The 47723-nt window shown below is 60.0% G+C and carries 39 protein-coding genes (1 of these 39 only partly in view); 15 read left to right on the top strand and 24 right to left on the bottom strand.

Annotated elements, in window-relative coordinates:
• Positions 1–769: 769 nt before the first annotated feature.
• Positions 770–1279, bottom strand: coding sequence for a hypothetical protein (locus CDA63_RS09970; protein WP_088464306.1), 510 nt, complete (start codon positions 1277–1279; stop codon positions 770–772).
• Positions 1280–1413: 134 nt separating this feature from the next.
• The gene (pfkA, locus tag CDA63_RS09965) at positions 1414–2385 is read right to left on the bottom strand and encodes a 6-phosphofructokinase (RefSeq protein WP_088464312.1); all 972 of its coding nucleotides are present in this window, start codon (positions 2383–2385) and stop codon (positions 1414–1416) included.
• Positions 2386–2654: 269 nt separating this feature from the next.
• On the opposite strand from pfkA, the gene CDA63_RS09960 reads away from it, so the two are divergent.
• A complete protein-coding gene (locus CDA63_RS09960; RefSeq protein WP_088464305.1) occupies positions 2655–3083 on the top strand; it encodes a tellurite resistance TerB family protein in 429 nt (142 codons plus the stop codon).
• 89 nt (positions 3084–3172) lie between these two features.
• Here the strand turns inward: CDA63_RS09960 and CDA63_RS09955 are convergent, their stop codons facing one another.
• From CDA63_RS09955 to CDA63_RS09935, 5 genes are all read right to left on the bottom strand, one after another.
• Positions 3173–4357 (bottom strand): aspartate aminotransferase family protein, encoded by a 1185-nt coding sequence (locus CDA63_RS09955; protein ID WP_088464304.1) that lies wholly within the window; start codon positions 4355–4357, stop codon positions 3173–3175.
• A 188-nt stretch (positions 4358–4545) separates the two neighbouring features.
• Positions 4546–5028 (bottom strand): hypothetical protein, encoded by a 483-nt coding sequence (locus CDA63_RS09950; protein WP_088464303.1) that lies wholly within the window; start codon positions 5026–5028, stop codon positions 4546–4548.
• Between the two features lie 76 nt (positions 5029–5104).
• On the bottom strand, positions 5105–5566 hold the full coding sequence (locus CDA63_RS09945; RefSeq protein WP_088464302.1) for a hypothetical protein: 462 nt from the start codon (positions 5564–5566) through the stop codon (positions 5105–5107).
• Positions 5567–5717: 151 nt separating this feature from the next.
• A complete protein-coding gene (locus tag CDA63_RS09940) occupies positions 5718–6257 on the bottom strand; it encodes an RNA polymerase sigma factor (RefSeq protein ID WP_088464301.1) in 540 nt (179 codons plus the stop codon).
• A gap of 109 nt (positions 6258–6366) precedes the next feature.
• The gene (locus CDA63_RS09935) at positions 6367–7107 is read right to left on the bottom strand and encodes a DUF481 domain-containing protein (protein WP_088464300.1); all 741 of its coding nucleotides are present in this window, start codon (positions 7105–7107) and stop codon (positions 6367–6369) included.
• Positions 7108–7346: 239 nt separating this feature from the next.
• Here CDA63_RS09935 and CDA63_RS09930 point away from each other — a divergent pair, with 239 nt between their 5' ends.
• From CDA63_RS09930 to CDA63_RS20425, 4 genes are all read left to right on the top strand, one after another.
• Entirely contained in the window at positions 7347–9284 is a 1938-nt protein-coding gene (locus CDA63_RS09930; protein WP_088464299.1) for a mechanosensitive ion channel family protein, read from the top strand.
• 225 nt (positions 9285–9509) lie between these two features.
• Positions 9510–10964, top strand: a complete 1455-nt coding sequence (locus tag CDA63_RS09925) for a chloride channel protein (RefSeq protein ID WP_088464298.1) — start codon at positions 9510–9512, stop codon at positions 10962–10964.
• Positions 10965–10989: 25 nt separating this feature from the next.
• Positions 10990–11547, top strand: coding sequence for a GNAT family N-acetyltransferase (locus CDA63_RS09920; RefSeq protein ID WP_088464297.1), 558 nt, complete (start codon positions 10990–10992; stop codon positions 11545–11547).
• A 62-nt stretch (positions 11548–11609) separates the two neighbouring features.
• The gene (locus CDA63_RS20425; RefSeq protein WP_126546806.1) at positions 11610–12173 is read left to right on the top strand and encodes a hypothetical protein; all 564 of its coding nucleotides are present in this window, start codon (positions 11610–11612) and stop codon (positions 12171–12173) included.
• Positions 12174–12390: 217 nt separating this feature from the next.
• Here the strand turns inward: CDA63_RS20425 and CDA63_RS09910 are convergent, their stop codons facing one another.
• The 10 genes from CDA63_RS09910 to CDA63_RS09865 all read right to left on the bottom strand — a co-directional run bounded on the left by CDA63_RS09910 (position 12391) and on the right by CDA63_RS09865 (position 20880).
• Positions 12391–12720, bottom strand: coding sequence for a type II toxin-antitoxin system RelE/ParE family toxin (locus CDA63_RS09910; protein WP_088464295.1), 330 nt, complete (start codon positions 12718–12720; stop codon positions 12391–12393).
• A 2-nt stretch (positions 12721–12722) separates the two neighbouring features.
• Positions 12723–12998 (bottom strand): hypothetical protein, encoded by a 276-nt coding sequence (locus CDA63_RS09905; protein ID WP_088464294.1) that lies wholly within the window; start codon positions 12996–12998, stop codon positions 12723–12725.
• A gap of 67 nt (positions 12999–13065) precedes the next feature.
• On the bottom strand, positions 13066–14025 hold the full coding sequence (locus tag CDA63_RS09900) for a transketolase family protein (RefSeq protein ID WP_088464293.1): 960 nt from the start codon (positions 14023–14025) through the stop codon (positions 13066–13068).
• Positions 14026–14235: 210 nt separating this feature from the next.
• Positions 14236–15630, bottom strand: a complete 1395-nt coding sequence (locus tag CDA63_RS09895) for a vWA domain-containing protein (RefSeq protein WP_242434631.1) — start codon at positions 15628–15630, stop codon at positions 14236–14238.
• 156 nt (positions 15631–15786) lie between these two features.
• Positions 15787–16677, bottom strand: coding sequence for a transketolase (locus tag CDA63_RS09890; RefSeq protein ID WP_088464291.1), 891 nt, complete (start codon positions 16675–16677; stop codon positions 15787–15789).
• Positions 16678–16842: 165 nt separating this feature from the next.
• Positions 16843–17292, bottom strand: a complete 450-nt coding sequence (gene bcp, locus CDA63_RS09885) for a thioredoxin-dependent thiol peroxidase (protein ID WP_088464290.1) — start codon at positions 17290–17292, stop codon at positions 16843–16845.
• 140 nt (positions 17293–17432) lie between these two features.
• Positions 17433–18011 (bottom strand): lipocalin family protein, encoded by a 579-nt coding sequence (locus tag CDA63_RS09880; protein WP_088464289.1) that lies wholly within the window; start codon positions 18009–18011, stop codon positions 17433–17435.
• 111 nt (positions 18012–18122) lie between these two features.
• Positions 18123–18575: a hypothetical protein gene (locus CDA63_RS09875; RefSeq protein WP_088464288.1), complete on the bottom strand. Its 453-nt coding sequence runs from the start codon at positions 18573–18575 to the stop codon at positions 18123–18125.
• A 122-nt stretch (positions 18576–18697) separates the two neighbouring features.
• Positions 18698–20191, bottom strand: coding sequence for a M23 family metallopeptidase (locus tag CDA63_RS09870; RefSeq protein ID WP_088464287.1), 1494 nt, complete (start codon positions 20189–20191; stop codon positions 18698–18700).
• Between the two features lie 74 nt (positions 20192–20265).
• A complete protein-coding gene (locus CDA63_RS09865) occupies positions 20266–20880 on the bottom strand; it encodes a fumarylacetoacetate hydrolase family protein (protein WP_088464286.1) in 615 nt (204 codons plus the stop codon).
• A gap of 310 nt (positions 20881–21190) precedes the next feature.
• Here CDA63_RS09865 and CDA63_RS09860 point away from each other — a divergent pair, with 310 nt between their 5' ends.
• The 3 genes from CDA63_RS09860 to CDA63_RS21590 are packed head-to-tail and all read left to right on the top strand — an operon-like array spanning position 21191 to position 22719.
• A complete protein-coding gene (locus tag CDA63_RS09860; RefSeq protein WP_088464311.1) occupies positions 21191–21988 on the top strand; it encodes a M48 family metallopeptidase in 798 nt (265 codons plus the stop codon).
• 24 nt (positions 21989–22012) lie between these two features.
• Positions 22013–22582, top strand: a complete 570-nt coding sequence (locus tag CDA63_RS09855) for a hypothetical protein (RefSeq protein WP_126546805.1) — start codon at positions 22013–22015, stop codon at positions 22580–22582.
• Between the two features lie 2 nt (positions 22583–22584).
• Positions 22585–22719 carry a hypothetical protein gene (locus tag CDA63_RS21590; RefSeq protein ID WP_262490655.1) on the top strand — a complete coding sequence of 45 codons (135 nt, stop codon included), beginning with the start codon at positions 22585–22587 and terminating at the stop codon, positions 22717–22719.
• Positions 22720–22796: 77 nt separating this feature from the next.
• On the opposite strand, the gene CDA63_RS09850 is transcribed toward CDA63_RS21590, so the two are convergent.
• Positions 22797–24182 carry a UDP-N-acetylmuramate--L-alanine ligase gene (locus CDA63_RS09850; protein ID WP_088464284.1) on the bottom strand — a complete coding sequence of 462 codons (1386 nt, stop codon included), beginning with the start codon at positions 24180–24182 and terminating at the stop codon, positions 22797–22799.
• 425 nt (positions 24183–24607) lie between these two features.
• On the opposite strand from CDA63_RS09850, the gene dnaB reads away from it, so the two are divergent.
• The 5 genes from dnaB to ppk1 all read left to right on the top strand — a co-directional run bounded on the left by dnaB (position 24608) and on the right by ppk1 (position 32877).
• On the top strand, positions 24608–26140 hold the full coding sequence (gene dnaB, locus CDA63_RS09845) for a replicative DNA helicase (RefSeq protein WP_242434634.1): 1533 nt from the start codon (positions 24608–24610) through the stop codon (positions 26138–26140).
• Positions 26141–26201: 61 nt separating this feature from the next.
• Positions 26202–26564 (top strand): winged helix-turn-helix domain-containing protein, encoded by a 363-nt coding sequence (locus tag CDA63_RS09840; RefSeq protein WP_242434630.1) that lies wholly within the window; start codon positions 26202–26204, stop codon positions 26562–26564.
• Between the two features lie 99 nt (positions 26565–26663).
• Entirely contained in the window at positions 26664–28016 is a 1353-nt protein-coding gene (locus CDA63_RS09835; protein WP_088464282.1) for a T9SS type A sorting domain-containing protein, read from the top strand.
• 161 nt (positions 28017–28177) lie between these two features.
• Positions 28178–30166, top strand: coding sequence for a DNA topoisomerase (ATP-hydrolyzing) subunit B (gyrB, locus tag CDA63_RS09830; RefSeq protein WP_088464281.1), 1989 nt, complete (start codon positions 28178–28180; stop codon positions 30164–30166).
• Between the two features lie 392 nt (positions 30167–30558).
• Complete coding sequence (gene ppk1 / locus CDA63_RS09825; RefSeq protein WP_088464280.1) at positions 30559–32877, top strand: polyphosphate kinase 1; 2319 nt, start codon at positions 30559–30561, stop codon at positions 32875–32877.
• Between the two features lie 145 nt (positions 32878–33022).
• Here the strand turns inward: ppk1 and CDA63_RS09820 are convergent, their stop codons facing one another.
• The 6 genes from CDA63_RS09820 to topA all read right to left on the bottom strand — a co-directional run bounded on the left by CDA63_RS09820 (position 33023) and on the right by topA (position 43033).
• Complete coding sequence (locus tag CDA63_RS09820) at positions 33023–34018, bottom strand: Ppx/GppA phosphatase family protein (protein ID WP_088464279.1); 996 nt, start codon at positions 34016–34018, stop codon at positions 33023–33025.
• 147 nt (positions 34019–34165) lie between these two features.
• Complete coding sequence (locus tag CDA63_RS09815) at positions 34166–37948, bottom strand: BamA/TamA family outer membrane protein (RefSeq protein WP_088464278.1); 3783 nt, start codon at positions 37946–37948, stop codon at positions 34166–34168.
• A 92-nt stretch (positions 37949–38040) separates the two neighbouring features.
• Positions 38041–38571, bottom strand: coding sequence for a metal-dependent hydrolase (locus CDA63_RS09810; protein WP_088464277.1), 531 nt, complete (start codon positions 38569–38571; stop codon positions 38041–38043).
• A gap of 71 nt (positions 38572–38642) precedes the next feature.
• Positions 38643–39341 carry an SIR2 family NAD-dependent protein deacylase gene (locus CDA63_RS09805; RefSeq protein WP_088464276.1) on the bottom strand — a complete coding sequence of 233 codons (699 nt, stop codon included), beginning with the start codon at positions 39339–39341 and terminating at the stop codon, positions 38643–38645.
• Between the two features lie 97 nt (positions 39342–39438).
• Complete coding sequence (locus CDA63_RS09800) at positions 39439–40338, bottom strand: DUF4846 domain-containing protein (RefSeq protein WP_088464275.1); 900 nt, start codon at positions 40336–40338, stop codon at positions 39439–39441.
• Positions 40339–40504: 166 nt separating this feature from the next.
• Positions 40505–43033, bottom strand: a complete 2529-nt coding sequence (gene topA / locus CDA63_RS09795) for a type I DNA topoisomerase (RefSeq protein WP_088464274.1) — start codon at positions 43031–43033, stop codon at positions 40505–40507.
• A 409-nt stretch (positions 43034–43442) separates the two neighbouring features.
• On the opposite strand from topA, the gene CDA63_RS09790 reads away from it, so the two are divergent.
• Both CDA63_RS09790 and CDA63_RS09785 read left to right on the top strand, forming a co-directional pair.
• Positions 43443–47498, top strand: a complete 4056-nt coding sequence (locus tag CDA63_RS09790; protein ID WP_242434629.1) for a HAMP domain-containing protein — start codon at positions 43443–43445, stop codon at positions 47496–47498.
• Between the two features lie 61 nt (positions 47499–47559).
• Positions 47560–47723 carry the 5' portion of a chemotaxis protein CheW gene (locus CDA63_RS09785; RefSeq protein WP_088464273.1) on the top strand. The gene runs 364 nt beyond the window's last position, so only the first 164 of its 528 coding nucleotides appear in the window; it begins with the start codon at positions 47560–47562; its stop codon lies off the right edge, out of view.

Genomic DNA, 47723 nt, shown 5'->3' with positions numbered 1-47723 from the left:
GCGTCAGACCAGCCAGGTGCTCGGCCAGGTAAGTGCCGGTGTAATTGACGTGGCTGCTGAGCAGAAATTGGCCGTAAAGCTGCACCGTGACTTTCATGCTTTTTTACTTCAATTTAACCCTTTTGCGTAAGTCCTAAATAAAAGAGACAAATTTGATGCTCAAGATTCTGCCACTGCTTACGTTGCTCAGTAACTTGTTTGGTTGTGGAAGCAACCGGGCAGAATAGTGTAAACCAACCGGCTAGTATGCTGCTCAAGTAGCGGCAAGCGTAGTAGGAATAGTAAAATTCTTGTTCTACCTGCCCACCAGTACGCCAACAGCCCACCGCATTTGTGGTAGGCCGTTAGAAAATAATTGCCAGAGCAAGGAGGAAGTTAGTTCACCAGTAAGCAAACTGCCTGCCCGGTGCCGCGCACCAGATAAACGCCGGTGGGTAGGTTCAGCTGGAGCCAGGATGGGCTGGCAGCGCATCAGCAATACAGCCTATGGCAACGGGCTGTCTGCCACCGCTCCTGTATCCGGACAGTGGCGGGCAGCCCGTTGCTATTTTACCGTCTGATTTCGTGCATAAAGCTTCATATGGGGCTAAGGCTATGAGGTTCGACCGATAGCAAATTGGTTGGAAGGGCAAGAATATTCGATCCTATTCTGGCTTATCCGTATGCTGGGACCCAGCAATATTTACCAGGCTCGGCTAAGCTGCAGTTGCGCGCCCGGCAGGGCCGTACCGCGGTTGTCCTGCTGGTAAGCTAGCCGCCCGCCCAGCCGTCAGGTCCGCTCCTGGTTGAGAGCAAAATCGAGATAGAGCGAAGCGATGTAGCCCACCTGCACCCCTTTGTAATTGTCGGGCACGGAGAAATAGCCCCGGTCGGAGCTTCGACCATACATAGTGTAACTCTCACTTTTGGCGTAGCCCACGAAGCCGCCGCCGCCCACGCCCAGTTCCACGGCCCTGTTGCCCCCGAAAGGCAGCCAATGAAACTCCTGCTCCAGATTGGCCGCTCGGTAGGATTGTGGTACCCGAAACACGCCGTCCAGCACAATAGGATCAGAGTTGCCGATGTAGGCCAGCCGCGACGCCGAGCGTACGTGCGCTCCGAGCAGCGGGGCGTACTCCATGTGCGCCTTGAGTACCGGATAGTCGCCGGAACCATTGAACGAGCCGCCCACCCCTACGCGCCAGAGCGGATTTACAGGAGAAGCAGTTTGCTGGGCCTGCGCCTGCGCGGCGAATCCCAGGGCGCTAGCTACAGCCAGAGTGGAGTAAGAGAATTCCATATAGAAAAGATAAAAATGATTGGAAAAGGAACTTTTTACCCTAAAACAAAATCCCTGCCAAAGCATCAAGCTTTGGCAGGGAAGATAAGCGTTTCTGCCTGGCCGTAAGCCAGTGAAGAACAGGTGTAAACAGATTACGCGTTCAAAATTTCCACCATTCGCATAAAGCTCTGGTTGATGAGCTTCTTCTTGTGAATGGTGTCGGCGAAGGGGGTGTACACGAGCTTGCGGTCGACGATGCCGGCCATGACGTTGCGCATCCCGTTCATGAGGCCTTCCACGGCGGCAATGCCAATCTGCGAGGCCAACATCCGGTCGGCGGCCGAAGGTGCTCCACCGCGCTGGATGTGGCCGATAACGGTCACGCGGGTATCGAGTTGCGGAATGGCGGCCTTCACCTGCCGGGCCACCACGTGGGCGTTTCCCTCCTCGTCGCCCTCGGCAATAACGACCAGAAACGACGTTTTGGACCGGTTGTGGCCGTTGCGCAGAATGTCGATGACGGCTTCGGTGGAAAGCTGGGTTTCGGGAATGAGTACGATTTCGGCCCCGCCCCCGATGGCGCAGGGAATGGCAATGTAGCCCGAGTCGCGACCCATCACTTCCACGAAAAAGCAACGGTCGTGCGAGTCGGCCGTATCGCGGATTTTGTCGATGGCCTCCAGGGCCGTATTCACGGCCGTGTCGTAACCAATCGTGTAATCGGTGCCGTAGAGGTCGTTGTCGATGGTGCCGGGCGCCCCCACAGTTGGGATGCCGAACTCCTGCTCGAAGAGGGTAGCCCCGGTAAACGTGCCGTTGCCGCCAATGGCCACCAGCCCATCAATACCATGGTTGACGAGCTGATCGAACGCCTGCTGGCGGCCCTCGCGGGTCATGAACGACTGGCTGCGGGCCGACTTAAGGATGGTGCCGCCCTTCTGGATGGTGTTAGAAACGGAAGCCGAGTCGAGCTTAACGAACTCGCCCTTGATCATGCCGCTGTAGCCGCGCATAATCCCGTACACCTCAATGCCGTGGTAAATAGCGGTGCGCACCACGGCCCGAATGCAGGCATTCATGCCGGGCGCGTCGCCCCCACTGGTGAAAACTGCAATGCGCTTTATCATAAGGATGCTCTGGCGTAAGCGAAAAAACCGGCCGGACCGGAACGGGCAAAGGTGGCGAATAAGCGTCGAAAATACCGCCTTCTATGCCAGAAAAGATGAAACAGGCGCCTTAGCCCGGCTGTTTTGCGGGCGTTTGCGTATCCGGGCTGTTGCGTCTTGGTTCCAAAACGAGTAACTTAACTTCCACGCTGGACCGCTCGGCCCTTTCCCACCCCCGAATTCGTCGACCTTCACCACCGATTCCCACCTGCCTAATACTTGCCTTTATGTTTGGTTTTTTTGAAAACGAGCAAACCAGAAAAGTCAAAAGCCATATCATGAACCTAGCCGCGCTGGCCAAGGCCGACGGCCACATCGACGAGCGGGAAATGAGTTTCATTGTGGCTGTGGGACGTAAAAACGGTATGCGCTCGGCCGAGGTGCGCTCCATCGTGGGCAATACCAGCATCGTGGACATGGTGCTGCCCGACAACGACTCGGAACGGTTCGACCAGATTTTTGACCTCGTAGATATGATGCTGGCCGACGGCATCGTGGACGATACCGAAATGAGCTTCTGCGTAGAAATGGCCCAGCGCCTGGGTTTCCAGCAAGACATCGTGAGCGGCCTGATCCGCCGGATTTCCCAGGGCGTGAAAGATGGACTGCCCCGCGACCAGATCAAAGACGATGCGCTGGCGCTGTTGAAGAACTGAGGAATTAGAACTAAGAAATCAGAAGTGAGAAATGGCCGTTGAATGACCCTTTTGGGAATCATTCAACGGCCATTTCTCACTTCTGATCTTTAACTCTCAATTGCCCTCAAAATGCCCGCGCAGGCTTCGTCAATTTCGGCTTCGCTGATGGTGAGCGGGGGGGCAATGCGCAGGGAGTTGTCGCAGAACAGGAACCAGTCGGTGAGCAGGTGCTCCTGCCAGAGGGCGCGGTCGATAATCGGCTTGAGCACCTCGAACGAGTCGAACTCCACGGCCATCAGCAGCCCGCAGTTGCGCACTTCCCGGATGGCCGGGTGCACCAGCTGCCGCCGAAACCGCTCGGCCTTGGCCTGCACCCCGGCCAGCAGGTTTTCTTCCTGAATAACCCGCAGCGTGGCCAACGAAGCCGCGCACGATACCGGGTGGCCCCCAAACGTAGTGCAATGGCCCAGAATTGGGTCGGTTTTGAAGCCCGCCATAATGGCCTGGGGCGCGATGAAGGCCCCAATGGGCATGCCGCCGCCCATTCCCTTGGCCGTGAGCAGGATATCGGGCTCGATGCCGAACTGCTCGAAGGCCCAGAACGTACCCGTCCGCCCGAATCCGCACTGAATCTCGTCCAGAATCAGCAGCGCGCCCACCTCGGTGCAGCGCTGGCGAAGGGCCGGCAGGTAGCCGGGCGCAGGCACGCGCACGCCCGCCTCGCCCTGCACCGTTTCGATGACCACGGCGGCCGTGCGCTCATCAATCAGGGCCAGATCATCGAAGTTGTTGTGGCGGAATTGGTGGACGTCGGGCAGCAGGGGCCGGAAGGCGTTCTTGAAGCCTTCGGAGCCAGTGATGCTCAGGGCCCCGTGGGTGGAGCCGTGGTAGGCGTTGTGGCTGCTGAGCAGCTTAGTGCGGCCGGTATGGCGCTTGGCCAGCTTGAGGGCGCCTTCCACGGCCTCGGTGCCCGAGTTGGTGAAGTATACGTTGTCGAGGCGGGCGGGCAGAGTGGCCGTGAGGGCCTGGGCCAATTGGGCGGGCGGGGCCTGCACCAGCTCGCCGTACACCATCAGGTGCAGGTACTTATCGAGCTGGTCGTGGATGGCGGCCAGCACCCGGGGGTGGCGGTGGCCCACGTTGCTCACGCCAATGCCGGCAATCAGGTCGAGGTAGCGCTGGCCGTCGGGGCCGTACATGTACACGCCCTCAGCCCGCTCAACTTCGAGCAGTAGCGGGAAATCGGAGGTTTGGGCCTGATGGCGCAGGAAAAGCTGGCGGGGGGTAAGCATACGGGGCAGTAGATGGGGCCGGTACCGGCCGCCGGGCGAGCCGGAAGCTGGGTGCCGGCCAATTCGGCAGGGCGCAAAGGTAAGGCGGCGGACAGGCTTGGCTGCCTGCTGCCACAAAAACGGCCGCCGAAGCAGCCGTTCTGTTAAACCAATACAAACCCAAAAGGGCCCGCCTCGTTCGCTTTTGGTTAGTCGTCGAGGCCATCGGGGCCGCCGCTGGGGCGGCTGGCTACGCGCCGGAGCACTTCGCGGGTAAACTGCCGCTCGGCTAGAAACAGGTTGCCGACCTGGCGCACGGAAATCACGCGCTGCAGCTTGTCGAAGTACTCCTTTTCGAGTGAAATTTCCTGCTGGCGCAGCGTAAACGACTGGTTGAGGTTGTCGCGCAGTTGCTGGTCGGTGAGGCCATCGGCCTGGTTGGGGCGTAACCGGCGCAGGCGCAGGTTCAGGTCGCGGCGCTTGCCCGTGAACTCGTTGTAGAGGGGCCAGAATTTCTGGGCCTGCTCGGGGGTGAGGGCGATTTTTTCGGTCAGGTAGGCGATGCGGGCACTTTCGAGCTGGCTTAGGCGCTCCTGCCGCTGCTGGCCGCCGCCACGCTGGGCCTGCGCGCCGGCCAGGGGCCAGGCAACCAGCATGCTCAGCAATAGAAAGGTGCGGAGAAGGTACTTCATGAGGGAGGAATCAAAAATCGAACGGAAGAAAGGCAAGGGTGGTGCAGGCTAGCGGTAGCGGGCACCTGTTAGGGGGTTATAGGTATTCGTTGGCGGTTGGCTGCTGGTCGAGCAGGTCCTGAAGCTCGTCTGGCGAAGTCTGTAGGTACGTGCCGGCGGGGGCGTTGCTGGCCGTGCCGGGCAGCTCGGCCAAATCGGTGAGGGTAACGCGCTGATCGGTGGCCAGCAAATACTCCACCAACTCTTCGCGCGGAATCTGGGCGAGCGTGGCGGCGCCGGGAGCCGGCAAAACAGACCCGTTGGGGGAGCTAACCAGGAACGAAGCCGCGAACCCCCCCAACACCAGCACCGAGGCCAGGGCCGTGCGCAACGGCACCGACAGAGCCGCCAGCCAACCCCAGGCGGGAACAGTAGTGGGAGCAGCCGTTACGCGCTGCATCACCCGCATCGGCAACTGCTCGAAGTAGCGGTCAGGGGGTGGGGCCAGGGTGGGGCGGGGCTGCCGCCGGTGCTCGTCCAGACTAAAAGGCGTATTCATGGCAGTTGGAGGCAAGTAAGACCGGAAAGTTTAATCACTGATTTTCGCTGATTAATCGTGATAACACTGATTCTTTTATGCTTTGGGGTGGAGGTAGTTTGTTGAGTAATAAATTGGCTTTTAGTCGCACAAACCAACGCATATAAGTGATTCAATCAGCGTTGATCATTGCTTCAATTTTCTTGGCGGCGTGGTGGTAAGACGCCTTCAGGGCCCCCACGCTGGTGCCGGTTACTTCGGCCATCTGCTCGTAGGGCATCTCGTCGTAGTAGCGTAGGTTGAATACCAGCCGCTGCTTGTCGGGCAGGCGCAGGATGGCTTTTTGGAGCTTGAGCTCGATTTCGTCGCCGGCCAGGCTTTCGTCGGCTTCCAGGTTGGCCGTGAGCTCGGCCGTGAGGTCGGTGAGGGGCAGCAGAAACTTGCGGCGCTTGCTCTTGAGCAGGCTCAGGCACTCGTTGGTGGCGATGCGGTAAATCCAGGTGTAGAGTGAGGCATCCTGACGGAAGTTTTCGAGGTGGTTCCAGACCTTGATGAACACATCCTGGGTCAGGTCGTCGGCATCGTCGTGGTTGATGACCATTTTGCGCACGTGCCAGTACACCTTGCGCTGGTACTTGCGCACGAGCTGGTTGAAGGCCACGTTGCGGGAGGCCGGGTCGCGGAACTTAGTGAGGATCTCCTGGTCTTCCAAAGGGCACAGGGCGGGTGAGGGAGCGGGGTTTGAGCGGGTTGGAGGCCGCAGCCGATGCCAAGTTTAATCCGAATGGGTGAAAACATTCTTGTTTGAAGAATCTCCCTGCTTACCGCTTGGTGGCGTAAGAAAAACCTATCGTGATGTTGGTGTTGTCGGGCGATTTACCCTCGCTGAACTGGCTTTCGTGGGAGTAGTTGTACGAGAGGGTCAGGGCCAGGTCGTTGGTGAGTTTGAGGGCGGCCGTGGAAACGTTGCTAAAGCGGTAGTTGCTGATGTCGCCGAGGGAGGGCTGGTAGAGGGTGGTGGAGTTGAACGTGAGCAGGCGGAACAAGTACACCACTTTGAGCCGGGCCGAGTTGCGGGCCGTGACTTTGGTGGTGCCGTCGAGGAAGTTGGTTTGCTCCCGGATGATGAGGTTGCTCACCGATAGTTCCCGGCCCAGCGTGTCGGAGTAAAACGCCCAGCCCGGCCCAGCCCCGAGCTGCACCCGGCGCGTGATGCCGCGCAGGTTGCTGCGCTCGAAGCCGCCCAGCGCGTAGGCCCGAAACCGGCCCTTGTAGTAATAGGGCGTGGCATTGAGCAGCAGCTCCCGCTCGCGCAGCAGCCCGTCTTGCTTGCCATAGGCGAAGTTGAGGTTTAGCGGCAGGCCCAGGTGCTTGCCCCGGGTGAACGTGATGGCCTGGGTGGTAGCAAGTAGCACCCGGTTCACGCCGCCCCGGCTGTAGGCGCCCGTCAGTTGGCCCGCATACACAATGAGGGTGGTATCGGCCTGCTGCTGATTCTGGGCGCGGGTAGTGAAGGGGAGGAGTAAGCCAAAAAAGCAGAGAAGAACGTAAAGTCTGGACATGGGCAATTCGGGGGCGGCGCGGCGGAAAGCTGGCGCGAATCGGGACAAGGAATGAAGCGAAAAGACGGGTGAGCCCGGCAAAGGTAAGACCCTTACACTCGCCCGTTCGTCGGCATCGGCTACTTGGTTGGCGAAAGAAAGCCGCTCCTACGGGCGCAATAGCCCGCTTTTGCCTATCATTACTGCATTAAGTGCTGCGCTGGCCGCCTGGTCGGGCCTGCTCGCCAATTCTTTCCCGTATGGCTTTGCGTTCCGCGTTACAAATTCTGGTACTATGGTTGGGGCTGCTGACGCCGGCCCTGGGGCAGGTGATTCCGCCGCCCATGAAACAGGTCCCCCAAGCCTCCAAAACGGGGGTCGTGCGGCCCGGCAGCCCGGCCAACCCCCAGGACTCGGTTCGTTCCCAGGCGTTAGTAACTGATACCGAAACATTGCGCCGCATCGACTCGCTGCGCCGGGCCAACTCCGGCCGCCTCGAACAGATTCAGACCGAGCTGCTCACGCTCAATAACAGTTCGGAAGATAAACGCCGCGAACGGGATCTAATGACCGAGCTCCGGGCCTTGCGCCAAATCGATTCCCTGCGCCAGGCCCGCTCCCGCCAGTACATCGACTCGCTTAAGCAGTACGCCAAAGGCTTTCCAGTGGCCCCGCACGGCGATACGCTGTTCTACGTGTACACCAAGCTGGGGCCGTTCACGCCCCAGGAGCGGGCCCAGCTCACCGAAAGTAAAATTGTGCGCCTGGAGAAAGGAGTATTCTTCAGCCCCGATTCGCTGCTGATTTACCCCTCGGAGCAAACCACCGACCTCATGTACGGCCAGCAGGTGCTGCAAAGCATCAGCCAGAACGACGCGCTCTGGCAGAACGTGTCGCGCGATTCGCTAGCCCGCGCCCACCGCACCCAGATTATTGCGGCCGTGGTGGCTTATAGAGATGCCAATAGCCTCAAAAGCATCGCCAAGGAAATCGGCCTTACGCTGCTGGTGCTGGTGGTGCTCTATTTCACGGTGAAGTATGTAATCAAGCTTTTTCGCTGGATTCGGGTCCGGCTGAGCGCCAAGCAGGGCACGTGGTTTCAGGGCATCAAGTTTGGCAACTACGAGTTTTTTAATGAGCACCGCCAGCTTAGTACCGTGCTGTTGCTGGCAACGGTGGTGCAGTGGGTGGTCGTGCTGCTCACCATTTACCTGGTGCTGCCCATCGTGTTCAGCATCTTCCCCGGCACCCAGGGCATTGCCGATACGCTGCTGGGCTACGTGTTCAACCCGCTCAAAAAAATCGGGCTGGCCTTCTGGAACTACCTGCCCAACCTGTTCACCATCATCGTGATTGTGACGGTGTTCCGGTACGTGCTCAAGGCCATCTATTCCATTAAGGAGGAGGTGAGAGAGGGCAACCTGACGATTGAGGGGTTCTACGCCGACTGGGCCAACCCTACCTACCAGATTGTGCGGGTGCTGGTGTTTGCTTTCGCCCTGGTCGTGATTTTCCCGTATTTGCCGGGCTCCGATTCGCCGGTATTCCAGGGCGTGTCGGTGTTTCTGGGCTTCCTGTTTACGTTCGGTTCAGCCGGCTCGCTCTCCAACATCGTGGCCGGGCTGGTGCTGACGTACATGCGGGCCTACAAAATCGGCGACCGGGTGAAAATCGGGGACGTCACGGGCGACATCGTGGAGAAAACCCTGCTCGTAACCCGCGTGCGAACCGTGAAAAATGAGGAAATCACGATTCCCAATTCGTCGGTGATGAGCTCCTACACCACCAACTACACCACCGCCGCGCCCACCCTGGGCCTGATTCTACATACCACCGTCACCATCGGTTACGACGTGCCTTGGCAGCAGGTGCACCAATTGCTGCTGGAGGCTGCCCTGGCCAGCGAACTGGTGCTGGCTGAGCCCAAGCCCTTCGTACTCCAGACCAGCCTCGACGACTATTACGTGTCGTACCAGCTCAACGCTTACACCCACGAGGCCAACCGCCAGGCCGCCATTTACTCGCGCATCCACCAGAACATCCAGGACAAGTTCAACGAGGCCGGGGTCGAGATTATGTCGCCCCACTTCCGGGCCGTGCGCGACGGCAGCCCCGTTAACCTGCCGCCCCAGTACCTGCCCAAGGATTACGAAGCGCCCAAATTTCGGGTCGAGAATTCGGCAGAGGAAAAGGCGTAAGCTGCCGGGCCGGGGCCAGCAACTGCCGTTACTTTGGCGCCGCCGGGTAATAACCATTACCCGATTTTCCCCAAAAAATCATCTGATGCTCACCGGAAAAGCCTGACCTTTGCGGCCAGTCCGGCGCGGTTGCCTGGGCCCGGGGCGAGCCGCGAAAGTTGGCCGGATGGACGTTTCGCCCACGATATGAGCTAGATGCGCCCGGCCGGCACCCAGTAAACAGGCATGATGGAATTGGTGAATAGGATCAGGAGGCAGCTCAAACACCGCTACGATGCCATTGATAACATTCACCTCAAGCGCGACCTGCTCAACGCGCTGCCCTTCTGGGTAGGTGCCCTGATAACGGGCCTGGTAGCGGTGCTTTACGCCAAGCTATTTGCCTGGGCCGAGGCCGGCACCCGCTACGTCTACCACCATTCGCCCGAATCGAAGTGGGCGTTTCTGCTGCTCACACCGTTGTGTTTTCTTATTGGCTGGTGGCTGGTGAACCGCTACGCGCCCTTCGCCCGGGGTAGCGGCATCCCGCAGGTAACGGCCGCCATCGACCTCTCCAACCCCCGCCACAACTACAAGGTTGCGCGGCTGCTGAGCGTGCGGGTCATCATCGTAAAAATTGCTTCGAGTTTGTTCGTGATTCTGGGCGGCGGCGTGATTGGCCGCGAGGGGCCGACCATCCAGATTTCGGCCGCCATCTTCAAGCAAATCAACCGGCTGCTGCCCGCCTGGTACCCCAAAATCTCCAAGCGGAACATGATTATTACCGGGGCCGCCGCCGGCCTCGCCTCGGCCTTCAACACGCCGCTGGGCGGTATCGTGTTTGCCATTGAGGAACTGACCAAAACCCACCTCAACTTCTTTAAATCGGCCCTACTGACCGGCGTTATCATTGCCGGCCTCACGGCCCTGAACCTGCTCGGGCCCTACCTCTACCTGGGCTACCCGCGCCTCGACAACATCCCGATCTGGATTATTTTCGTGGTGATGCTGGTGGCCCTGATTACCGGTTTTGCGGCCAGCGGCATGGGCGAGGCCATCCTGTTCATTCTGCGCCGCAAGCAGCAACTGACCTCGGCCGTCGAGAAGATGGTGTACCCGCTGGCCTGCGGACTGGCCATTGCCCTGCTGGCCGTGCTGGTAGATGAGCGCATGTTCGGCTCGGGCAAGGAAATTATGTTCGAAACCCTGTTCACCGACCACAAACACGTGGAATGGTACGTGCCGCTGCTGCGCATCATCGGCCCCATTCTTTCGTTCAGCACGGGCGTGGCGGGCGGTATTTTCGCGCCCGCGCTCAGCGCCGGGGCCAGCATCGGGGCCGTGGTGGCGGGCTGGATGTACCTCACCGACACGGCCACCAACCTGCTGGTGCTCTGCGGCATGGTGGGCTTCCTGACCGGCGTTACGCGCAGCCCTTTCACCTCGTCCATTCTAGTAATCGAGATGACCAACAGCCACAACATCATCTTCTATTTGATGATGACGGCCCTGCTGGCCAACCTGGTGTCCAACCTCGTCAACCGCCACTCCTTCTACGACCAGCTCAAGGGCCAGTACATCCAGGAAATACACCGAGATGAAGTGCAGCTCGCTGCGGCCCGGGCGCCGCAGCCGCCGCAGGAGGAACAGTTGGAAGAAGGGGAGGTGCCGGCCCGGCCCGCCGGCCCGAAGCAGCCGTAATTCTCACCCGTCAGCTACCGCCTCTATGCCCGCTTTGAGCCTCGAAACTGCCTGGCTGCGCATCCGTAACCTGCGGCCCACCGACCTGCCGGACTTTCACGCCTACCGCGCCGACCCAGCCGTGACCCGCTACCAGGGCTTCGACGTGTTCAGCCGCGAGCAGGCCGCCGAGTTCATCGCTCAGCAAACCCACTGCGAGTTTGGCCACCCCGGCCAGTGGGTGCAGTACGGCATCGAAAACCAGCGTACCGGCCGCCTCATCGGCGACTGCGCCATCTGCCTCCAGGAAGACGACAGCCGGATGGCGGAAATCGGCCTCACCATTTCGCCCGCTGAGCAGCGCCGGGGGTACGCTAAGGAAGTATTGCTGGCATTGCTCGACTTTCTGTTCGGGCTCCCCGATTTCCACCGCGTAGTTGAAACCGTGGACGCGGATAATGCCGCTTCCATTGCCCTGCTCGAAAGTGTCGGCTTCCGGTTGGAAGGCGAATTTATCGACAACATCTTCTTCAAGGGCCGCTGGGGCAGCGAGCGGCAGTACGCGCTGCTACACCGGGAGTGGGAAGCGCGGTCTGGCAGATAGCTGATTCATTCAGTGAACAAAAAAACGGTAATTTGCTTCCTCATCCTAAAGCTAAATTTATAATGAAAGTATTATTTCTATGCCTATTACTACTCACATATGCGGCTTCAACCGGGGCACAAACGGTTCTTCAGGGAGACTCAATTTACCGAGGCCTACAAGTAGGTAAGTCCAACTTAGATGACGTTCAGAAAAACATAGGCAGAAGATATAAATCTGAGAAAATTGTAGGTAAATCAACTGCAATGGCGATAGGAGGAGGGTGTATTACCAAGGAAGTCCTGCTGTCAGTATTAATGCAATATCACCAGCGAGGAATAACAGCGCATATTTCAAAAAATATCAGGCGAAAAAATAAGCTCGAAGAGTTAGATTTTAATGTAAACTCTAATATTCAATCTGCCAAGGGTATCCAGCCCGATATTCATACTTTCGCTGACGTCATTGCTCGCTACGGGCTAATTGATTTTGATGAGAAAAGTAACTCGGCTCCCAAACTTGTAAAATATTCAAATAGTGTCAGCCTGATATATCCCAAAATTCAATTTATTAGTTATGGTGCTTCTAAGGCAGAAGAAAACGTTCTGTTGAGAAAAGTGGAAATTATCAAACTGATAATTAGATAAAAATAAAATCCCAACTGCCCCGACCGCAACAGGGGCGAACGGGGCAATCAGGATTTTAGTAGAGCAAAAAAAATACTTGGCCTTGTGGGCCATTGATTTCTCCACGGCGGCCATAATAGCGGCTTCGTTGAGCTTGTGCCGCTTCATCAGCTGGTCGGGGGTGCCGGACTCGCCGAACGAGTCGTTGATGGCATTATGGTGCTTTCGCCCTTACCTGTTACTCGTCCAACAGCCCCAATAGCGCCAGCACCTGCTGGTCGCTCAAGCTGCTTTGTTCCGACTTGTCGTAGATGGCGAGCAGGTAGACGGTTTCGTTGACTACCCGCACGTAGGTGATAACGCGGGCTCCGCCGCGTTTGCCGGTGCCTTTGCTGGCAATAGCCAGCCGGATTTTGTAGCAGCCGTGGCCGATGCCGGTGCCCTTGTACGGGTTGTCGCGCAACTCCTGTACTATGGCGTTCAAATCGTCGGGTAGCGACCTGTATTTCTTGCCGAGCCGCTTAACATCGCGCTTGAAGCTGGTAATAGGTTTTACCTGGAAGCTCATTGCTACTGCGAGTTCCTGCCTTCAGCGGCTGATGGGCCTGGTTCCACCTCCTGTTCCGCCTTCAGTTCGGCGTAGAGTTCTTCCCAACTTTGGCCCACTTCCTCGCCCCGCTTGATCCGGGCTAACTCCTGGCCAGCTTCCCGCAAACTTTCTATCAGCCGCAAATCAGCCGCCGTCGGAGCCTTACTCGGCGACTTCACCTTCACGCGTTTGATACCGCGCACCAGTTCCAGCACGCGGGCCACGTCTTTGTCGGGCACTTCCAGTACGATTTCCATGGGCTTGCTTATTTGGGTTTCTTAAAGATACGCAACGCCCCGGCTGAACCGGAAGTGCCCGACAAAACTACTTGGCTTTACGGGCCATTACCTTCTCCACGGCGGCCACGATGGCCGTTTCGTTGAGGCCGTATTTTTCCATGAGCTGGTCGGGGGTGCCGGACTCACCGAAGGAGTCGTTGACGGCCACCATTTCCAGGGGCAGGGGCTCCTCGCGGGCCAGCAGCTGGGCGATGGAGTCGCCGAGGCCGCCGTTCATCTGGTGCTCCTCGGCCGTTACCACGCAACGCGTCTTACGGGCCGATTCCAGAATCATCCGGGCATCGAGGGGCTTAATGGTGTGGATGTTGATGATTTCGGCGTTGATGCCTTTCTCGGCCAGCAGCTTGCCGGCCAGGATGGCCTTCCACACCAAATGGCCGGTGGCGAAGATGCTCACGTCGGCACCTTCGTTGAGCAGGACGCCTTTGCCAATTTCAAACTGCTGGTCGGCGGGGGTGAAGTTGGGTACCACGGGGCGGCCGAAGCGTAGGTACACGGGGCCCTCGTAGTCGGCTATGGCCAGGGTGGCGGCTTTGGTTTGGTTGTAGTCGCAGGGGTTGATGACGGTCATGTGGGGCAGCATCTTCATCAGCCCGATGTCTTCGAGAATCTGGTGGGTGGCGCCGTCTTCGCCCAGGGTGAGGCCGGCGTGGGAGGCGCAGATTTTCACGTTTTTGCCCGAGTAGGCAATGCTCTGGCGAATCTGGTCGTAGACGCGGCCGGTGCTGAAGTTGGCGAACGTGCCGGTGAAGGGAATCTTGCCACCAATGGTGAGGCCGGCCGCCAAGCCCATCATGTTGGCTTCGGCAATGCCCACCTGAAAGAACCGCTCGGGGAAGTCCTTCACGAAGGCATCCATTTTAAGCGAGCCGATAAGGTCGGCGCAGAGGGCCACCACGTTGGGGTTGGTTTTGCCCAGCTCGTGCAGGCCGGCACCAAAGCCGCTGCGGGTATCCTTCGATTCGGTGTAGGGAAAGTCTTTCATTTTATGGGATGTTGGGGACTTAAGGTCTGGGGGACTGAGATTTTTCTTATCTATCTAAAGGAGTAGAGAACGGGTCATGCTGAGCGGAGCCGAAGCATCTCTACCGCAGTGGTAATCCTGATGTCTGGGTTAGCATTGCAACGAAGCGGTAAAGATGCTTCGGCTCCGCTCAGCATGACGTTCTTTTTACTGCTGTTTCGCATCTCCACCTCATCTTCCGAACAAGCTAACCGAGCTGGTCTGGCCGGGTCGGATAGTGAAGGTGCGCACATCGGTGAAGCGGCTGCCGGTAGCGGTGGCCGTGCGGAACACGAGGCGGTAGGCCCCCGGCTGCAGGGGCAGGTTGATTTTGCTGCTGCCGCCGTCGGGCAGGTTGTACACCCAGGTCTGGGAATCGTCTTGGTTGAGGCGGTAGATGCTGCCGTAGCCCTTGTAGTCCGACACGATGTTGAGGATGCCGGGCGCTTCGTAGGTCACGGCCGTTTCCTGGCCCTGCTTTATGCTGATGCGCCGCACCTGCCGGGGCAGGGTCAGCAGCTCCACTTCGTAGTCGCCGGCCAGTAGCTTTTGCCGCGCCCCGAAGGGCAGGGCCACCACCGTTTCGGGGTTGCCCCGGGCCCGCACCACGGCCTGCACCCGCCCGTAGGGGTTGGGCGAGAGGTTGGGGTTTTGGAGTAGCAGCATGCCCTGGGGCGTTTTGTACGTAAGCACGTTGGCCCGGCCCGGTTTAATGGCCAGATTGGCCGCTACCACCGGCGGTACGGTGTTAATCACCAGGTCGTAGCTCTGGAGGGCGTCGATGTCGAGGGCATCGGGCTGGCCCTTGGCGTCGCGGTAGTGGATGTAGTTGTACTCTGGCTGGTCGGTGACGTTGTTGAGGAAGGTCAGGTTAACGTCCGATTCCAGGGGGCGGCCCCGCTCGTCGGTCAGGTTCACGGCCACGGTGGTTTTGGCCAGCGTCTGGGCTACCACATCGTTGAGGATGGTGCGGAAGGTGCTGACGTCGGCTGCGTTGTAGTAGGTGCCCAGGCACTCCAGCTGCTTACCAAACTCCCGCTCGGCCCCAATCCCAATCACGAAGGGCTTGAGAAACACCCGCTTCCGCTGCAGGGCCAGCGAGGTAGCGCACGGGTCGCCCTTGCACGATTCGAGGCCGTCGGTTATCAGGATCAGTACGTTACGGGCCGATTTATCGGCCGGGAAATCCTGGGCCGATTGCAGCAGCGAGTAGGTGATGGGAGTGTTGCCGCGGGGCTGAATGGTTTTGAGCCTGGCCTTGATGGCTCCCGCATTTTTGGGCGCGAAAGGCACTTCCAGCCGCGAGTCCTCGCAGTTGTTCTCCTTGTTGTCGTGCTGGTGGCCGTAGGCGCGCAACGCCAGTTCCAGGTGCGGATAGGTATTGAGCGAATCCACCATTTTCGAGAGCAGTCGTTTAGCCACGTCCCAGCGCTGCTCGCCTTCCCAAGGCGCCCGCATCGAGCCCGAAGCATCGAGCAGAAACAGGATGCGCGTGGTGCGGGCGGTGGTGGGCGACGTCTGAGCACGGCTGTTCCCGGGCAGCAGCACTGCCAGCAACAACCCCAGAAACGTCAGCCACTGCCGCATGTTTGGATGGTGAAATAATGGGAAAAAGAACGTCATGCTGAGCGCAGTCGAAGCATCTCTACCGCTTCGTTGCGGTGCTATTGGTTAGCATTGCGGTAGAGATGCTTCGACTCCGCCTCCGGCTTCGCTCAGCATGACGTTCTCTTACCAGTGTGATTAATAATCCGAGGCTTTTTCTACTTCCAGCTGCAACAGGGCAGTGGCCAGTTGCTCGTCGTTCGGAGCTACGCCGTGCCATTTGTGGGAGCCCATCATGAAGTCGACACCGAAGCCCATCTGGGTATCCATGAGCACCATTACGGGCACGCCCTGGCCGAGCAGGCTCTGGGCTTCCTCGATGGTGGCGAGCAGGGTTTCGAACTGGTTGCCGTCGGTTTCGAGCACGCGCCAGCCGAAGGCTTCGAACTTGGCGCGCAGGTCGCCGAGGCCACCGATTTTTTCGGTGGGGCCGTCAATCTGCTGGCCGTTGCGGTCCACGAAGGCAATCAGGTTATCCACTTTGTGGTGGGGGGCGTAGAGGGCCGCTTCCCAGATCTGGCCTTCCTCCAGCTCGCCGTCGCCCATGAGCACGAACACCGTGCGGTCGTCGCCATTAAGCTTTTTGGCCTGGGCCGCGCCGGTAGCCACGCTCAGGCCCTGGCCCAGCGAGCCGGAGGCAACCCGGATGCCGGGCAGGTGCTCGTGGGTGGCGGGGTGGCCCTGCAGGCGCGAATTCAGCTTGCGGAACGTAGCCAGCTCGCTCACCGGGAAGTAGCCCGAGCGGGCCAGCACCGAGTAGAACACCGGCGAAATATGGCCGTTCGAGAGGAAGAATAAATCCTGGCCAATACCGTCCATATCGAAGGGCTCGGGCGTGTGCTTCATCACCTTAAAATAGAGCGACACGAGCAGCTCGGTGCAGCCCAGCGAGCCGCCGGGGTGGCCCGAGTTTACGGCGTGCACCATGCGCACAATGTCGCGGCGCACCTGGGCGGCAATCTGCTGCAATTCGGCTACCGATTTGGTGGCTTCGGGGGCGTGGGTTTCGGAGGCAGTCGGCTGGGCCATGCGGTAGGTTAGAAGTTTAGTAAGATGACAAAGGTAGGAACCCTTGAGGGAGCTGGGAGCTACTGGCTGTTAGCTCATAGCTTTCGCCAGGCAAGAGCTTAGCGGGTACAAGCAGCAGCCAATAGCTAAAAAAAAACCCGCCGGAAGGCGGGGCTTCTGAAGCACTTACAGCAGCTGAGCCGCGTGATTCTTGGTATCGACTTTGGTGATGACCTTCTCGATCTTCCCCGTTTCGTCAATCAGGAAGGTGTAGCGCATGGTGCCCATATACTTGCGGCCGTACATGGATTTCTCCTGCCATACGCCATAGTTCTGCACCAGTTGCTTCTCCTCATCTACGAGCAGGGGGAAGGGTAGTTCGTGTTGGGCAATGAACTTCTGGTGCGATTTGGCCGAATCGATGCTCACGCCCAAAACCTGGATGCCGGCCCCCAGCAACTGCTGGTAGTGGTCGCGCAGGTCGCAGGCCTGGGCCGTGCAGCCGCTGGTGCTGTCCTTGGGGTAAAAGTAGAGGGCCACTTTACGGCCCTGGTAATCGGAAAGGCGGTGAAGGGTGCCGTTCTGGTCGGGCGCTTCGAAGGCCGGAGCCTGCTCGCCTGCTTGAGGTACTGCCATGCCGCGAAGATAAGGTGAAACAATGAATGAGTGACTCGGTGAATGAGTGCGCCGGGCTGCCATGCGGAGGGGTGCTAGGTAACTAAGGACCATGATAATCCTTCAATTTCCTCGCTCCCCTCAACACAACCGATAGGACATTAAGGCTTGCTGGCCATCGGCTGGGGCGTGAAAATCAGGTTCTCCACCGGGAAGCCCCGCTCCCGGCCTTTGGCGATAAGCTGGTTACGCAGGGTCAGTTCCAAGTGCGGAGTACGGCTCAGAATCCAGAGGTTTTCGCGTTTGGGCTCGCCCACCAAGGCATAGTGGTAATCGGCTTCGTCGAGGGCCAGAATCCAGTAGTCGCCCTCGAAAGGCCAGAAGAACTGCACCTTGAGCTTGGCATTGCTGGCGTCGGTGGTGCGGGCGGTGGCCGTAGCCGTGGTGGCCGGGCCACCGATGCTGCCCTGGTGGCAGGTGTTGCGCACGCATACTTTGCCATCGGGCCGCACCTTGTATTCGGCCGTTACGTGCTGGCAGCCCTTCTCGAAGCGGGTGGGCAGCCGGGCCACTTCGTACCAAAGGCCGGCGTAGCGTGCTAGGTCGACGTGGGCCACGGTGGGTAGGGTGGGGTGGGTTTTGCGGCGCGAGTAGGCGTAAGCGGCCACGCCGGTAGTTACCACGGCCGCGGCGGCGGCCAGCAGCACTGGCTGGCGGCGTTTGAGCAAGTTATTGGGCATTTTCAAAGAAAGACTTGGTGGAGCTCAGGTGTACGCGGGCCGGCGGGCGCGGTTCCGGCGGGCCACTGGCCGCAGGCTGCATCGGCAATACTTCTAGCACTTCGCAGTTGCTTACAGCACCACCTGAATCACCTTCTCGTTGCCGGCCTGGTCGGTGAGGCGCAGGGTGGCGGGGCCGCGTAGGGGCGGACCCAGCCGGTCGGTGCGCTCGGTGAACAGGGTAGCATTTTTGTGCTCGTAGCGCAGCAAATGAAACTGTCCGTTCACTTCCAGCTCGTAGCTGGCCAACCCCGAGAGGTCGTCGCCGACTTTGAATACCACGCCGCCTGCCCCCTTGCTCAGCAACCGGCCCGAGGGCGGAGTGGTATCGGTGAGCAAGCGGAACTGGCCGAAGGTTTTAATATTGGCCGTGATGGTGGTGCTATCGGGGCTCCACCGGCCCCCCACGTAGCCTTTGCCACCGTTGGCCGTGACGCTGTAAATAGCGGTGCGGCGCACATCGGCGGGACGGGTTTCGGGGCGCAGCGTGAGGGCCAGCGACTCGTAGAGCGGGGTACGAGGCAAATGCACCGTCCAGAGGCCCTGCTTGTAGCTGGTTTGCAGGTACAGCGTGTCGAAGAGCGTCTTCGACCCGAAGCCCAGGTTCAGGTTGGCGGTGGCAAAGCCGAACTCCCGGCCCGCCGGAATCAGGGCCTCGCGGCTGAAGCGCTGGCTGAGGCTGCCGAAACGGATGGAATCGGGCCGGCGGCGCGCAGGTCGTAGAGGTACACGTTGCGGCTCTGGTCGGTGTAGCTGGGGCGCAGGCTGAGGCGGCGGCTGCCGCGTACTAGCGTCACGTTGCCGCCCACGGCCGCCGTATCGGGGTCCTGGGCCGTTATTACCAGCAGGTTCCGGCTCACATCGTAGCTCAAAGCGGGTTTCTTCACGGCCGCCGAGCGGGTCTTGAAGTAGGCTGGCTCCTCACCCTTCAGCACGAAGCGCAGCGGCGTCGTGTTGCCGTAGGAGTCGCTCAGGCGCACTTCCACGGCGTACGTTTTGCCGGCTTCCACCCGCAGGCGACCTTTATCGGGGCCGGTGGTGTACATGCTCAGGTCGTTGCCGTCATCCACGAATAGCTTTTCGAGCTGCCGGCCCTGCATGGCCCGCCACTCGTAATCGACGTGGCGGTTGATCTGGCGCGAGCCCTCGGGGAAGGGTACGTCGTCAATTACGTGCTCGTAGAGCGGCTGACCGTTCACTAGCACCTGGCCCCGCTGAATGCCGTTCTTGTTCCAGACCTTATCGAACCGGTCGAAGCCCTGCACCAGCAAGCCCACCGTACCGTAGGCGGCAATGGTATCGGCCCAGGCGTAGCTGCCGTCGGCGAGCGGGGCTTTGGGCACGAACACGCGCTTGCCAAACCGACCTTCTACCCGCGCTTCAATTCCCAGCGGCTCCACCGCGAAGGCCTGCACGACGGGGGCCACATGGTCCTGAATTTCGGCGAAGCCTCCCCACTGCAACGGATTGAGCTGGTGGCCCTCGGCGGTGCGTACCTCCCAGTGCACGTGCGGGCCCACCGAGCCGCCGGTATTGCCCGACAGCGCCACCACCTCGCCCCGTTTCACCGGAAACTGGCCGGGCTCAAAAAATAGCTCCAGCTCGTAGCTGCGCTTCTGATACTGGCGGCTGAGCAGCGTGTCGGCCACGGCTCCTTTAAAGTGGTTGAGGTGGCCGTACACCGTCGTCAGGCCATTTGGGTGGGTGATGTAGAGTACATTGCCATAGCCGAAGCTGCTTTGCTTGAGCCGCGAAACGTAGCCGTCGGCCGAGGCATAGACCGGCAAATCCACCCGGCCGTCGGTCTTGATATCGAGGCCGCCGTGGAAGTGGTTGGGCCGCAGCTCGCCCATGCTGCCCGCCAGAAAGTTCTCCTGGCCGGGTTTGATGGGGAACAGGAAGTAGCCTTTCGGCACGGCGGGCACGACGGCTTTAGCGGCCGCCGTGGGCGGCGTTTCCCCGGGGGTGGCCACAGGCGTCTGCTCCACATTAGGACCGGTTTGCTGGCTCTGGCAGGCCGAAGGCTGCCAGCCAAGCAGCAGCAGTAGGGGCAGCGCCACGCCGAAGAGGCGTTTTTTTTGGGCTGCTGGCTGCTGGGTTTGACGCGTTGGCAGCTTGGGTTGAGCTGTTAGCTTTTTCACGAATAGAACTTACCTGACGACGGAAATACGGCTGCACAACGAAAGCCGGCAGCCAACTACTATAAACTGACAGCTTATTTAACGGCCAGGTCCAGCATTTTCTCCTCCCCGATAAAGCCCGTAAGCTGGTCGCCGATGTGCACCGGGCCCACGCCGCTGGGGGTGCCCGTAAAAATAAGGTCGCCCATTTTCAGGGTGATGAAGCGCGAGATGTAGCTGATGATTTTGTTGAAATCGTGCAGCATCAGGCCCGAGTTACCGCGCTGGCGCACTTCCCCGTTCACGGCCAGCGAGAAGTCGATGTTGCCCAAATCGGCGAAATCGGCCACTGGCTTGAACTCCTGGGAAATCGGGGCCGAACCGTCGAAGCCCTTGGCCAGTTCCCAGGGCAACCCCTGGCCCTTTAACTGGCTCTGCAGGTCGCGGGCTGTGAAGTCGATGCCCAGCCCGATGGCGTCGAAGTAGGAGGGAGCGAATTTCTCCTCGATGTTCTTGCCGTTTTTGCACACCCGCAGCACCAGTTCTATTTCGTGGTGGATGTCCTGCGAAAAATCGGGCATGAAGAACGGCTGGTTGCGCTGGAGCAGGGCCGTATCGGGCTTGGCGAATATGACGGGCGCCGAGGGTGTTTCGTTTTGGAGTTCGGCAATATGTTCCGCGTAGTTGCGGCCAATACACAGGATTTTCATAGTAAGAGACTGGTTTGGTGGAGTCTGGCAGGTGGCGGGGTGGGGTTGCCGGTTTAAGACACCAAGCGTTCAGCATAACAGCCCCTCCACCCAGTTCCTTCGCCCCGTCACCTGCCAGACCCCTCAAAAGTAGCGGTAATTCGTGGGCCGGGAGTACGAAAATGATGGACTTTCTGGTTGCTACCAGTCCAAAGCAAACATTTTGGCCCGTAGCTGACGTATAGCACCCTACCGCGGCAGGCCCATGTCTGGGCTAGCTTATTGCGCCGCCGCATTGGTTTTCTACTTATTCTTTCCTTTTTTTTACGCCATGCTCAAGAATTTCGCTCTGGCCAGCTGCCTGTTCATGGCCGCCGCCTGCTCCACGGTTCCCATCACCGGCCGCCGCCAGCTCAGCCTGGTTTCCGAGCCGGAAATGATTCAGATGGCTGCCCAAGAATACCAGAAAGTGCTGGCCACAAGCCAAGTCGTAAACAGTGGGGCGCAGGCGGCCATGGTGAAGCGCGTGGGCCAGCGCATCGAGCAAGCGGTGCAGCAGTATTTCGCCCAGCAAGGCCAGTCGGCCCAGCTGGAAGGCTACCAGTGGGAGTTCAATCTGATTCAGGACGATAAGCAGCAGAACGCCTGGGCTATGCCCGGCGGCAAAACAGCCGTTTACACCGGTATCCTGCCCATCACCCAGGACGAAAACGGCCTGGCCGTAGTAATGGCCCACGAAATTGCTCATGCCGTGGCCCGCCACGGTTCCGAGCGTATGAGCCAGCAGATGGCCACCCAGGGCTTGGGCGGCGTAGTATCGGCCGCCGTGGGCCAGAACCCCTCGGCCACCCAAAACGTGTTTATGCAGGCCGTGGGGGCTGGTGCTTCGTTGGGCCTGCTCAAATACGGTCGCAACCAAGAGTCGGAAGCCGACCACTTGGGGCTGATTTTTATGGCTATGGCTGGCTATAACCCCGACGGAGCCGTGCAGTTCTGGCAGCGCATGGATTCGCGCGAAAACCAGGCGGCACCGCCCGAGTTCCTTTCCACGCACCCCTCTAACGGTACGCGCATCGCCGACATCCAAAAGGAGTTGCCCGAGGCCCGTAAGTACTACAAGCCCCGCTAAGGGGCAGGTTCATTAACCCGAGAAATGATTCGTTTTCCGCGATTTTTACTGATTCCGCTAATGGGCGGGGCACTGGCATTGGGTGGGCTGAGCGCCTGCGAAACCACCAAGCGTGGCTTCCCCGAAATGAGCTCGCCCAACAACGACCCCGAGGGCCTGAGCCGGCGGCAACTGGAAGCAACCAGCAAGCAAGTGGCCGTCGTAGTCGATGAAAAGGTGCGTTACCTCGTGCCCAAAGATGAGTTGGCTGCTGCTTTTACCCGCCAGTTCGCCGATGGCACGTCCATCAACAAAACCATCATCCGCAAAGTCCAGGAAACGCCCAAAGACAAGGCCATCTACTATCTGGTAGGCCTTGGCCTGCGCGACGGAATGTTTCGGTCGATGGCCTTGCCGCTCAAGTCCTCCACCGACAAAAGTTTGTACTTGAGTTCCAACGCGCCGCGTTACATCATCACCAGTGTGGGCTGTACGTTTTGCTTCTTCAACTTTGAGCGCAACGAAATCGTGGGTTCTTCGTGCGAGGAAAATTCGGGTGGCAGCCGCTGCGACCTAACGGTGGAAGAAAACAACAGTTTTTTTGCCCGCCGTTAACTATGCTCAGCCGCAAATGGATTCTGCGCCTCTCGCTCACGGCCTTAGCCCTGCTCGTCACGACCGACAAGCGGCGAACTCAGCCCAAGCCCCCGGTGCCCCCGGAGCCGGCCACGCCGCCGGATGAGGTGCTCTAGCCATTCAGATACTAAAAAGCCCGCCAATTGGCGGGCCTTTTTAGTGGAGGTTTTCTGCAAATGCTTGCAGCGTACCCCTATTGCACTACTGTCTCGGCCAGCGCTACCAAATCCAGCCCGTCGAACGTGCCCGACGACATCATCAGTAGGTTGGCTTGCTGCCAGTCCTGCCCATGCAGGAAGGCGGCCAGCTCTCGGCTATCGGTGAACACGCGCAGGTCGGGGCGCTGGAAAGCGGCCTGCACGGCCTCGGGGGGCAAAGCGGGCAGGCGTTTGTGGGCCAGCACCGCCGGGTTAAAGTAGACTACCGCCACGTCGGGTGCGTCGAAGGTATGGGCGTACTGGGGTAGGAAGTTGGGGTTGAGCGAGCTGAAGGTGTGCAACTCCAGGCAGGCCACCAGCCGCCGCTGCGGAAATTGCTTTTTGAAGGCCGTGGCCGTGGCTTTGAGCTTGCTTGGGGCGTGGGCGAAGTCCTTGTACACCACAGAATCGGCGCCCTCGCGCACCAGCTCCAGCCGCCGGGCCGCCCCTTTAAAGCTGGCCAGCGCCTCGTAAAATTCCTTGCCTTTGATGCCGAGTTGCTTGCACACTTCCTTGGCGGCCGAAATATTGCGCAGGTTGTGCTCGCCAAATACTTTCACTGGCACTTCCTCATCCTTCTTGTTGAGCAAAAAGGTCTGGCCATCGCGCACCACATGCTCGTGGGGGCCGTATCCGATGTATTTCACGTCGGGCGAACTGGGCACGGTAACCAACTGGGTCTGCTCGTCGTCGCGGTCGTAAATGAGCACCCCGGCCTTGGGCGTCATATCAGCGAAAATCCGGAACTGCTCGCGGTAGATTTCCTCGGTTGGAAACACGTTAATGTGGTCCCAGCTAATGCCCGAAATAACGCCGATGTGGTGATGGTAAAGATGAAACTTCGGCCGCCGGTCAATCGGCGAAGCCAAGTATTCGTCGCCTTCAATGATGATGATGGGCGCGTCGTCGCTGAGCTGCACCATCAGGTCGAATCCTTCGAGCTGGGCGCCCACAGCGTAATCGAACTGGCGGCCCTGGTGGCGCAAGACGTGCAAAATCAGGGACGTGATGCTGGTTTTACCGTGCGAGCCCCCGATTACAATGCGCTGCTTGTCGCGCGAGGCCTCATAAATAAACTCCGGGAACGAGTACACCCGCAGGCCCAGTTCTTGGGCCCGGAGCAGTTCGGGGTTGTCGGGGCGGGCGTGCATGCCCACGATAACGGCGTCGAGGTCGGCCGTAATTTTCTCCGGGAACCACCCTTCGGCCGCAGGCAGCAGGCCAGCGGCGGCCAGCCGGCTTCTGGCGGGCTCGAATACCTCGTCGTCGGAGCCCGTGACCTGGGCCCCGCGCTGGTGCAAAGCCAGCGCCAGGTTGTGCATAATGCTGCCCCCGGTAGCAATCAGGTGCAGGCGGTGGAGGGAGGAGGGTGTCGCGGCCATTTGGAACAGAAAAGTAAGGGTGGCAAAGGTAGTAATTTGGGGTGGTGAGGCGTAAAATCCGGCGGTTGCAGGCCAACGTTATGCCGCGCGGCGCACGCAACTTGGTGGCTGGCGCTGGACTGCGGTGGTTTGCTGCCAACGCCCGGGATGCTGGCGGCGCCCGGAATGCTATTCTATCATGTTGTCGTTAAAAACCTTTACTACTGTCCCAGGATTATAAGGCCCAGCCGTTAGCTTTGCACCCCTTTGGCCCAATGCCAGGCCAACGACCGGAACGAAGTCGGAATATATTTCGACGGAAAACCAACCCAACCTGCTTACCTTGTAGTGTACCTCTATTGATGAATGACCAGATGGATGACCGCCTGAAGCAAGCTGGCTCGCGCGCCAAAGCCGCCTGGAATGGCCGTCCGGCCCACCTGCCCATGGGCGGCCCGGCTGGCAAGCTGCCGCCCCAGGCCCTGGAGCTGGAGGCCGCCGTACTGGGCGCGCTCATGCTCGAAAAGGATGCTCTAACCACTGTTATTGACATCCTCAAGCCCCAGAGCTTCTACAAAGACGGCCACCAGCGCATTTTCAAGGCCATCCTCAACCTGTTCGATAAGTCGGAACCGATTGACATTCTCACCGTTACGCACGAGCTGCGCGAGATGGGCGAGCTGGAGGCGGCCGGTGGCACGCACTACGTAGCCCAACTCACGTTCAAGGTCAACTCGGCGGCCAACATCGAGTACCACTCCCGCATCATCACCGAAAACGCCATCAAGCGGGAGCTCATCAACATCGCGAGCACCATCCAGCGCGATGCTTTCGAGGATACCACCGACGTGTTCAACCTACTCGACAGCACCGAGCAGGCGTTGTTCGAGGTGTCGGAGTCGAACATTCGTAAGAACTTCGACGATATGCGTAGCCTGATGGGCAAGGCCATCAAGGAACTCGAAGAAAAGAAGGACCAGAAGGACGGCCTGACCGGCGTGCCCAGTGGCTTCTCAGCCTTGGATAGAGTCACGAGCGGCTGGCAAAACTCTGACCTAGTGATAATTGCGGCTCGGCCAGGAATGGGAAAAACTGCCTTCGTGGTGTCGGCGATGCGTAACGCGGCGGTCGAGTTCAAGAAGCCGGTGGCCATCTTCTCGCTGGAGATGTCGTCGTTGCAGCTCGTGAATCGTCTGATTTCGGCCGAGGCGGAGCTGGACTCGGAGAAAATCAAGAAAGGCAACCTCGCCGACCACGAATGGGCCCAGCTCAACCACAAAATTTCCAACCTCTCCTCAGCCCCGATTTACATCGACGATACGCCCGGCCTCAGCATCCGGGAGCTACGCACCAAGTGCCGCCGCCTGAAAGCCCACCACGATATTTCGATGATCATTATCGACTATCTGCAGCTGATGACCGGCAACACCGACGGCAAGGGCGGGGGCAACCGAGAACAGGAAATTGCCTCCATCTCGCGGGCGCTCAAGGGTATTGCCAAGGAGTTGAACGTGCCGGTGCTGGCTCTGTCGCAGCTTTCGCGCTCGGTAGAAACCCGCGGCGGCGACAAGAAGCCCCAGCTCAGTGACCTGCGTGAATCGGGCTCGATTGAGCAGGACGCCGACATGGTAATCTTTCTTTACCGCCCTGAGTACTATAAGATTACGGAGGACGAAATGGGTAACCCTACCCAGGGTACCGGCGAGGTGATTATTGCCAAGCACCGGAACGGCTCCCTAGAAACCGTGCAACTCAAGTTCATCGGTAAGTTCACCAAGTTCGCCGACCTCGATGGGGAGGGCAGTTTCGGCGACGCGGGCTTCAACCCCAGCGCTTTTCCCACCAGCACCTTCGACGACGACTCCACTGGCTTCGCGCCCAACACCATCCGTTTGGGCTCGCGCATCAACAACGACTCGCCTCCACCGGCCCAGCCCTTCCCCCGCAGCAACTTCGACGACGGCCCGCCGCCATTCTAAATGGCCCTTACTTCTCGCGCCGGCAGTGGTATAATTTGCCGGTTTTTAACATCTTGCGAGTATGAGAAACCTGCTACGCGACGACCTGAAGTTCCAGCTATCCGGCCGAATCTGGATGGAAACCGCCGACGAGGAGCGTTTTATCGGCATTGGTCGGCTGGAGTTGCTGACACAGATTCAGAACCTGGGTTCCATCACGAAGGCGGCCAAGGAAATGGGCATGTCGTATAAGCGGGCCTGGGATTTGGTTACCTCGCTCAACGCCTTGGCCGGCCGGCCGCTGGTACTTACCCAGGCCGGAGGCAAGCGCGGCGGCGGGGCCGAGGTAACGGCCGAAGGCAAGCAACTGATTCAGCGGTTTTTCACGCTCCAAGCCCGCTTCGAGGAGTTTTTACGGGCCGAAACTACGCGCCTGGATCTATAGGTCGATGGCTAGTAACTGCTGCCGGGGCAACGCCGCCACGGGATTCAAGGGCTAGCTTTTGGCGTTTTTCTTTCCCTCTCCCCCCCCTTGGTGATTTCTATGAAAATTCCGCTACTTCTTGCCGTTGCTGGCTTATTGCTGGCCTCGCCGGTGCAGGCCCAGTGGGCCGTGCAGCCGTTTACCTTCAACCCGCCCGACAACGTGCCGCTGTACGTGGATGCCGTGGACGCCAATGCGGCCTGGGCCTTGTCCAGCGGCCTATTCAGCCAAAACGGCAACTCGGCCACTGAGGTAGCACGCACCTTCGACGGGGGCAAAAACTGGACGGTGCTCCCCATCCCGGGCATCGACCCGCAAACTGAAACCATCCAGAGCCTGTCGGCCGTGAGTGCCACTACGGCCTGGGTCGTGACGCTGCACGCCACCGACCCTTGCCGGGTGCTTAAAACCACGAATGCCGGTGCTACTTGGACGGTGCAAAGCACGGCCGACATGTTCAACCAGCAGGCCAGCTACCCCAATACCATCCACTTCTTCAATGCCAACGACGGCGTGGTGATAGGCGACCCCGACGGCCGCGCCGGGGGCGGCATGGAGATTTACTACACCGCCAACGGCGGCACCACCTGGACCCGCCCGGTCGACGTTCCCATCGGCACCATCGACGAGCTAGGCACGTTTTCGCCACCCGCCGCGAGTGGTAACTCCATCTGGTTTCCTAATGATGAGGGCGATATTTTCCACTCGACCAATAAGGGCGCAACCTGGACCGTGACCCGCGGGGTGGCCACTGACCTGATTGAGAACATTGCTTTCCGCGATGAGCAGAATGGCTTGGCCACGATTAGCGACATTGACGGCACTCAGCACCGGCTCTACCAGACCACCAACGGCGGCACTACCTGGGCTCCGCTGGCCTACACTGGGCCGCTGCGGGGCTGGGGCCTCACCAGCGTGCCGGGCAACCGCAACTACCTATCTGTGGGCCTCGACTTCGGCAACGGCGACGCCGGCTCCAGCTACAGCCAAGACAACGGCCAGACCTGGATCAGCCTCGAAAACAACCTCAACCACCTGTTCGTGGATGCCGCCAGCCCGACCGCCGTCTGGAGCGGCGCCATCGATGGCCAGACGTTTCTTGGCCTGGGCGCTTATAAGCTCACCAGCCCGGTGCTGGGCAGCCGCAGCCCCACGCTGGTGCTGGGAGCCAGCCTAAGCCCTAACCCCAGCAGCACGGGCCAGTTTCGGGTGCAGTGGCCCGCCGTCGCCCATACCGGCCCGGCCACGCTCACGGTGTTCGATGCGCTGGGCCGGCAGGTGCTGCGCCAGTCGCTGAACGCTTCGCAGGCTACCGGAGCCACGCTCGATTTGAGCGGCCGGCGCGCGGGTATTTACCAGGTGAAGGTTGAATCGGGGAGCGGCGTGAGCCAGCTGCGGGCGCAGGTGTTGTAAACTCGGCCTTAGCAACCCACTCAAGCCCGGTTTTCCTACGCGAAAGCCGGGCTTTTTGCTGCCTGATCTGTCTGGGTCGAATCGGCCCCGGCGCTGGCAAAAACCGGATTTTTTCGGTATCTTTGCTCACTTACGCACTACGCGCTGAACCCTACCGCAACATGAGCGAAATCACTGAAAAAGTAGCCCCCGCCGAGTATTCCGCCAACAGCATTCAGGTACTCGAAGGGCTGGAAGCCGTGCGCAAACGCCCGTCGATGTACATCGGCGACACCGGCATTAAGGGCCTTCACCATCTGGTGTGGGAAGTGGTCGATAACTCCATCGACGAAGCCTTGGCCGGCCACTGCGACACCATCCACGTCACCATCAACGAAAACAATTCCGTTACCGTCCGCGACAACGGCCGCGGTATCCCCGTCGATTTCCACGAGAAAGAAGGCCGCTCGGCCCTCGAAGTGGTGATGACGGTGCTGCACGCCGGCGGCAAGTTCGATAAGGACTCCTATAAAGTATCGGGCGGCCTGCACGGGGTGGGCGTGAGCTGCGTGAACGCGCTCAGCCAGGACCTGAAGGTAACCGTGCGCCGCAACGGCAAGATGTACGAGCAGGACTACAAGATTGGGGTACCCCAGTACCCGGTGAAGGAAATCGGGACCACCGACGAGCACGGCACCGAAGTGGTGTTCCTGCCCGACGACAGCATCTTCACGGAGCACGTGTACAAGTACGCCACCATCGCCTCGCGCCTGCGGGAGCTGTCGTACCTCAACAGCGGCATCCGCATTACGCTCACCGACCGCCGCGAGCCCGGCGAGAACGGGGCCGAGTTCATGGGCGAGGAGTTCTACTCGACGGGCGGCCTGGCCGAGTTCGTGCAGTACCTCGACGGCACCGAGCGCCACGCCCTCATGCCCGCGCCCATCCACGTCATCAGCGAGAAAGGCAGCACGCCGGTTGAGGTGGCCCTGCAGTACAACAACTCCTACCAGGAGAACATCTTCTCCTACGTCAACAACATCAACACCCACGAGGGTGGCACCCACGTGGCCGGCTTCCGCTCGGCCCTCACCCGCACGCTCAAGGCCTACGCCGATAAGTCGGGCAAGCTGGAAAAGGCGAAAGTGGAGATTTCGGGCGAGGACTTCCGCGAGGGTCTCACGGCCGTTATTTCGGTGAAGGTGCAGGAGCCTCAGTTCGAGGGCCAGACCAAAACCAAGCTCGGCAACAACGAGGTAAACGGCGCCGTGAACACCGTGGTGGGCGAAATCCTGAGCCAGTACCTGGAGGAAAACCCTAAAGAAGCGGGCATTATCGTGGAGAAAGTGATTCTGGCCGCCAAGGCCCGGATTGCCGCCAAGAAGGCCCGCGAAATGGTGCAGCGCAAGTCCGTGCTCGGTTCTACCTCGCTGCCCGGCAAGCTCGCCGACTGCTCCGAATCGGACCCCGAAATCTGCGAGATTTACCTCGTGGAAGGGGACTCGGCCGGTGGCACCGCCAAACAGGGCCGCAACCGCGCCTTCCAGGCCATTCTGCCGCTACGGGGTAAAATTCTGAACGTAGAGAAGGCCCAGGAGCACCGCATCCTCGAAAACGAGGAAATCCGGAACATGATTACGGCTCTGGGCGTGAGCTTCGGGGTGTCGGCCGATCCGGAAAATGGGATTGAGGCCGATGCCAAGGCGCTCAACATCAAAAAACTGCGCTACCACAAGGTCATCATCATGACCGACGCCGACATCGACGGCTCCCACATCCGAACGCTAATTCTAACCTTCTTCTTCCGCTACATGCGCGAGCTGGTCGACCGAGGCTATATCTACATCGCCCTGCCACCCCTCTACCTCGTGAAGAAGGGCAAAGAGGAGCGTTACTGCTGGAATGAGGAGGAGCGCATTGCTGCCCAGGAAGAGCTGGGCCGGGGCAAGCCCGAAAGCGTGAACGTACAGCGCTACAAGGGTCTCGGCGAGATGAACGCCGAGCAGCTCTGGAGCACCACCATGCAGCCCTCCACCCGTTCGCTCAAGCAGGTGACCGTAGAATCGGCCGCTGAGGCCGACCACTTGTTCTCTATGCTCATGGGCGACGAGGTGGCTCCCCGCCGCGAGTTCATTGAGAAGAATGCCAAGTACGCCAAGCTGGACGTGTAAGTAGCCTGCTTCGCAACCGCTGTCCTAGGCAAAGTTCAAGCAAAAAGCGCCACTCCATTACGGATTGGCGCTTTTTGCTTTAGTTTAAGTTGTATGGTTTGCATCAAATGGTTGGTTTCGGCCGCGTCCTGCCGCTATCTTCTGTAGAACTGCCCACAGCTACTAAGGCAACTAAATCACCTTCGTTGTGGTCGAAGGTGCGTTATGAGTGGGTGATCGGCCGGGGCGAGGCCAGTTGGTGCCGCTGCAATTTGACAAGCAGTATCCGCTAGCACAGCCTCAAACCATCGGGCCCGCCTGTTATAATAGCGGCAACAGCCCATCATTTCTGCCTTCCAAAACACTAAACAGCGCCTTTTTCCTGTATTTTGCCGTTTTAAGTTACATCCTCTATGAAAATCTTCAAATCCGCTGACCTGATCCGTAAAAGCAAGTACATCAGCCGCGACCTGAGTTGGTTGCGCTTCAATTACCGGGTGCTCGACCAGGCCCGCGACGCCAGCCGCTCGCTGTTCGACCGGCTCAAGTTCATGGCCATTACCAGTAGTAACCTCGACGAATTTTTCATGATTCGGGTGGGTTCGCTTTATAACTATATCGATTACGGGAAGGAGCGGGTTGATTATTCGGGGCTGCGTGAAATGCCTTTTCGGCGCAAGTTGCTTGATTTCGCTCATCGGTTCATCAACGACCAGTCGATGACATATTTGAACGATTTGAAGCCGCAGTTCGAGAAAAACGGCTTCCAGGTGCTGGGCTTGGATGAGCTAACCGAAGTGGAGCTGAAGAAGGCTGATGGCTACTTCAAAAACACCGTATTTCCGCTGCTCACGCCCATGGTGTACGACTCGTACCATGGCTTCCCGATGATGATGAACCAGATGCTCATCTTTGGGGTGGTCACGCGTACGGGCTCGGGCGACATCGAGATGGAGAAGGGGCAGGAACGGCTTACGTTCGTGCAGATTCCGCAGAACCTGTCGCGCTTTTTCGAGCTGACGCGCCGCGACAAGGTGCTGTTCGTGCCCATCGAGGAAATCGTGCGGGCCAACCTGCCCAAGCTGTTCCGCAACGTAGAGATTCTGTCGGCCGACCTGTTCCGGATTACCCGCAACGGCGACTTCACGCTGGAAGAGTCCGACGACATCGATGCCAACTTCATCAAGGAAATTCAAGTGGGCCTCAAAACCCGCAAAAAAGGCCGGGTAGTGCGCCTGGAGGTAGAGCCAAACGCCTCCAATTTTCTCATGCAGGTGTTGCGCGAGCGGTGGAATATCGATAACGGTAACGTATTCGTTATCAACTCATTGCTAGATATGAAAGGGCTGTTTCAGATTCTGAAGCATCCTAATTTCCGGGGCAAGGGCTTCAAGCAGCCGGCCTCGGTATCGCCCTTGAGCTTGCCCGACACGGTGGAGGAGAACCTGTTCGACTACCTCAAGCACCAGGACGTGCTGCTGCACCACCCCTATAACAGCATCGATCCGGTGGTGCGGCTGCTCGAACAGGCCGCCGAGGACCCGCACGTGCTGGGCATCAAGCAAACTATTTACCGCCTCGCCGACGACTCGCGGGTAACGGCTGCGTTGCTAAAGGCCGCCGAAAACGGCAAGCACGTGTCGGTACTCTTTGAGGTGAAAGCGCGCTTCGATGAGGAGCGCAATATTCGGGAGGGGGCGCGGCTCGAAAAAGCCGGCTGCTTCGTGATTTATGGGGTCAGCAAGTTCAAGACCCACACCAAGATGCTCATGATTATTCGCCGCGAAGGCGAGAAAGTGACGCGCTATGTGCACTTGGGCACCGGCAACTACAACGAGCAGACCTCGCGCGTGTACACCGATGTGAGCCTGCTCACGACCGACGAAGTGTATGGCCACGACGTGTCGGAATTCTTCAACGTCATCACCGGCCACAGCCAGCCCGACGAGTATGAGTACCTGATTACGGCCCCCAAGGACATGCGCCAGCAGTTGGTGTGCCTGATTCGGGAGGAAGTGAAGAACGCCAAGAAAGGCCTGCCCAGCGGCATTGTGATGAAGATGAACTCGCTGGAAGACAAGGAAATGATTGACGAGTTCTACAAAGCCAGCAAGGCCGGCGTGCCCATCCGGTTTATCGTGCGTGGCATCTGCTGCCTGCGACCGGGCCGGGCTGGGCTGAGCGACAATATAGAGGTGCGCAGCATCGTGGGCGACTACCTGGAGCATGCCCGGATGTTCTATTTCCATCAGGCGGGCAAGCCGAAATTGTACGCCGGCTCGGCCGATATGATGGTGCGCTCCTTCGAGCGGCGGTTGGAGGCACTGTTTCTCATCGCCAACCCCCAACTTAAGCGCGAGGCCATCAACATCCTCTACTACAACCTCCAGGACAACCAGAACACCTACGTAATGCGCGAAGACGGGGCCTATGTGCGCCGTACGCCCGTCGAGGGCGAGGCCGTTTCCGACCTGCACAAGGAGTTCTACAGCCGTAGCCTCGTGGTGATGCCCCAGGAAGCCCTCTACGACGACTGGCTATCGGTGGCCAACATCCGCGCTTCCTCCCAAGATGCCAACGCCAAGCCCAAGGAGGAGGTAGTCGTCATCACGCCCGAAATGTTGCCTCCCGTGCTCGGCGAGGTCGAATTCGAGGCCGAGCACCACCAAAAAGAAGTTCCGATGAGTGCGGGCAGCGGCTACGATGCCCAGGAAGAGGCGGATTTGGCATAAGGTACGTGAGGATATAAAAGAGAACGTCATTCAGAGTGAAGCGAAGAATCTCGCGTGCAATAGTAACCTTGGTAGCAGGATTGCCATTGCACGCGAGATTCTTCGCTTCACTCTGAATGACGTTCTCTTTCTCCCCTTCAAACCCTTACTCCACTTCCCGCTGGCGGCTTTGTACGGTAGTGGTGGGGCCACCGGGGCGGTGGTCGTTGGTGGCGCGGAACTCCTCGAAATGCTCCTCAAACAGGGTTTGGAGCATGCCGTCTTTGAGGCCGATATCGGGCACGATCATCTGTTGGATGCCTGCCCACTCCATTGCCGATACGTAAATGTGGCCGGCGGGCACGATAACGTCGGCGCGGTCGGGGTTGAGCATGGCCACGTTGACGCGTTCGTCCATGCTCATGCTGGTGATGCGGTCGAGCAAAGCGGCGATGCGCTTGCGGGTAACAGGTTTGTCGAGGGCTACCGACTGGGCCATGCTATAGAGCTTGTTGATGTTGCCGCCCGTGCCGATGGCCCGCGACACGTGGTAGCGACGGGCATTTTCGGTGACCCAGTCCTCCATGCGCTGCCAGGTGGCGCGCATGGCTTCGGTGCTCAAGCCCGCCTCTTCCTGCTGCATGCGCCGGATGCTGCCCACCTCAAACGACTGCGAGGCCACTTTGCGGCGGTTATGGTAGATATTGAATTCGGTGCTGCCCCCGCCCACATCGATGTGTAGGTAGTGCTTCTTGTCTTCGAGCAGGTGCTCGATTACCCGGTTGATATAAAGTGCCTCATCCTGACCATCGATGATGCGGACGCTCATGCCCAGCTCCTGCATGATGCGCTCGGCTACGGCGGGCCCGTTTTCGGCTGTGCGCATGGCCGAGGTGGCGCACACCAGGTAGTGGTTGGCCGCTACATCGTGCACCTCCATGAGCAGGCGCAACGCGTGCATGAACTTGAGAAACTTCGCCTCTTTCTTGGCTGAAATCCGACCGGTGGCAAACACATCCTCGCCCAGCCGCAACGGATAGCGCACGTACTCCACTCGCTTGAGCCGGTACCGGTTGTCGTGGTGCAGGACTGCCGAAATCTGGCAGCGCACGGCGTTGGATCCAATATCGATAGCAGCTAGTTTGAGTAAGGGAAAATCCATGCAGGGCGTAGACAGGGGGGAAGTTGCGCAAATATAGGCTTTCGGGGTCGGTAGCGCGACTAACGGACGTGGCCAATAAGGAAGGCCATGCCGCGCATGCCGCAAACGGAGCAGCTTGCGCGGCATACCTTCTTTCAGCTAGTACGCCTACTGGTCGATTCGGAAACCAAGGCCGAATTGCAGGAGGTTGTTTTCCACCGACTTCTGGTAAGAAACCGAGAAAGCCAGCTGTTCGGATACGGGGGCGATGTAGAAGCCCGCACCGTAACCCTGGTGCCAGCCCCCGGGCGAATTACCCTCGAAGTACACCCGGCCCCGGTCGTAAAAGCCGAACACGCCGTAGGAAAAGGGTACGAAGGAGGTTTGCACGCGGCCCAAGGCCAGGCGCAGTTCAGTATTGAAGTACAGGCTGGCGTCGCCGCTGAAACGGTTGCGGTAGAAGCCGCGCAACCCCTCGCGCAGGCCCAGGTTAGCAAACTTGTAGAACGGAATGTCGTCGTCGTTGCCATAGTTCTTGGCCCCACCGCCTTTCAGCACCAGCGTCACCGGAATCAGCAGGCGGGCCGTACCGTAGTACGTCGCCGAGCCCTGGGTGAGACCGAAGTTGCCTTTGTTGCCGCTAAGTTGATGGTAGGAGTCGTGCTGGGCCAGCAGGCGTATTCCGCGCCGGGCGAAGCTTTTTCGGTCCCGCAAATCGAGGTCGAGCAGGGCATTCAGGCCTACCAAGCGTTGGAAGTCGGTATTGATGCGTGGATCGGGAGTAGGGTTATCGGGACGGGAAGGATAAGTACCCAGGAAGCTGTCGGCCGTAAAATCGTTGTTATAGTACTCGTAGGTCGGGCCCACGCGCAGGATGCTGCGCTGGAAGAACGTGCGCTCCAGGAATGCGTTGAGCTGGATGCCCTTGTAGCGGGCGCGGTAGAACCGGTTATCGTACAAACCCTGATCGAGGTTAGCGTTGTTGCCCAGGCCGAAGAAGTTATAGAACGGGAAGTAGCTGCCGTAGCTGAACGAGGCGCCCGCATCGACTTTGCCGATGGCATAGCGGTGGCGGGTACTGGCCGTGAACTGGCGCTGGCCGCCGGTGCTGCCTTCGAGCAGGAAATCGTAGCGGTTTTTGTAGCCCGGCTTGCGAAAGCCCTGGCGCAGAAACGACGCCCCCACGCTGGCCGTGAACCCGTCGTTGCGGTTGTAACCCAGCCCGATGGTGGGCCGATAGGAGTTGAATTCGAACTGCTCCCGGTCATAGGCATTCACGTCCGGCCGGTCAGAAGCACGGTTGTCGGCTTCGGCGCCCAGCTGGAGGTCGGTGCCGGGCACATCGTACACCTTCGTGAGCGTACGCAGGCCCCGCACCCCTGAGTCGTCGGTAATCCGGTCCTTATCAGCTCCACCGATAACGCGCACCAGAATGCTCTTGTTGGCGTTGCCGGTCACCGTAAACACGTCCTTGCCATCGAGGCCGTAGAGGCTGATTTCATCAGTTTCGTCGGGCCGGAAAGTGCGGTCGAAGATGGCTGATCCGGCGGGGCCGTCGCCCTCCTTGGTCTTGTCGAACATCTGCACCCGCACCGTGCCGTCGGTTTTGCGGTTCACCTGGAATACCTCGGCTTTGTTGGAGCCCACCACATCTACGCGCTTGGCCAGCAGCAGGTAGTAGCGGTCGAGGGCTTTAGGCAGCTCCTGAATCCGGGCCTTAAGCTTGCGGTTCAGGTCGTCGGCCGATAGCGCTTTCAGCTCGGGCGGCAGCGTGGCGGTGGCCTCATCTATGGCGGCCGGGGTAAGCTGCCCCTGCAAGTACCGGGCAATATCCTGCCACTGCTCCCGGTTCAGGCTTTGCAACAGAAACCGGTCGAGGTGGCGGGCAGGCCAGTTCAGGCTTTTCATATCGCCAAACTCCGCCTGGAAATCCTCGATACTCGGCAATGCCCATTCGCGGTTGGCCGCATAAGTAAGCGCGCCATTCCAGAGCGTAAAGGCCTGGTCCCGGTCGCGCGGAATGGGTTTGTACAGGGTCTTCTTGCCGTCTTCGTAGGCGGCCCACTTCCAGTTGTCCTCGTGCTTGCCGAAGTCGGCTACCAGCATATCGAAGGCCCGGGCGCGGCCCAGGGCCACGGCATCGATGCGGTTATCGTTGTCTTTGTAAAGCTGGCGGAAAAAGCTGAACGAGCGACGAATGTTATCGGCCCCCGCGAACCCTTGTAAATTGGATTTGGGGTCCTGGGGACGGTCTTCGAGCGTACCCAGCAGGCCGGCGTAATCCTCCCGGTAGGGGCCGAGCTGCTGGTTATCGGGTAGCACGAACAGCCGGGGCCGGGCGTGGATGATGTCGGTCTTGTCGAGCAGCGAACTGATAACTAATGCCGAGTAGGGGTGGGCCGTGGGCGTGATGTCGCGCAGCACATCGGCGGCGAAGGAGTTGCGTAGCTCGGGCGGCAGAATCTTGGTCACATCCTTATCAACCGATCGGAAGACGTACTCCGACGAGTCGGCGCCAATGAGCTTGAGCGAAGTCGTCTGGCGCCCGCCGCCCCGCCCAAAGGGTCGCAGTCCGCCTGATTCGGTAGCGAGGTTAAGCGTGGGCACCTGTACGGGCTGAGTCCAGGAGGTACGATAAGCCGGCCCAAGCCAGAACCGCGACGAGCGGGAGCCACCGTACTGGGCTCCGGCCGGCAGCGTTTGCACCGCTACGAAGGGCACGTCGGGCTTCACCTCGGCCACGCCCCGGGGCGCCGACGGGCACTCGGGGATAAAGCTGTTGACCGGCACATTGGGCAGGCGCGGCTCCTGGCAGGCACTCTGGAACAACGTGCTCGAGTGGGCTTCCTGCACCGGGCTGGGCGCCATCACGCCATCGTAGGCTTTGCGCGCCGAGGTAGTGCTGGACTTGCTATTACTATCATCGAATGTGAAAAACGTGGTTTTCACGGTACCATCGGCGTAGTAGTCCATCTCCGAAAAACCCTGTTTTGACGCATTGAACTGAGAAAGCCGGTTGTCGGCTACGTAGCGGGACTCGGCGAACGAGCCGGCTACGAGGTGGTAGCTGCCCTGCTGGGGCGTTAGCTGGAGGCTGTAGTCGTGGGCGGCGGCATACACCGCGCCGGGGTGGTCGCGCAGGGTATTAAGCATTTCGCGCTGGAACTGCTGGTAGCGCGGGTTGGCTAGGTCGCGGGGGGTGCCCACGTTCTGGCGGTAGGCTGCATCGAGCGCCCCCACCACTGGTGGCCAGAGGTAGCGCCCCGCCGGCAGGTGCCCACCGTATTCGCCATTGCTGACGACGGGCTGGTGGCCCACCAGCAGCACGTTGCGGCCCTTGGTGTCGTCGAGCACGTCCTGGAGCTGCTCCCGGAATTCCTCCTGGGTCAGGGTCGAGCAGTCGGTGTCAGGGGCCTCGGGCTTGTCGTAGGGGTGGGTGAACCAGGGCGAGTTGAGCGCCACCAGCCGCACGAGCGGGGCCACATCGACCACGTAGGGGCCGGGGCAGCCTTTTTCGGGGATGAAGGTGTGCTTCCCGTTATGCTCCTCAATGTATTTTTCGAGCCGCCGCACCCGCTTGAGGCCATCGGGGCCGGAGTTGGCCCAATCCTGGTCGCCGGGTATAAAGTAGATCTTGCCATTGGGCAGCCCCTGCACCAGGGCCAACAGGGCATCGATGCGCTCGGTCTGGCCGGCCCGGCTGGAATCCTGCTTGCCCCCCAGTCCTTCATGGCTCACCACATCGCCCAAATGCACCACGGTAAACGGACCGGTTTGCTGCTCCAGGGTGCGGCGTAGGGCATTCAGGTGGCTGGCGGGCAGGTCGGGGCCGGCGGTGTTGCCCAGCAGGAAAACCTTGTGGGCCGGCCGGGCAGCAGATTGGGCGGAAGCCGCCAGGGAAGCCGTCAGGCCCAACCCCGTCAGCAGCGTGCGGGCGTATCGAAATACCATAGAGAGGGAAGTGTAGAACCTTCTTCTACGGAGAAGCCCACGTTCTGATTTACTTCCGTTTTAATTTTTCTGCGCCCCCAAATTTAAGGTGCCTAAAAGGCCCGGCGCCACGCTGCCTGCGCCAGCAGTAGCAGCCCGCACGGCAGCAGCACCCATTGGGCCTCGCTCCGCAGAACCCGGGCCGCCCACTCGCCCACGAAGTTCTTCACGCCAATGGGCGAAACGGCAATCGGCCGGAACTCAAAAAAGTAGCGTTCCGTATCAAACGGGCTGAAAAAGGCCACGCCCAGCCCGCCCGTTGTCAGGGCATCGAGCACCCCGTGGGAGGCCGTGGCCAGCAGCAGTAAACCCCAGAGCCGCCCCGGCGCAGGAGCCCCCCGCCGCCTCCCAACCAGCAGCACCAGTGCCGTTGCTACTACCACGGCCGCCAGCACCGAATGCGACAGGCCCCGGTGGCCCCAGAGGCTGCCATAGGCCACGCGGAACTTGAAACCAATCACGTCGGCATCGGGCAGAAAAGCGCAGGCTGCGGCCAGCAGCCAGTAGGGCCAGTAGCGCCGTTCGGGGAGCAGCAGTACGCCCAGTGTCGCGCCCACGGCGCAGTGTCCGATTATGGATGCCATAATGGTAAATAGTGTCGGGCGGACTTTAGCCCGTAGCTCGAATGGTGGTTTAAAGCAGACGGGTTTTCAACTCAGCGCTGACCTAACTCCTGCCGTAGCTCCTGCGCCACTTGAGGCACACCAATGGTGGCGGGCTCGGTGATAAAGTGCTGGCGGGCGCGGGCCGATACCGGGGGCCGGCCGGGGTCGATGATATAAATGGGCGCGGTACGGGGCACATACTCGACCAGGCCGGCCGCGGGGTACACCTGCAGCGAGGTGCCGACAACCAGCAGAGCGTCGGCGGTAGCTACTTCGGCCATTGCCCGGTCCATCATCGGCACGGCCTCGCCGAACCACACAATGTTGGGCCGCAGCTGGTGGCCCCGCTCACACATTTCGCCCAGCTCGATACGGTCCGAATGCATCGGGTACACCAGTTCCTCGTGGCGGCTGCTTCGGCTCTCGAACAGCTTGCCGTGCAGGTGCAGCACGGTGGTCGAGCCCGCCCGCTCGTGCAAGTCATCGACGTTTTGGGTGATGATGACGACCTCAAACTGGTCTTCCAATTCGGCCAGGGCCCGGTGGCCGGCATTGGGCTGGGCGGCCCGGGCGGCGGCGCGGCGCTGGTTGTAGAAATCGAGCACCAGAACCGGGTCTTTCGCCCAGCCTTCGGGTGTGGCTACGTCCTCGATGCGGTGGCCCTCCCAGAGCCCGTCGGAGCCCCGGAAAGTAGCCAGCCCGCTCTCCGCTGAAATACCGGCCCCGGTTAACGCAACAATTTTTTTCATAAGGAGTGATGAAGAGAAATATAGTTATGCCAATGCAGGGGCAATCCCGCGTGCTAATGTCGTGCAAGAATCCTATGTTATAAAGCCGATTTTAACTCTACTCAAACCGACCTAATTCGCTGCTCCGAAATGTCCATTCTGGCGTTTCGACCCGCGCTTGTTTGGGGTCGAGGTAGAACCACGCGCCCAGGCTGGAATCGTCATTGCGCAGCACGTGCATCTGCTGGGCGGGCATGTAGCTCTGGGCCAGCAGCGCCAGCCGGCGGCCGGTACCAGGCTGGGTGGCCACATCGAGCACCAGCACGGCGTGGCCCGGCGAGCCGCCCCGGATAAGCACGTCGCCGGGCTGCACCTGGGCCAGGGGCGTCGGTTGCAGCTCCCGGCTCAGCGAAAGGGTGCCCGCGTAAGTGAAAATCTGGTCAAGGTAACGGCGAAAATTGGCGTGGGTAGGCGCTTCAGCGGGGCGGGATGCGGGCTGCACCGCATCGCCCACCACCCGAAAGCCGGTTCCCGAATACCAGTTTTTAAAACCGATATCGTCGCCGCTGGTGAGGTGGAAGTGGACCTGGTCGGGGTTCTGGCTGAACAGGTACTCGGCCCGCAGCCGGATAACGGCATCGGCGCACTGTTGCAGGTCGCGGGCCCCCACATCGAGGTCTATTACGGCGGTGTGCACATCCTGGCGGTCCTTGCGCTGGCCGTTGTAGAGCTTCACGGACGAGCCGGGCGGCAGCAACGGCAGGCCCCGCAGCCACTGCCCAAACGAGCCGGCCGCTACCTCCACCCGCTGGTAGCCGGCAGGCGGGGCGAACCGCGCTGCTACCGTTTGCCCCGCCCGGTAGCGGCCGGAGGGCAGCCAGTGGTACTGGTCGGCCGTTGGTTTGGTTTCCGGCACGGGGGCCGGGGCCTTAGCCGGTGGCGTAGCGGCTACAGATTCAGTGCTCGGCCCGGAGCAGTTCAGGAGCAACAGTAAGGGCAGGAGGGAGGCTTTCAGCATAAGGTAAGGTTGGGCGGGCTAAAATAACGACCGGAACGACCCCATATTTCCCAGGAGTGCCAACGCAAAAAAGCTCCAACCGGTGAGGTCAGAGCTTTCCTTGTAAATAAGCTAGACTTTTCGAGTTGCTGCCCCATCGCCCGGCGCAGCACCTTGCTTGTGCAGGCTATTTATCCTTGCTTGAGGTCTTTTTAGCCGTAGTACTGGTGGCTGACTTTTTAGCCGCCGTGCTGGTGGCTGGCTTTTTAGCAGCGGCCTTTTTGGCGGGCGCTTTCTTCTTAGCGGCCGGCTTCTTGGCAGCCGTTTTTTTGGCCGGCGTATCGGTTTTTTCCTCGGCCGCCGGGGCAGTTTTCTTGGCGAAGCGGCCCCCGCGGGCGGGTTTGTCGGGCGTGGCTTCGGCCAGCTCCAGGCAGCGGGCCAGGGTGAGGTCGGCGGGCTCCTCGCCCTTCGGAATCTTCACGTTTTTCTTGCCCGCCACGATGTAGGGCCCGAAGCGGCCATTGAGCACCTGGATATCGGGGTTTTCGTCGAACGACTTGATGAGCCGTTCGGCATCGGCCTTGCGCTTGGCCTCAATCAGCTCCACGCCCTCTTCGCCGGTAATCGTGTGCGGGTCCTGGTCTTTGCGCAGCGAGTAAAACTTGCTGTCGTGGCGGATATAAGGGCCGAAGCGGCCGAGGGCAGCCGTCATGCTTTTCTCCTCGAACTCGCCTACTACCCGCGGCAGCTTGAACAAGTCGAGAGCTTCTTCAATGGTTAGGCTCTCGATGAACTGGCCTTTGCGCAGGCTGGCGTACACGGGCTTCTCGTCTTCGGGGGCGCCTTCAAGCGGCTCAATCTGCACGTAGGGTCCGTAGCGGCCGAGGCGAGCGGTCAGTTTCTGGCCCGTTTCGGGGTGCAGGCCGATTTCGCGGGTGCTGCCCAGCGTGCTCCGCTCGATTTCCTCACCCAGCTCCACCGTTTTGTGGAAGGGCGTGTAGAAGCCGGTCAGCATGTCGGTCCAGTTGTCGAGGCCGTCGGCAATACGGTCGAACTCGTCTTCTACCTTGGCCGTGAACTGGAAGTCTACGATGGCGGGAAAGTGCTCCACCAAAAAGTCGGTGACCACCATGGCTACGTCGGTGGGAAACAGCTTGGCCTTATCGGCCCCGTAGGTTTCGGTCTTAAGCTCCGTCTTTACCTGCGGGCCTTCCAACGTGAGCACGTGGAACTTGCGCTCCTTGCCGTCACGGGTGTCTTTTTCCACGTAACCGCGCTTCTGAATGGTACTGATGGTTGGTGCGTAAGTCGAAGGCCGACCGATGCCCATTTCCTCCAGCTTCTTCACCAGCGAGGCTTCCGTGAAGCGGGCCGGGGGCGCCGCGAACCGCTCGGTGGCCCGCAACTGTTGCAGCGGCAGCACTTGGCCCACGCTCAGAGGCGGCAGCCCCCGCGAAAACGACGACTCGGCGTTGTCGTCCTCTTCATCCTCATCGTCCTTGCTCTCGGTGTAGGCTTTCAAAAAGCCCTCAAACGTGATAACCTCGCCGCTGGCCGTGAGCGTAACGCCGGGTTGGGTGCTAATGCCGATGGTGGCCACCGTGCGCTCAATCACCGCATCCGCCATCTGCGAAGCCAACGCCCGCTTGCGGATCAGGTCGTAAAGGCGCTGCTCCTGCGAGTCGCCGCCAGCTTTGAGCAGCGTGAAGTCGGTGGGGCGGATGGCTTCGTGGGCCTCCTGGGCCGAGGCCGACTTGGTTTTGAAGTGGCGGGTGTGGGCGTACTCGGCGCCGTAAGCGTTGGTAATGGCCGTTTTGGCCGCTGCAATGGCATCTTCCGACAGGTTGAGCGAGTCGGTCCGCATGTAGCTGATGCGGCCGGCCTCGTAGAGCTTCTGGGCCACGCTCATGGTCTGAGCCACCGAGAAGCCGAGCTTGCGCGAGGCTTCCTGCTGGAGCGTAGAGGTAGTGAAGGGCGGCGCGGGCGTACGTTTGCCGGGCTTCTGCTCCAGGTTTTCGATAGAGTAATCGGCACCTACGCACCGCGCCAGAAAGGCCTCGGCCTCTTCGCGGGTCTTGTAGCGGGTGGGCAGCTCGGCTTCCAGCACGGCCCCCCGGCCGGCATCAAAGCGGGCCACCACCCGGTAAGCCGACGTCACGGTAAAGCCGCTGATGTCCCGCTCCCGGTCCACGACCAGGCGTACGGCCACGCTTTGCACGCGGCCGGCCGAAAGGCCGGCCTTCACTTTTTTCCAGAGCACCGGGCTCAGCTCGAAACCTACCAGACGGTCGAGCACCCGGCGGGCTTGCTGGGCATTTACCAGATTGAGGTCAATTTCCCGGGGGCTGTCGATGGCCTTGAGGATGGCGGTTTTGGTGATTTCGCGGAACACGATGCGGCGCGTCTTCTCGCTGTTCAGGTTCAGCGTTTCGGCCAGGTGCCAACTGATGGCTTCACCCTCGCGGTCATCGTCACTGGCCAGCCATACAATTTCGGCCTCCTTGGCAAGCTTCTTTAACTGGCTGATTATATCGCGCTTATCGGCGGAAACCACGTAAGTTGGCTTGAAGCCGTTGGCAATATCAATGGCGTTATTATCCTTGGGTAAGTCGCGGACGTGGCCGAACGATGACCGGACCACGAAGTCCTTGCCGAGGTATCCTTCAATGGTTTTGGCTTTGGCTGGCGACTCGACGATGACTAAATTTTTGACCATAAGGTGGGGGGACGCGGAGCTTGTTTGAGTAGGAAACGGGTGGGACCGCGCAAAAGTTGAATTTTGCCGCAAAGATGATGCAATAATCCGGCACCGGCATAGTCGGCGCCGAATATCCCCCCTAAAGACTGCCTATAGATAAGGAGTTTCACCATCGCCCATAAGCAGCGGTCGGGCGTATCGGACTGCAGGTCAGGGTATAACATGGCCTTTCGTCTGTTTATCCGGCCCCGCCCCCACGCCACAGACGAAGCGGGGCCGGTCAGTCTGTTGGTTTTTCGTGCAGGTTTTGGGGGCCGATAGCAGCTAAGCGGGCAGTTCTGCTACCTTTGTTTGTGAGAGACCCCACCCCCGGCGGTTTCATTTGCGCACTACCCGCCTCTCGTAGGTTTTGCTACTCTTCTTCCCTATGGCTTCAGCAAAGACGCCCAAATCTGCCTCCCCGGCCGCCCCAACGACTGCCTCAGCTGCCAACGGCACCGCGGTGAGTTTGGCCAGTGCCTCCCGCCTGAGCCGCTCCAGCGGCGACCATACCCGCAAGCGGGGTACCGAAAGCAGCCGCACCGCCACGGCGGAAACAGACTATATCAACGACCAGCTCAACCGGGTGCTGTATGCCCTCGATGCCTTCAAGAAGGGCGACGTGAGTGTGCGCCTGACCAAGCAGAACGACGACATCTTCGCCGAAATTGCGGAGGCTTACAACTCGATGGTGGAGATGATTGGCGGTGTGGGCGGCGAGGTGTCGCGCATTTCCAAAGTTGCCGGAGTAGAAGGTAACCTCAAGGCCCGCGCCTCGGGCGACAATGCCGCCGGCTTCTGGCGCGACATGATCAATAACATCAACGGCCTCGTCGACAGTATTGCCGTGCCGGTGCTCGAAGTGGGCAAAGTGCTCAAGAACATCAGCCGGGGCAACCTCGACGAGACGTTCCAGATTCCGGTTTCGGGCGACTTCAAGGTGATGGCCGAGACCATCAACAAGACCATCGACAACCTCAACCTGTTTGCCGGCGAAGTAACCCGCGTGGCCCAGGAAGTGGGCACCGAAGGTAAGCTCGGCGGCCAGGCGTCGGTGCCCAACGTAGCCGGTATCTGGAAAGACCTGACCGACAACGTGAACAACATGGCCAGCAACCTGACGAGTCAGGTGCGCGATATTGCCAACGTGGCCACGGCCGTAGCCCGGGGCGACCTCAGCCAGAAAATTACCGTGGACGTGAAAGGCGAGCTGCTGGATTTGAAGCAGAACCTGAATCAGATGGTGGACTCGCTCAACCTGTTTGCCGGCGAAGTAACCCGGGTGGCCCAGGAAGTGGGTACCGAAGGCAAGCTCGGCGGCCAAGCGTCGGTTCCGAACGTCGGCGGCACCTGGAAAGACCTGACCGACAACGTGAACAACATGGCCAGCAACCTGACGAGTCAGGTGCGCGACATTGCCAACGTGGCCACCGCCGTAGCCCGGGGCGACTTGAGCCAGAAGATGACCGTGAACGTGAAGGGCGAACTGCTGGATTTGAAGCAGAACCTGAATCAGATGGTGGACTCGCTCAACCTGTTTGCCGGCGAAGTAACCCGGGTAGCCCTCGAAGTGGGCACTGAGGGTAAACTCGGCGGGCAGGCCAGCGTTCCGAACGTGGCCGGTATCTGGAAAGACCTGACGGACAACGTGAACAACATGGCCAGCAACCTGACTTCTCAGGTGCGCGACATTGCCAACGTGGCCACGGCCGTAGCCCGGGGTGATTTGAGCCAGAAGATGACCGTGAACGTGAAGGGCGAAATCCTGGAGCTCAAGGACATCCTCAACCAGATGGTGGACTCGCTCAACATCTTCGGCGACGAAGTAACCCGGGTGGCCCGCGAGGTAGGCACAGAGGGTAAGCTCGGCGGCCAAGCCAGCGTGCCCAACGTGGGCGGCACCTGGAAGGAGCTGACCGACAACGTGAACACGATGGCCAGCAACCTGACGAGCCAAGTGCGCGACATTGCCAACGTGGCCACCGCTGTAGCCAAAGGCGACCTTACCCAGAAGATGACCGTGGACGTGAAGGGCGAAATCCTGGAGCTCAAGGACATCCTCAACCAGATGGTGGACTCGCTCAACATCTTTGCCGGCGAAGTAACCCGGGTGGCCCGCGAAGTGGGCACCGAAGGAATCTTGGGCGGCCAGGCCAACGTGCCAAGCGTGTCGGGCACCTGGAAAGACCTCACGGATAACGTGAACACGATGGCCAGCAACCTGACGAGTCAGGTGCGCGATATTGCCAACGTGGCCACCGCCGTAGCCCGGGGCGATTTGAGCCAGAAAGTATCGGTGGATGTGAAGGGCGAGCTGTTCCAGCTCAAGGAAAACCTCAACCAGATGGTGGACTCGCTCAACACCTTCGGCGACGAAGTAACCCGGGTAGCCCGCGAAGTGGGCACGGAAGGTCGCCTCGGCGGCCAGGCCGTGGTACCCAACGTGCGCGGCACTTGGAAAGACCTGACCGACAACGTGAACTTCATGGCCTCCTCGCTCACGAGCCAAGTGCGCGACATTGCCAACGTAACCTCGGCCGTAGCCCGGGGCGATTTGAGCCAGAAAGTATCGGTGGATGTGAAGGGCGAGCTGCTCGACCTCAAGGACAACATCAACCAGATGGTGGACTCGCTCAACGTGTTTGCCGGCGAAGTAACCCGGGTGGCCCAGGAAGTGGGCACCGAGGGCAAGCTCGGCGGCCAGGCCAACGTGCCCAACGTGAGCGGGGTCTGGAAAGATTTGACTGACAACGTGAACACGATGGCCGCCAACCTCACCACCCAGGTGCGGGGCATTGTAAAAGTAGTAACGGCCGTATCGCAGGGCGACTTGACCCAGAAGCTGATGCTGGAAGCCAAGGGCGAGGTGGCCGAGCTGGCCGAAACCATCAACCGGATGGTGGACGACCTCAACCGTTTGGCCGTGGAAGTAAGCCGGGTAGCCAAAGTGGCCGGCGTCGATGGCAAGCTCACCGAGCGGGCGACCGTAACCGACGTATCGGGCTCTTGGAAAGAGCTGGTCGACACGCTCAACGCACTCATCGAATCTATTGCCTCGCCGGTGCTCGAAGTGAGCCGGGTAGTGCGGGCCATTTCGGAAGGCGACTTGCAGCAGCAGGTGGAAATTGAAACCACCGGCGACATCCGGGCCATGGCCGACGCGCTGAATATCGCCGTCGACAACCTCAACGAGTTGCTGGGCGAAATCAACGAGTCGTCGCAGATCGTGGGCGAGTCGTCGGAGGAGATGGTCGTCAAAGGACAGGAGATGAGCCGGGTAACCGTTGACGTGGCCCTGGCCATGCAGCAGATGGCCGAAGGGGCTCAGAACCAGGCCCTAAAGACCGACCAGGCCTTCAAGCTGATTGAGGAAATCATGCAGGCCACTAAGGAAACCGCTGGCAAAGCCGATGTGGGCATCAAGGCGGCCATCCTGGGTGAGCAAACCTCCCAGCTCGGCCTCAAAACGGTGGCCGAAGTGGTGAAAAACATGGAGGAAATCAGCAGCGCTGCTGCCCAGACCTCCAAAACCATCGAAGTACTGAGCACCCGTTCGGGCGAAATCAGCAAGTCGCTGGGCGTGATTACCGACATTGCCTCCCAGACCAACCTGCTGGCCCTGAACGCCGCCATTGAGGCCGCCCGGGCCGGGGAAGCCGGACGGGGTTTCGCGGTAGTAGCCGAAGAAATCCGCAAGCTGGCTGAAGGCTCCCGCAAATCGGCCAGCGAAATTGCCACGCTGGTAGAAGATGTGCGTAAGGACACCACCTCCGCCGCCACCGCCATCAGTACCATGGAAGGCCGGGTGCTCAAGGGCAAGAACGCCACCTTCGAGGCCAGCTCGGCCTTTAAGAACATTGCGACCAGCAGCGGCGAAACCCTGCGCACCAGCCGCGACATTCTCACGGCCACCGAGATTCAGAAAACGAGTATCGGCGACGTGGTGAAGTACGTGGAGGAAGTGGTGGCCATTGCCGAGCAGACGGCTTCCGGCACCCAGCAAGTGGCCAGCACGGCCAAGCAGCTCTCCACCAGCATGCAGGAGCTAACCACTAGCAGCCAGAACCTGACCAACATTGCCGACGACCTCCAACTGGGCCTCTCGGCCTTCCAGCTCATGGAAGACCTCGAACCCGAGCCCGAGCCGGAACCCGAGCCTATCCGTCGCCGCCTGACGCGCCGCCCGGCTCCGGCTCCCGCGCCGGTGGCTCCCGCGCCGTCCGTTCGCCGGGCCCGTCCGGTAGCCGCCGCCCCGGCCCCGGCTGCTCCCACGCCGGTTCGAACTTCGGCCCGCCGCAAGCCCGCGGCCAAGCCGGCCGTTCAGCCGGCGCCCGAAGTAGCGGCCGAGCAGCCCAAGGCTCGTAGTAAAAAAGTGGCCCGTAAGGCCCCTGCCGCGCCGGAGCCGCCGAAAGCTAAATCGGGCAAGGGCAAGGCAAAAAGCTAGACCGCCAGCCACTACCGGCCACCGGCCGGACTCCTGATTTTCCACTCCTCATTACCTGTTGATGGCTGACGCCGATAAAACTGCCAAACCCGACCCTATTATTCAACTCATCGTTTTTCGGTTGGGGGAAGAGGAGTACGGCATCCGCATCGAGCAGGTGAAGGAAGTGACTATCACGCCCGACATTGCGCGGATGCCCAAAACACCGGCCTTCGTGAAGGGTAT

Source organism: Hymenobacter amundsenii (assembly GCF_002204745.1).
GTDB classification, from domain to species: Bacteria; Bacteroidota; Bacteroidia; order Cytophagales; family Hymenobacteraceae; genus Hymenobacter; species Hymenobacter amundsenii.
This window is presented reverse-complemented; position numbering and strand designations above follow the sequence as displayed.

What these genes read in the sequence shown, in the direction of transcription:
- CDA63_RS09970 (WP_088464306.1), bottom strand. Translation starts at nt 1,279, where the DNA reads ATGGAATTCTCTTACTCCACTCTGGCTGTAGCTAGCGCCCTGGGATTC.
- CDA63_RS09960 (WP_088464305.1), top strand. Translation starts at nt 2,655, where the DNA reads ATGTTTGGTTTTTTTGAAAACGAGCAAACCAGAAAAGTCAAAAGCCAT.
- CDA63_RS09955 (WP_088464304.1), bottom strand. Translation starts at nt 4,357, where the DNA reads ATGCTTACCCCCCGCCAGCTTTTCCTGCGCCATCAGGCCCAAACCTCC.
- CDA63_RS09950 (WP_088464303.1), bottom strand. Translation starts at nt 5,028, where the DNA reads ATGAAGTACCTTCTCCGCACCTTTCTATTGCTGAGCATGCTGGTTGCC.
- CDA63_RS09945 (WP_088464302.1), bottom strand. Translation starts at nt 5,566, where the DNA reads ATGAATACGCCTTTTAGTCTGGACGAGCACCGGCGGCAGCCCCGCCCC.
- CDA63_RS09935 (WP_088464300.1), bottom strand. Translation starts at nt 7,107, where the DNA reads ATGTCCAGACTTTACGTTCTTCTCTGCTTTTTTGGCTTACTCCTCCCC.
- CDA63_RS09930 (WP_088464299.1), top strand. Translation starts at nt 7,347, where the DNA reads ATGGCTTTGCGTTCCGCGTTACAAATTCTGGTACTATGGTTGGGGCTG.
- CDA63_RS09925 (WP_088464298.1), top strand. Translation starts at nt 9,510, where the DNA reads ATGATGGAATTGGTGAATAGGATCAGGAGGCAGCTCAAACACCGCTAC.
- CDA63_RS09920 (WP_088464297.1), top strand. Translation starts at nt 10,990, where the DNA reads ATGCCCGCTTTGAGCCTCGAAACTGCCTGGCTGCGCATCCGTAACCTG.
- CDA63_RS20425 (WP_126546806.1), top strand. Translation starts at nt 11,610, where the DNA reads ATGAAAGTATTATTTCTATGCCTATTACTACTCACATATGCGGCTTCA.
- CDA63_RS09910 (WP_088464295.1), bottom strand. Translation starts at nt 12,720, where the DNA reads ATGAGCTTCCAGGTAAAACCTATTACCAGCTTCAAGCGCGATGTTAAG.
- CDA63_RS09905 (WP_088464294.1), bottom strand. Translation starts at nt 12,998, where the DNA reads ATGGAAATCGTACTGGAAGTGCCCGACAAAGACGTGGCCCGCGTGCTG.
- CDA63_RS09900 (WP_088464293.1), bottom strand. Translation starts at nt 14,025, where the DNA reads ATGAAAGACTTTCCCTACACCGAATCGAAGGATACCCGCAGCGGCTTT.
- CDA63_RS09895 (WP_242434631.1), bottom strand. Translation starts at nt 15,630, where the DNA reads ATGCGGCAGTGGCTGACGTTTCTGGGGTTGTTGCTGGCAGTGCTGCTG.
- CDA63_RS09890 (WP_088464291.1), bottom strand. Translation starts at nt 16,677, where the DNA reads ATGGCCCAGCCGACTGCCTCCGAAACCCACGCCCCCGAAGCCACCAAA.
- bcp (WP_088464290.1), bottom strand. Translation starts at nt 17,292, where the DNA reads ATGGCAGTACCTCAAGCAGGCGAGCAGGCTCCGGCCTTCGAAGCGCCC.
- CDA63_RS09880 (WP_088464289.1), bottom strand. Translation starts at nt 18,011, where the DNA reads ATGCCCAATAACTTGCTCAAACGCCGCCAGCCAGTGCTGCTGGCCGCC.
- CDA63_RS09865 (WP_088464286.1), bottom strand. Translation starts at nt 20,880, where the DNA reads ATGAAAATCCTGTGTATTGGCCGCAACTACGCGGAACATATTGCCGAA.
- CDA63_RS09860 (WP_088464311.1), top strand. Translation starts at nt 21,191, where the DNA reads ATGCTCAAGAATTTCGCTCTGGCCAGCTGCCTGTTCATGGCCGCCGCC.
- CDA63_RS09855 (WP_126546805.1), top strand. Translation starts at nt 22,013, where the DNA reads ATGATTCGTTTTCCGCGATTTTTACTGATTCCGCTAATGGGCGGGGCA.
- CDA63_RS21590 (WP_262490655.1), top strand. Translation starts at nt 22,585, where the DNA reads ATGCTCAGCCGCAAATGGATTCTGCGCCTCTCGCTCACGGCCTTAGCC.
- CDA63_RS09850 (WP_088464284.1), bottom strand. Translation starts at nt 24,182, where the DNA reads ATGGCCGCGACACCCTCCTCCCTCCACCGCCTGCACCTGATTGCTACC.
- dnaB (WP_242434634.1), top strand. Translation starts at nt 24,608, where the DNA reads ATGGGCGGCCCGGCTGGCAAGCTGCCGCCCCAGGCCCTGGAGCTGGAG.
- CDA63_RS09840 (WP_242434630.1), top strand. Translation starts at nt 26,202, where the DNA reads ATGAGAAACCTGCTACGCGACGACCTGAAGTTCCAGCTATCCGGCCGA.
- CDA63_RS09835 (WP_088464282.1), top strand. Translation starts at nt 26,664, where the DNA reads ATGAAAATTCCGCTACTTCTTGCCGTTGCTGGCTTATTGCTGGCCTCG.
- gyrB (WP_088464281.1), top strand. Translation starts at nt 28,178, where the DNA reads ATGAGCGAAATCACTGAAAAAGTAGCCCCCGCCGAGTATTCCGCCAAC.
- ppk1 (WP_088464280.1), top strand. Translation starts at nt 30,559, where the DNA reads ATGAAAATCTTCAAATCCGCTGACCTGATCCGTAAAAGCAAGTACATC.
- CDA63_RS09820 (WP_088464279.1), bottom strand. Translation starts at nt 34,018, where the DNA reads ATGGATTTTCCCTTACTCAAACTAGCTGCTATCGATATTGGATCCAAC.
- CDA63_RS09815 (WP_088464278.1), bottom strand. Translation starts at nt 37,948, where the DNA reads ATGGTATTTCGATACGCCCGCACGCTGCTGACGGGGTTGGGCCTGACG.
- CDA63_RS09810 (WP_088464277.1), bottom strand. Translation starts at nt 38,571, where the DNA reads ATGGCATCCATAATCGGACACTGCGCCGTGGGCGCGACACTGGGCGTA.
- CDA63_RS09805 (WP_088464276.1), bottom strand. Translation starts at nt 39,341, where the DNA reads ATGAAAAAAATTGTTGCGTTAACCGGGGCCGGTATTTCAGCGGAGAGC.
- CDA63_RS09800 (WP_088464275.1), bottom strand. Translation starts at nt 40,338, where the DNA reads ATGCTGAAAGCCTCCCTCCTGCCCTTACTGTTGCTCCTGAACTGCTCC.
- topA (WP_088464274.1), bottom strand. Translation starts at nt 43,033, where the DNA reads ATGGTCAAAAATTTAGTCATCGTCGAGTCGCCAGCCAAAGCCAAAACC.
- CDA63_RS09790 (WP_242434629.1), top strand. Translation starts at nt 43,443, where the DNA reads ATGGCTTCAGCAAAGACGCCCAAATCTGCCTCCCCGGCCGCCCCAACG.